This window comes from Micromonospora maris AB-18-032, assembly GCF_000204155.1.
Taxonomy (GTDB): Bacteria; Actinomycetota; Actinomycetes; order Mycobacteriales; family Micromonosporaceae; genus Micromonospora; species Micromonospora gifhornensis.
The window spans coordinates 1,660,932-1,717,376 of sequence record NC_015434.1 but is presented as its reverse complement, the minus strand read 5'-3'; the positions used below and the strand labels follow the sequence as shown (position 1 = coordinate 1,717,376).

54 protein-coding genes and 3 pseudogenes (2 of these 57 running past the window's edge) are annotated in these 56,445 nt (G+C 69.9%); 26 read left to right on the top strand and 31 right to left on the bottom strand.

Going from position 1 to position 56,445, the window contains the following annotated elements:
* The 3 genes in view from VAB18032_RS07910 to VAB18032_RS07900 are tightly spaced (at most 53 nt apart) and all read right to left on the bottom strand, a layout consistent with a single transcriptional unit that may run on beyond the window.
* A protein-coding gene (locus VAB18032_RS07910; protein ID WP_013732274.1) for a bifunctional acetate--CoA ligase family protein/GNAT family N-acetyltransferase crosses the window boundary here: on the bottom strand, positions 1–642 show its beginning. Its footprint begins 1,914 nt before the window's first position; only the first 642 of its 2,556 coding nucleotides appear in the window; the start codon lies at positions 640–642; the stop codon falls past the left edge of the window.
* A gap of 16 nt (positions 643–658) precedes the next feature.
* Positions 659–1,840, bottom strand: coding sequence for an acetoin utilization protein AcuC (locus VAB18032_RS07905; protein WP_013732273.1), 1,182 nt, complete (start codon positions 1,838–1,840; stop codon positions 659–661).
* 53 nt (positions 1,841–1,893) lie between these two features.
* Entirely contained in the window at positions 1,894–2,751 is an 858-nt protein-coding gene (locus VAB18032_RS07900) for a sulfurtransferase (RefSeq protein WP_013732272.1), read from the bottom strand.
* Positions 2,752–2,850: 99 nt separating this feature from the next.
* Here VAB18032_RS07900 and VAB18032_RS07895 point away from each other — a divergent pair, with 99 nt between their 5' ends.
* Positions 2,851–3,540, top strand: a complete 690-nt coding sequence (locus VAB18032_RS07895; protein ID WP_013732271.1) for an iron-dependent transcriptional repressor DtxR — start codon at positions 2,851–2,853, stop codon at positions 3,538–3,540.
* A 9-nt stretch (positions 3,541–3,549) separates the two neighbouring features.
* Here the strand turns inward: VAB18032_RS07895 and VAB18032_RS07890 are convergent, their stop codons facing one another.
* The gene (locus tag VAB18032_RS07890; RefSeq protein ID WP_043720049.1) at positions 3,550–3,789 is read right to left on the bottom strand and encodes a DUF5522 domain-containing protein; all 240 of its coding nucleotides are present in this window, start codon (positions 3,787–3,789) and stop codon (positions 3,550–3,552) included.
* 173 nt (positions 3,790–3,962) lie between these two features.
* On the opposite strand from VAB18032_RS07890, the gene VAB18032_RS07885 reads away from it, so the two are divergent.
* On the top strand, positions 3,963–4,304 hold the full coding sequence (locus VAB18032_RS07885) for a YciI family protein (protein WP_013732269.1): 342 nt from the start codon (positions 3,963–3,965) through the stop codon (positions 4,302–4,304).
* Between the two features lie 143 nt (positions 4,305–4,447).
* Entirely contained in the window at positions 4,448–5,623 is a 1,176-nt protein-coding gene (locus tag VAB18032_RS07880) for an RNA polymerase sigma factor (RefSeq protein WP_043723426.1), read from the top strand.
* A 95-nt stretch (positions 5,624–5,718) separates the two neighbouring features.
* Here VAB18032_RS07880 and VAB18032_RS07875 read toward each other — a convergent pair whose 3' ends face one another.
* A complete protein-coding gene (locus VAB18032_RS07875; protein WP_013732267.1) occupies positions 5,719–6,660 on the bottom strand; it encodes a GlxA family transcriptional regulator in 942 nt (313 codons plus the stop codon).
* Between the two features lie 83 nt (positions 6,661–6,743).
* On the opposite strand from VAB18032_RS07875, the gene VAB18032_RS07870 reads away from it, so the two are divergent.
* From VAB18032_RS07870 to VAB18032_RS07860, 3 genes are read left to right on the top strand one after another with little or no spacing between them, the layout of a single operon-like run.
* The gene (locus VAB18032_RS07870) at positions 6,744–7,178 is read left to right on the top strand and encodes a DUF6010 family protein (protein WP_013732266.1); all 435 of its coding nucleotides are present in this window, start codon (positions 6,744–6,746) and stop codon (positions 7,176–7,178) included.
* A gap of 13 nt (positions 7,179–7,191) precedes the next feature.
* Entirely contained in the window at positions 7,192–7,830 is a 639-nt protein-coding gene (locus VAB18032_RS07865; protein ID WP_013732265.1) for a DUF5753 domain-containing protein, read from the top strand.
* Between the two features lie 20 nt (positions 7,831–7,850).
* The gene (locus tag VAB18032_RS07860; protein ID WP_013732264.1) at positions 7,851–8,036 is read left to right on the top strand and encodes a DUF397 domain-containing protein; all 186 of its coding nucleotides are present in this window, start codon (positions 7,851–7,853) and stop codon (positions 8,034–8,036) included.
* A 229-nt stretch (positions 8,037–8,265) separates the two neighbouring features.
* Here the strand turns inward: VAB18032_RS07860 and VAB18032_RS07855 are convergent, their stop codons facing one another.
* The gene (locus VAB18032_RS07855) at positions 8,266–11,145 is read right to left on the bottom strand and encodes a vitamin B12-dependent ribonucleotide reductase (RefSeq protein WP_043720044.1); all 2,880 of its coding nucleotides are present in this window, start codon (positions 11,143–11,145) and stop codon (positions 8,266–8,268) included.
* 63 nt (positions 11,146–11,208) lie between these two features.
* Positions 11,209–11,709, bottom strand: a complete 501-nt coding sequence (gene nrdR / locus VAB18032_RS07850; protein WP_013732262.1) for a transcriptional regulator NrdR — start codon at positions 11,707–11,709, stop codon at positions 11,209–11,211.
* A gap of 550 nt (positions 11,710–12,259) precedes the next feature.
* Here nrdR and lexA point away from each other — a divergent pair.
* Positions 12,260–13,042 carry a transcriptional repressor LexA gene (gene lexA / locus VAB18032_RS07845; RefSeq protein ID WP_013732261.1) on the top strand — a complete coding sequence of 261 codons (783 nt, stop codon included), beginning with the start codon at positions 12,260–12,262 and terminating at the stop codon, positions 13,040–13,042.
* Positions 13,043–13,073: 31 nt separating this feature from the next.
* Here the strand turns inward: lexA and VAB18032_RS07840 are convergent, their stop codons facing one another.
* The gene (locus VAB18032_RS07840) at positions 13,074–14,822 is read right to left on the bottom strand and encodes a hypothetical protein (protein WP_043720040.1); all 1,749 of its coding nucleotides are present in this window, start codon (positions 14,820–14,822) and stop codon (positions 13,074–13,076) included.
* Positions 14,823–14,873: 51 nt separating this feature from the next.
* Positions 14,874–16,316, bottom strand: a complete 1,443-nt coding sequence (gene hflX / locus VAB18032_RS07835; RefSeq protein WP_013732259.1) for a GTPase HflX — start codon at positions 16,314–16,316, stop codon at positions 14,874–14,876.
* 174 nt (positions 16,317–16,490) lie between these two features.
* Here hflX and VAB18032_RS07830 point away from each other — a divergent pair, with 174 nt between their 5' ends.
* The gene (locus VAB18032_RS07830; RefSeq protein WP_013732258.1) at positions 16,491–17,963 is read left to right on the top strand and encodes an NAD-dependent malic enzyme; all 1,473 of its coding nucleotides are present in this window, start codon (positions 16,491–16,493) and stop codon (positions 17,961–17,963) included.
* A gap of 214 nt (positions 17,964–18,177) precedes the next feature.
* Here the strand turns inward: VAB18032_RS07830 and dapF are convergent, their stop codons facing one another.
* From dapF to VAB18032_RS07815, 3 genes are read right to left on the bottom strand one after another with little or no spacing between them, the layout of a single operon-like run.
* Positions 18,178–19,017, bottom strand: coding sequence for a diaminopimelate epimerase (gene dapF / locus VAB18032_RS07825; protein ID WP_043723418.1), 840 nt, complete (start codon positions 19,015–19,017; stop codon positions 18,178–18,180).
* A 7-nt stretch (positions 19,018–19,024) separates the two neighbouring features.
* A complete protein-coding gene (gene miaA, locus VAB18032_RS07820) occupies positions 19,025–19,939 on the bottom strand; it encodes a tRNA (adenosine(37)-N6)-dimethylallyltransferase MiaA (protein WP_013732256.1) in 915 nt (304 codons plus the stop codon).
* Entirely contained in the window at positions 19,936–20,658 is a 723-nt protein-coding gene (locus VAB18032_RS07815) for a class III extradiol ring-cleavage dioxygenase family protein (RefSeq protein ID WP_043723415.1), read from the bottom strand. The genes miaA and VAB18032_RS07815 overlap by 4 nt, the downstream gene beginning before the upstream one ends.
* A 355-nt stretch (positions 20,659–21,013) precedes the next feature.
* Here VAB18032_RS07815 and VAB18032_RS07810 point away from each other — a divergent pair, with 355 nt between their 5' ends.
* From VAB18032_RS07810 to VAB18032_RS33460, 3 genes and pseudogenes are all read left to right on the top strand, one after another.
* Positions 21,014–22,222 carry a DUF349 domain-containing protein gene (locus tag VAB18032_RS07810; RefSeq protein WP_013732254.1) on the top strand — a complete coding sequence of 403 codons (1,209 nt, stop codon included), beginning with the start codon at positions 21,014–21,016 and terminating at the stop codon, positions 22,220–22,222.
* A 421-nt stretch (positions 22,223–22,643) separates the two neighbouring features.
* A pseudogene (locus VAB18032_RS33465) lies at positions 22,644–23,147 on the top strand (RICIN domain-containing protein); the annotation flags it as partial.
* 39 nt (positions 23,148–23,186) lie between these two features.
* Complete coding sequence (locus tag VAB18032_RS33460; RefSeq protein ID WP_415877995.1) at positions 23,187–24,095, top strand: pectate lyase family protein; 909 nt, start codon at positions 23,187–23,189, stop codon at positions 24,093–24,095.
* A 44-nt stretch (positions 24,096–24,139) separates the two neighbouring features.
* On the opposite strand, the gene miaB is transcribed toward VAB18032_RS33460, so the two are convergent.
* Positions 24,140–25,675 carry a tRNA (N6-isopentenyl adenosine(37)-C2)-methylthiotransferase MiaB gene (miaB, locus tag VAB18032_RS07800; RefSeq protein ID WP_043720036.1) on the bottom strand — a complete coding sequence of 512 codons (1,536 nt, stop codon included), beginning with the start codon at positions 25,673–25,675 and terminating at the stop codon, positions 24,140–24,142.
* 52 nt (positions 25,676–25,727) lie between these two features.
* On the opposite strand from miaB, the gene VAB18032_RS07795 reads away from it, so the two are divergent.
* Entirely contained in the window at positions 25,728–25,937 is a 210-nt protein-coding gene (locus VAB18032_RS07795; RefSeq protein ID WP_013732251.1) for a DUF2277 family protein, read from the top strand.
* A gap of 70 nt (positions 25,938–26,007) precedes the next feature.
* On the opposite strand, the gene VAB18032_RS07790 is transcribed toward VAB18032_RS07795, so the two are convergent.
* On the bottom strand, positions 26,008–26,487 hold the full coding sequence (locus VAB18032_RS07790) for a hypothetical protein (protein WP_013732250.1): 480 nt from the start codon (positions 26,485–26,487) through the stop codon (positions 26,008–26,010).
* A 298-nt stretch (positions 26,488–26,785) separates the two neighbouring features.
* Entirely contained in the window at positions 26,786–27,775 is a 990-nt protein-coding gene (gene selD / locus VAB18032_RS07785; RefSeq protein ID WP_013732249.1) for a selenide, water dikinase SelD, read from the bottom strand.
* Between the two features lie 180 nt (positions 27,776–27,955).
* Between selD and VAB18032_RS07780 the strand changes: the two genes are divergently transcribed.
* From VAB18032_RS07780 to VAB18032_RS07725, 12 genes are all read left to right on the top strand, one after another.
* Positions 27,956–28,711, top strand: a complete 756-nt coding sequence (locus tag VAB18032_RS07780; protein ID WP_013732248.1) for an amino acid ABC transporter ATP-binding protein — start codon at positions 27,956–27,958, stop codon at positions 28,709–28,711.
* Between the two features lie 63 nt (positions 28,712–28,774).
* The gene (locus VAB18032_RS07775; RefSeq protein WP_043720034.1) at positions 28,775–29,638 is read left to right on the top strand and encodes a glutamate ABC transporter substrate-binding protein; all 864 of its coding nucleotides are present in this window, start codon (positions 28,775–28,777) and stop codon (positions 29,636–29,638) included.
* 81 nt (positions 29,639–29,719) lie between these two features.
* The gene (locus tag VAB18032_RS07770; protein WP_013732246.1) at positions 29,720–30,394 is read left to right on the top strand and encodes an amino acid ABC transporter permease; all 675 of its coding nucleotides are present in this window, start codon (positions 29,720–29,722) and stop codon (positions 30,392–30,394) included.
* Entirely contained in the window at positions 30,394–31,266 is an 873-nt protein-coding gene (locus VAB18032_RS07765) for an amino acid ABC transporter permease (protein ID WP_013732245.1), read from the top strand. Before VAB18032_RS07770 ends, VAB18032_RS07765 begins: the two co-directional genes overlap by 1 nt.
* Positions 31,267–31,789: 523 nt before the next feature.
* Complete coding sequence (locus VAB18032_RS07760) at positions 31,790–32,188, top strand: hypothetical protein (protein WP_013732244.1); 399 nt, start codon at positions 31,790–31,792, stop codon at positions 32,186–32,188.
* Between the two features lie 72 nt (positions 32,189–32,260).
* Positions 32,261–33,190: a hypothetical protein gene (locus tag VAB18032_RS07755; protein WP_148272216.1), complete on the top strand. Its 930-nt coding sequence runs from the start codon at positions 32,261–32,263 to the stop codon at positions 33,188–33,190.
* A 293-nt stretch (positions 33,191–33,483) separates the two neighbouring features.
* Positions 33,484–34,362: an efflux RND transporter periplasmic adaptor subunit gene (locus VAB18032_RS30555; protein WP_232510706.1), complete on the top strand. Its 879-nt coding sequence runs from the start codon at positions 33,484–33,486 to the stop codon at positions 34,360–34,362.
* Between the two features lie 3 nt (positions 34,363–34,365).
* On the top strand, positions 34,366–35,028 hold the full coding sequence (locus tag VAB18032_RS07745; RefSeq protein WP_013732241.1) for an ABC transporter ATP-binding protein: 663 nt from the start codon (positions 34,366–34,368) through the stop codon (positions 35,026–35,028).
* Complete coding sequence (locus VAB18032_RS07740; RefSeq protein WP_081476053.1) at positions 35,025–36,263, top strand: ABC transporter permease; 1,239 nt, start codon at positions 35,025–35,027, stop codon at positions 36,261–36,263. The genes VAB18032_RS07745 and VAB18032_RS07740 overlap by 4 nt, the downstream gene beginning before the upstream one ends.
* 62 nt (positions 36,264–36,325) lie before the next feature.
* Complete coding sequence (locus tag VAB18032_RS07735; protein WP_415877989.1) at positions 36,326–38,701, top strand: glycoside hydrolase domain-containing protein; 2,376 nt, start codon at positions 36,326–36,328, stop codon at positions 38,699–38,701.
* 3 nt (positions 38,702–38,704) lie between these two features.
* Positions 38,705–39,049 carry a hypothetical protein gene (locus VAB18032_RS07730; RefSeq protein WP_126712169.1) on the top strand — a complete coding sequence of 115 codons (345 nt, stop codon included), beginning with the start codon at positions 38,705–38,707 and terminating at the stop codon, positions 39,047–39,049.
* Between the two features lie 155 nt (positions 39,050–39,204).
* Positions 39,205–39,732 carry a M15 family metallopeptidase domain-containing protein gene (locus VAB18032_RS07725; RefSeq protein ID WP_013732236.1) on the top strand — a complete coding sequence of 176 codons (528 nt, stop codon included), beginning with the start codon at positions 39,205–39,207 and terminating at the stop codon, positions 39,730–39,732.
* A gap of 69 nt (positions 39,733–39,801) precedes the next feature.
* On the opposite strand, the gene rny is transcribed toward VAB18032_RS07725, so the two are convergent.
* The 10 genes and pseudogenes from rny to VAB18032_RS07685 form a co-directional block, all read right to left on the bottom strand.
* Complete coding sequence (rny, locus tag VAB18032_RS07720; RefSeq protein WP_013732235.1) at positions 39,802–41,568, bottom strand: ribonuclease Y; 1,767 nt, start codon at positions 41,566–41,568, stop codon at positions 39,802–39,804.
* A 618-nt stretch (positions 41,569–42,186) separates the two neighbouring features.
* Positions 42,187–42,891 carry a 3-keto-5-aminohexanoate cleavage protein gene (locus VAB18032_RS07715; protein ID WP_013732234.1) on the bottom strand — a complete coding sequence of 235 codons (705 nt, stop codon included), beginning with the start codon at positions 42,889–42,891 and terminating at the stop codon, positions 42,187–42,189.
* Between the two features lie 114 nt (positions 42,892–43,005).
* Positions 43,006–43,698: a regulatory protein RecX gene (locus VAB18032_RS07710; RefSeq protein ID WP_043720024.1), complete on the bottom strand. Its 693-nt coding sequence runs from the start codon at positions 43,696–43,698 to the stop codon at positions 43,006–43,008.
* An 8-nt stretch (positions 43,699–43,706) separates the two neighbouring features.
* Positions 43,707–44,207 carry a hypothetical protein gene (locus VAB18032_RS33155; RefSeq protein WP_377676526.1) on the bottom strand — a complete coding sequence of 167 codons (501 nt, stop codon included), beginning with the start codon at positions 44,205–44,207 and terminating at the stop codon, positions 43,707–43,709.
* Between the two features lie 171 nt (positions 44,208–44,378).
* Positions 44,379–44,990 (bottom strand): annotated as a pseudogene (locus VAB18032_RS33455) (LAGLIDADG endonuclease); the annotation flags it as partial.
* A gap of 3 nt (positions 44,991–44,993) precedes the next feature.
* A pseudogene (gene recA / locus VAB18032_RS33145) lies at positions 44,994–45,845 on the bottom strand (recombinase RecA); the annotation flags it as partial.
* Between the two features lie 185 nt (positions 45,846–46,030).
* Positions 46,031–46,231, bottom strand: coding sequence for a DUF3046 domain-containing protein (locus VAB18032_RS07700; RefSeq protein ID WP_013732231.1), 201 nt, complete (start codon positions 46,229–46,231; stop codon positions 46,031–46,033).
* Positions 46,231–47,610 (bottom strand): MFS transporter, encoded by a 1,380-nt coding sequence (locus VAB18032_RS07695; RefSeq protein ID WP_013732230.1) that lies wholly within the window; start codon positions 47,608–47,610, stop codon positions 46,231–46,233. Before VAB18032_RS07695 ends, VAB18032_RS07700 begins: the two co-directional genes overlap by 1 nt.
* A gap of 193 nt (positions 47,611–47,803) precedes the next feature.
* Entirely contained in the window at positions 47,804–48,496 is a 693-nt protein-coding gene (locus VAB18032_RS07690) for a UdgX family uracil-DNA binding protein (RefSeq protein ID WP_013732229.1), read from the bottom strand.
* Positions 48,497–48,822: 326 nt separating this feature from the next.
* Positions 48,823–50,163, bottom strand: coding sequence for an aminotransferase class I/II-fold pyridoxal phosphate-dependent enzyme (locus VAB18032_RS07685; RefSeq protein WP_043720020.1), 1,341 nt, complete (start codon positions 50,161–50,163; stop codon positions 48,823–48,825).
* 34 nt (positions 50,164–50,197) lie between these two features.
* On the opposite strand from VAB18032_RS07685, the gene VAB18032_RS07680 reads away from it, so the two are divergent.
* Both VAB18032_RS07680 and leuE read left to right on the top strand, forming a co-directional pair.
* Entirely contained in the window at positions 50,198–51,439 is a 1,242-nt protein-coding gene (locus VAB18032_RS07680) for a bifunctional pyridoxamine 5'-phosphate oxidase family protein/GNAT family N-acetyltransferase (protein WP_013732227.1), read from the top strand.
* Positions 51,439–52,101, top strand: coding sequence for a leucine efflux protein LeuE (leuE, locus tag VAB18032_RS07675; RefSeq protein WP_013732226.1), 663 nt, complete (start codon positions 51,439–51,441; stop codon positions 52,099–52,101). Before VAB18032_RS07680 ends, leuE begins: the two co-directional genes overlap by 1 nt.
* Before the next feature lie 86 nt (positions 52,102–52,187).
* Here leuE and VAB18032_RS07670 read toward each other — a convergent pair whose 3' ends face one another.
* The 6 genes from VAB18032_RS07670 to VAB18032_RS07645 form a co-directional block, all read right to left on the bottom strand.
* Positions 52,188–53,096, bottom strand: coding sequence for a sporulation protein (locus VAB18032_RS07670; protein WP_013732225.1), 909 nt, complete (start codon positions 53,094–53,096; stop codon positions 52,188–52,190).
* An 11-nt stretch (positions 53,097–53,107) separates the two neighbouring features.
* Positions 53,108–54,175: a hemolysin family protein gene (locus VAB18032_RS07665; RefSeq protein ID WP_013732224.1), complete on the bottom strand. Its 1,068-nt coding sequence runs from the start codon at positions 54,173–54,175 to the stop codon at positions 53,108–53,110.
* Positions 54,172–55,524, bottom strand: coding sequence for a hemolysin family protein (locus tag VAB18032_RS07660; RefSeq protein WP_013732223.1), 1,353 nt, complete (start codon positions 55,522–55,524; stop codon positions 54,172–54,174). Before VAB18032_RS07660 ends, VAB18032_RS07665 begins: the two co-directional genes overlap by 4 nt.
* Positions 55,525–55,748: 224 nt before the next feature.
* On the bottom strand, positions 55,749–56,078 hold the full coding sequence (gene mnhG / locus VAB18032_RS07655) for a monovalent cation/H(+) antiporter subunit G (protein ID WP_043723396.1): 330 nt from the start codon (positions 56,076–56,078) through the stop codon (positions 55,749–55,751).
* A gap of 56 nt (positions 56,079–56,134) precedes the next feature.
* Positions 56,135–56,377: an MrpF/PhaF family protein gene (locus tag VAB18032_RS07650; RefSeq protein WP_198408952.1), complete on the bottom strand. Its 243-nt coding sequence runs from the start codon at positions 56,375–56,377 to the stop codon at positions 56,135–56,137.
* Positions 56,378–56,394: 17 nt separating this feature from the next.
* Positions 56,395–56,445, bottom strand: partial view of a Na+/H+ antiporter subunit E gene (locus VAB18032_RS07645; protein ID WP_013732220.1) — the 3' portion only. Its footprint extends 546 nt past the window's final position; 51 of the gene's 597 nt are visible here — the last part of the coding sequence; its start codon lies beyond the right edge, outside the window; its stop codon occupies positions 56,395–56,397.

Genomic DNA, 56,445 nt, shown 5'->3' with positions numbered 1-56,445 from the left:
CGCGCCGACACCCTGGCCGGTGGCGCTGGCCCCGTAGACGACGACGCCGCGTGGGGCGAGCAGCCGGGCGATGGATCGGGCCTCGGTCCGCTGCTCCCTGCCGCGCTGCACCTCCAGGGTCGCCTCGGTGGGAGCGATCGGGAAGGTCAGGTGCACCACGCCGTCGGCGAACTGCCGTTGCAGCTGGTAGCCGAAGTCGGCGAAGACCCGCAACATGGCCCCGTTGGCCGGCAGCACCTCGGCGACGAAGTTGACGATGCCGGCCCGCCGGGCGGCGTCGGCCAGATGCTCCAGCAACACCGAGCCGATGCCCCGCCCCTGGTAGGCGTCCTCCACCACGAAGGCGACCTCGGCATCGGGTGCGGCCGGGCCGAGCCGCTCGTACCGGCCGACGGCGACGATCCGCTCGCCGGCCAGCACCACGAACGCCTCCCGGTCGACGTGGTCGACGTTGACGAACCGTTGCAGATCCCGTTCGGGGATGCGCGGGTACGGCGAGAAGTAGCGCAGGTAGCGGGTGCGCTCGGAGAAGCGGGAGTGCATGGCGACGATCGCTGGCGCGTCCGACGGCCGGATCGGTCGCAACTGGACCGTGCGGCCATCGCTGAGCAGCACGTCGATGGCGTTGTCGGCGGTGGTCACCTCGGGCCCGGCCAACTCAGTCGCGCGGATCGTGCGGGTCGAGACCGAGCAGCGGGAAGACCGCCTTGCGGGTCGCCGCGATCGCCCGGTCCACCGGGTTCGGCTCGCCGGTGGGCTGCCACGGCTCGTACCCCGGATCGATGCCGTCGGTCATCCGCAACGGCACGTCGGAGCCGGGTCGACGGGCGGCGGCCAACGCCCGCCACGCCGGCGGGGTCAGCGTGGCCGGATCCAGCGGCGCGCCGGTGGCCGTCGCCAGCAGGTGCGTCCAGGCCCGGGGCACCACCTCGACCAGGGCGTACCCGCCACCACCGGTGGCCACCCAACGCCCCTCGCACAACTCGTCGGCGAGGGCCCGCAACGCCAGGTAGGTGGCCCGCTGACCGTCGACGGACAGATGCAGGTCGGCGAGGGGATCACTGCGGTGCGCGTCCGCGCCGCACTGGGTGAACAGCACCTGCGGACGGAACGCGCGCAGCACCGACGGCACGATCGCGTGGAAGGCGCGTTGCCAGCCGGCGTCGGAGACCGCGGGCGGCAGCGCGATGTTTACCGCGCTGCCCTCGGCACCCGGGCCACCGGTCTCGTCGGGGAAGCCGGTGCCGGGGAACAGCGCGAGGGGGGTCTCGTGCAGGCTGACGGTCAGCACCCGTGGGTCGTCCCAGAAGATCTGCTGCACCCCGTCGCCGTGGTGCACGTCGACGTCGACGTACGCGATCCGCTCCGCGCCGAGGTCGAGCAGCCGGGCGATGGCCACCGCCGGGTCGTTGTAGATGCAGAACCCGGCCGCCCGGTCGGACATGGCGTGGTGCAGGCCGCCGGCCACGTTCACCGCGCGCCGGGCCTGCCCCCACCACACCGCCTCGGCGGCGGCCACCGTCGCACCCGCGATCAACGCGCTGGACTCGTGCATCCGGTCGAAGACGGGATTGTCCGAGGTGCCCAGGCCGAAGCCGGAGAAGAAGGGTTCGCGGGGGGCCATCCGGACCGCGTCCAGGTAACGCTGGTCGTGCACCCGGGTGAGCAGCGCATCGTCGGCGGGCCACGGCCGGATCAGGCGTACCCCGGGCCGTTGCAGCACGCCCAGTTCCCGGGCCAGTGCGATGGTCAACTCCACCCGTACCGGGTCGAGCGGGTGGTCACCGAGGTCGTAGGCGAGCAGCGACTCGTCCCACACCACCACCGTGTCTTCGGACATCTGTCCATGGTCGCACGCGACCGGCCGGGCGGCAGGTGCCGGCTACCGGGCCCTCAGGCGTCCGGCGGCGGGGCGACCGCGACCGGTCGGTCCGGGTCGGCGACCCAGTTGCTCCAGGAACCGACGTAGAGCGCGGCGTCCGTCCGGCCGGCCAGGTGCAGCGCCAGCACTGCCTGCGCGGCGGTCACCCCGGAGCCGCAGTACGCACCGACCGGCGCCTCGGCACTCACCCCGGCGGTGGCGAACCGGTCGCGCAGGGCCGCCCCGGACGGGAACCGGCCGTCGGCGACGTACTCGGGTGCCGGCAGGTTGACCGCGCCGGGAACGTGCCCGGCCACCGGGTCGACCGGCTCGTGCTCGCCCCGGTAACGGGGTGCCGCGCGAACATCGAGCAGGACACCGGCGTCGGCGGCGGCCAGCCGGGCGGCAGCCGCCGCGTCGAGCACCGGCAGCCCGCCCGGCGTGACTGTCACGTCGCCGGGCACCGGGTGCGGCTCGTCGGTGCTGACCGGCAGGTCGGCGGCCAACCAGGCCGGAAAACCACCGTGCAGTACGCGTACCGGGCGGTGTCCGGCCCAGCGCAGCGTCCACCAGGCGCGAGCGGCGGCCATGCCGTCGCCGCCGTCGTACACCACCACGGGGTGACCCGCGCGCACCCCGGCGGCCCGCAACGCAGCCTGCAGTGCGGCGGGGTCGGGCAGCGGGTGGCGACCGGCCGGGCCGGGCGGACCGCACAGCGCGGTGTCCAGATCGACGAAGACCGCGGTCGGCAGGTGTCCCGCCGCGTAGTCGATCCGCCCGGGTGGGCCGGCCAGCCGCCAGCGGACGTCGAGCAGGGTGGGCGGGTCGGCCGTGTCGAGCTCGGCGGCGAGCTGCGCCGCCTCCACCAGAAGACCGTCGGTAGCGGACATGTCGTTCAGTCAACACCCTCGGTGAACCTCGCCGCGGTTCGGCGGCGGTCATGACAGGTGCGGCAGGGTACCATCGATCATTGGAGGGCCGCTGACACCATGAAGTCTCACGACCTGGTCGATACGACCGAAATGTACCTGCGCACGATCCTCGAACTCGAGGAAGAGGGTGTGCCGCCGCTGCGCGCCCGGATCGCCGAACGGTTGCGCCAGAGCGGCCCCACCGTCAGCCAGACCGTCGCCCGAATGGAGCGCGACGGCCTGCTCACCGTCGAGGGTGACCGCCACCTCAGCCTCACGCCGCTCGGCCGCAGCACCGCCGTGTCCGTGATGCGCAAGCACCGGCTCGCCGAGTTGCTGCTGGTCAACGTGATCGGGATGCCCTACGAGGAGGCCCACGAGGAGGCCTGCCGCTGGGAGCACGTGATGAGCGACGCGGTCGAGAAGCGGGTCTACGACCTGCTCAACCGGCCGACCCGGTCGCCGTACGGCAACCCCATCCCCGGTCTGGAGGATCTCGGCTCCCCCGGCGAGACCGAGCCGGAGCCGGTCGAGGGCGAGCGCAACCTGGCCTTCCCGGGTTTGACCGGCAAGGTGATCGTCCGGCGCATCTGCGAGAGCGTGCAGACCGACGCCGAGGTGCTCCGCCAGTTGCACGCCGCCGGCGTCGACCCCGGTGCCATGGTCACCGTCGCCCAGGAACGCGACGGTGTGTCGATCGACCGTTCCGGGGAGAGCATCCGCCTGCCCCGTGAGGTGGCCTCCCGGGTGTTCGTCGCCGCGGCCTGAGGCCGAGCCTCAGGTCACGTACGGGCAGTGCCGGCAGCCCTGGTCACAGCAGGTGCCGCGACGGGCGAGAAAGCCGGCGGTGAGCACGAACAGTCCGGTGACCGGGTCCCGGTAGCCGGCGTCCCCGGCGGCCAGCGCCGCCGCGTGGGCGGCCAGGATCCGCTCCCGCTCCGGATGCTCCAGCGGCAGTCGGGACGGATGCGGTTCGGTCAGCGGCCGCTTCGCCAACGGCCGTCGCGTTCCGCTCATCGCGGCAGTCTAGGCAGTCGTACCGGCACCGGACGCGCTGACCGGTGCGGTGGCCGCCCTGTCGTGCTGTGCGGGTGGGCGCCTCGGTGGAGAAATCTCCCCACCCGGGCCGATTCGTGCTGGCCTCCCGCGCCGGTTGCGCCGAGGATGAACAGCGATTCGAGGAGGACCCCATGCCCCAGTACGCAGTGCTGATCTACTCGCCCGCGCCGGCCGACCCGATGGAGCTCACGCCCGACTACGTCGCGCTGCTCGAACAGTATCCGGCGAAGGTCACCGAACTGGGCGGGCGGATCGTCACCGGCTTTGCGCTGCAACCGAGCACCACCGCCGCCGCGATACGCGGCGACCTCGTCACCGACGGCCCGTTCATCGAGGCCAAGGAGGTCGTCGCCGGGTTCTTCGTGCTGGAGGCACCCGACCGCGACGTGGCACTGGAGATCGCCAAGCTGAACCCGGCCACCATCCACGGCGCCGTGGAGGTCCGGCCACTGTTCGTCGCGCCGACCGAGTGAACGACGGCGAGCAGCCCGCTCCGTTCGAGGGTGCCGAGCCGCCGAGGGCTGTCGGCGTCCGGTTCGCCCAGCCCGACCCGGCGGAGCGGACGAACCCGGCGGAGCGGGCGCTGGTTGACGCGCACCGCCGGGAGTGGGCCTTCGTGGTCGCCGCGACCGCGCGCGCCGCCGGTGACCTCGACCTCGCCGAGGAATGCGTCCAGGAGGCGTACGTCGCGGCGCTGGGGGCCTGGACCAGGGACGGCGTACCGGACAAGCCCGGCGCCTGGCTCACCGCCATCGCCCGCCGCAGAGCCCTCGACGTGCTGCGCCGCCGGCAGGTGCTCCGCACGAAGCTTCCGCTGCTCGTGGAGCCGGAAGCGGTCGAAGCGGATGAGTCCGACGAGGTCGCCGTACCCGATGATCGGCTCCGTCTGGTCTTCACCTGCTGCCATCCCGCGCTCGCCCGGGAGGCGCAGGTGGCGCTCACCCTGCGCCTGGTCTGCGGAGTCAGCACCGCCGACATCGCCCGGGCATTCCTGGTCGCCGAGTCGACAATGGCGGCGCGGGTCACCCGGGCCAAGAAAAAGATCTCGGCGGCACGGATCCCGTACCGGGTACCGGACACCGCCGAACTGCCCGAACGGCTGGACGCGGTGCTCAGCGTCGTACACCTGCTCTTCACCACCGGGCACACCGCGCCGACCGGCGTTGACCTGGTCCGCGCCGACCTGGTGGACCGGGCTGTGCACCTGGCCCGGATGCTGCACGAGCTGATGCCCGACGAGCCCGAGGTGAGCGGACTGCTCGCCCTGCTGCTGCTCACCGACGCCCGCCGCGCCACCCGCACCGACGAGCAGGGCCGGCTGCTGCGGCTGGAGGACCAGGATCGTTCCTGCTGGGACCGGACCGCCATCGGCGAGGGCCATCGGCTGGTGGTCGAGGCCCTCCGCACCGGACGAGCCGGCCGGTACGCGCTACAGGCGGCCATCGCCTCGCTGCACGCCCACGCGCCCAGCTACGCCGCGACCGACTGGCCGCAGATCGTCCGGCTCTACGACGCGCTGCTGGCCCACTGGCCGTCGCCGGTGGTCGCCCTCAGCCGAGCCGTAGCAGTGTCCATGGTGGACGGACCGGCCGCAGCGCTCGCCGAGGTCGACGCCCTCGCCGCAGATCCCCGCCTGGCCGGCTACCACTACCTACCGGCGATCCGTGCCGACCTGCTGCGCCAACTCGACCGCCGCAGCGAGGCGGCACAGGCGTACCGAGCCGCGCTGGCCCAGGTCGACAACGACCCCGAACGCGACTTCCTCACCACCCGCCTGACAGAAGTCACCTAACCCCTGCCCCGGCACTCCGCCGATCTTGCACTTCTGGTCGCCGAGATGACCCTTTTCACGGCTTTTGCCTCGGCGGAAAGTGCATGATCGACGGGCTAGTTCACGGCGGGCGGTGGGAAGGCCGCCCGGTAGTCGCGCGGGCTGACGCCGACAACGTGCCGGAAGCACTCCCGGAAGGCGGTCGGCGAGGCGAACCCGACGAGCGCGCCGACGCGTTCGACCGGTTGGTCGGTCTGTTCCAGCAGCTGCTGGGCCCGCCGGACCCGGTGCCGGCTGAGCCAACGCATCGGCGTGGTGCCGGTCTGGTCGCGGAAGTGCCGGCTCAGCGACCGGGTGCTCATCGAGGCGTACGCGGCGATCTCGGCCAGGGTGAGCGGACGGTGAAGGTTGTCGGCCATCCAGGCAAGCAGTGGCTGGATGCCGTGTCCCGCCGGCACGGGTGGCTCGTACGCGATGAACTGCGCCTGTCCCCCGGCCCGTTCCAGCGGCATCACGCAGCGACGCGCGGTGTCGGCGGCGACCGCCGCGCCGTAGTCCCGCCGGACGACGTACAGGCACAGGTCGAGCCCGGCGGCGGCACCGGCCGACGTCAGCACCGGATCGTCGTCGACGAACAGCACGTCCGGGTCGACGGTGACGGCGGGATACCGGCGGGCCAGCTCGGCCGCGGCGGCCCAGTGGGTGGTGGCCCGCCGCCCGTCGAGCCGGCCGGCTGCGGCGAGCACGAAGGCGCCGGTACAGATCGACACGAGCCGGGCCGTGCAGGTGGCCAACGCCTCCCGGATCGCGGCGGGCAGCGGGGCGGCCAGGTCGGCGACCCCCGGTACGACCACCGTGTCGGCCTCGGCCAGCACGGACAGATCATGCGGTATCCGCACCCCGACCGCGCCCGCCCGCACCTCCTCGGTGACCGCACAGACCCGCACCTGATAGGCCGGGCGGCCGTCGGCCAGCCGCGCGCGGCCGAACACCTCGATCGGCACGGACAGGTCGAACGGGACCACGTCGTCGTTCGCGACGACCACCACCCGGTGCATATGCCCATTCTGGCGAGAACCCGTCGATCGATGGCTCGCCGGCCCCTGCTCGCCACCGGCGACCGCACCTAGATTCACCGGCCATGACCATCCTCATGCCGCTGCTCGTCGCTGCCCTGTACGTCTGCCTCAACTCGCTGATCCGGGAACCACACCGCCGCCGGTTCAACGCGATCATGGTCGCCGGGGCCGGTGCGGCGTACCTCAGCGGCGGCGGACTGGCGGGCTGGGAGTTCCCGTTCGTGGTGGTGCTGGTCTACGTGGCGTACCGGGGGCTGGAGTCGTGGCGGTGGATCGGCGTCGGCTGGCTCCTGCACACCGGCTGGGACGTCGTCCACCACCTGTACGGCAACCCGATCATCCCGTTCCTGCCCGGCTCGTCGTTCGGCTGCGCGATCTGCGACCCGGTCATCGCACTGTGGTGCCTGACCGGCGGGTGGTCGCTGCGGGACCTGCTGCGCGCCCGCACCATCCGCCAGCCCGAGCCGGAACCGGAAGCAGCCAGCCGAACGAGCTGACTAGGCCGAGTCCATGCGCGAGTTGGCCCGCGCCGGACGCCAGCGAGGCAGGTGGAGCACGTACCGCAACGTCGTCCCGGACTGGTTCCGCCAGTACCTCGATCTCGAAGCCGATGCCACGGAGATCCGCTGGTACCAGCCCGAGATCGTGCCTGGGGTCCTTCAGGTCGAGTCGTACATCCGGGCGCTGAATGCCACCGCCCATCCACGCCTCACGGACGAGGACGTCGACCGCCAGGTCGAGGTACGGCTGGAACGGCAGGCGATCTTGCGTAACCCGGAAGGTCCGCAGGTCAGCTTCGTGCTCAGTGAATCAGCACTGCGGCGAACCATCGGTGACCACGAAGTCATGCGGGACCAACTGTTGCATCTGGCCGAGGTGAGCGGCCGACCCAACGTCGAGTTGCAGATCTTCCCGTTCGACGCGCAGACGTACGCCACGGCCTCGTACAGCTTCATCATCCTGCGTTTCGGCGAGGACGCGACCACGGACGTGGTCTACGTCGAGACGTTCACGGACGCGGATTACCTCGACCGCCCGGATGCTGTGCGGGCCTACACTCGGTTGTGGGACCGACTCCGGGCAGCCGCTCTCGGGCCGGTAGAGTCGCGCAAGCTCATCCAGCGGATGGCGGACGACATGAAGCGGTGACAGACCCGAGGGGGGTGGCCATGGAGACCCCGGATCGCCTGGTCTGGCGCAAGTCCAGCTACAGCGACAACAACGGCGGTGCCTGCGTCGAGGTGGCTACCCGGCGCGGAAATGTCATCGTCCGCGACAGCAAGAACGCCGCAGGCCCGGTCCTCCGCTTCGACGGCCAGTCCTGGTCGGCTTTCCTCCGCACACTCAAGCGCTGACGATCGGGATCGCTGACCGCCGAACGGGCGGGGCCGTGCTCGATGCAGGAACAAGTGGCATCCGCGCGCCCGCGAGGCCACTCGATCGTGGATCGAGCGTGATCTTGCGCGAGATGCACCGAAGGGCGACTCGGCCCCAGGATTCAGCCCAAGGAGCCGCGCCGGATCGCAGCCGGACGGGACGAGCCCCGGGCGGTGATCCGCCCGGGGCTCGTCGCTTTCTCGTACGTCAGCTGCAGCCGCTGGTGGAGCCGCAGCCTTCGCAGACGTAGCAGCTGCCGGCGGGGCGCATCTTCGTACCGCAGGTGAAGCAGAGCGGTGCGTCGGCGGCCTTGCCGATCACGGCTTCGAGCAGTTCGGTGCTGGAACCGACCGACGGTGCCGGCTTCGCGGCGGCGACGTCGGCGAGTTCCTGGGCGGGCTGGGCGATCGGCCCGGCCTTCGGCTCCTCCGGCCGGGTCTCCACCGGCGCGGACGAGGCCATCGCGGTCAGGTCCGTGCCGTTGGCCTCCGCCTCGGCTTCGGCCGCCAGCTGCGCGGCCCGCTCCTTGGCGGTGAAGATGCCCAGCTCGGCGCGGCGGTCGTACGGCAGGAAGTCCAGCGCGAGGCGACGGAAGATGTAGTCCATCACCGAGGCGGCCATCCGCACGTCCGGGTCGTCGGTCATGCCGGCCGGCTCGAAGCGCATGTTTGTGAACTTGCTGACGTACGTCTCCAGGGGGACGCCGTACTGCAGGCCGATGGAGATGGCCACCGAGAAGGCGTCCATCACTCCGGCCAGGGTGGAGCCCTGCTTGGACATCTTGAGGAAGACCTCGCCCAGGCCGTCATCCGGGTACGACGAGGCGGTGAGGTAGCCCTCGGCGCCGCCGACCGAGAAGGAGATGGTCTCCGAGGGGCGCTTCTTCGGCAGCCGCTTGCGCACCGGGCGGTACTCCACGACCTTCTCCACCACCGGCTCGACGGCGGTGGTCGGGGCCGGCTCGGCGGCCTTGTTGGGCTTGGCGACCGACAGCGGCTGGCCGACCTTGCAGTTGTCCCGGTAGATCGCCAGGGCCTTGAGGCCGAGCTTCCAGCCCTCGAAGTAGATCTTCTCGACGTCCTCGACGGTGGCCTGCTCCGGCATGTTCACCGTCTTGGAGATGGCGCCGGAGATGAACGGCTGGACCGCCGCCATCATCCGTACGTGGCCCATCGGGGCGATGGACCGCTCGCCCATGGCGCAGTCGAAGACCGGGTAGTGCTCCGGCTTGAGGCCGGGGGCGTCCACCACGTGGCCGTGGTCGGCGATGTGCTCGACGATCGCCTCGACCTGCTCCTCGGGGTAGCCGAGGCTACGCAGGGCGCGCGGCACGGTCTGGTTGACGATCTGCATCGAACCGCCGCCGACCAGCTTCTTGAACTTGACAAGCGCCAGGTCCGGCTCGACGCCGGTGGTGTCGCAGTCCATCATCAGGCCGATGGTGCCGGTCGGCGCGAGCACGCTGGCCTGCGAGTTGCGCCAGCCGAACTTGTCACCGATCTTGTTGCCCTGGGTCCACTGCCTGGTGGCCTCGCGGACCACCGCGGTGGCCACGGTCCCGGTGGGCTTGATCTCGTCGTTGGCGGCGGCGTGCTTGCGCATCACCCGCTTGTGCGGCTCGGCGTTGCGGGCGTAGCCGTCGTACGCGCCGACGATGCCGGCCAGCTCGGCCGAGCGGCGGTACGCCGTGCCCGTCATCAGCGAGGTGATCGCGGCGGCCAGCGAGCGGCCCTGGTCCGAGTCGTACGGCAGGCCGGAGGCCATCAGCAGGGCACCGAGGTTGGCGTAGCCGATGCCGAGCTGCCGGTACGCCCGGGTGGTCTCGCCGATCTTCTCCGTCGGGAAGTCGGCGAAGCAGATCGAGATGTCCATCGCGGTGATGACGAACTCGACCGACTTGACGAACTTCTCCACCTCGAAGCCGCCGTCGGCGCGGAGGAACTTCATCAGGTTCAGCGAGGCCAGGTTGCACGAGGAGTTGTCCAGGTGCAGGTATTCCGAGCACGGGTTCGAGGCGGTGATCCGACCGGTCTCCGGGCAGGTGTGCCAGTCGTTGATGGTGTCGTCGTACTGCAGGCCGGGGTCGGCGCACTCCCAGGCAGCCTGGGAGATGGTGCGGAACAGCTTCTTCGCGTCGATGGTCTCGATGGTCTGCCCGTCGAGCCGACCCCGCAGGTCGAAGCCGCCGCCGTTCTCCACCGCGGTCATGAACTCGTCGGAGACCCGTACCGAGTTGTTGGCGTTCTGGTACTGCACGCTGACGATGTCGGCGCCGCCCAGGTCCATGTCGAACCCGGCGTCGCGCAGGGCGCGGATCTTGTCCTCCTCGCGCGCCTTGGTGACCACGAACTCCTCGATGTCGGGGTGGTCCACGTCGAGGATGACCATCTTGGCCGCCCGCCGGGTGGCGCCACCGGACTTGATGGTGCCGGCGCTGGCGTCCGCGCCGCGCATGAAGCTGACCGGGCCGGAGGCGGTGCCGCCGGAGGAGAGCAGCTCCCGGGAGGAGCGGATCCGGGAGAGGTTCACCCCGGAGCCGGAGCCGCCCTTGAAGATCAGCCCCTCTTCCTTGTACCAGTCGAGGATGGAGTCCATCGAGTCGTCGACGGCCAGGATGAAACACGCGCTGACCTGCTGAGGTGAGGGCGTGCCGACGTTGAACCAGACCGGCGAGTTGAAGCTGAACACCTGGTGCAGCAGCATCCAGGTCAGCTCGTGGGCGAAGACCTCGGCGTCGGCCGGGCTGGCGAAGTAGCCGTACTCCTCACCGGCGGTGCGGTAGGTGGTGACCACCCGGTCGATCAGCTGCCGCAGCGACCACTCCCGCTCCGGGGTGCCCACCGCGCCCCGGAAGTACTTGGTGGTCACGATGTTTGCCGCGTTGACGCTCCAGCTCTCCGGGAACTCCACCCCACGCTGCTCGAAGTTGATCGAGCCGTCCCGCCAGTTGGTCATCACGACGTCGCGGCGCTCCCAGGCGACCTCGTCGTACGGGTGCACACCCTCGGTGGTCCAGACCCGCTCGACCTTCAGACCCGCGCCGGCCTTGCTCCGTGTCCTGCTTGTTGTCACGCCATCCCCCGGCATCTCATCCGCCCCCTCGTCCGCGCGGCACCGCGCGATCCGACTGTCACTACCACTGAAGAAAGCTCACTGTGTGTGGCCGGCGGCGCCGGCCGTCTCGGCCTGCGCGTCCTGCCGGGCACGTGCGGCGGCCCGCAGCGTCTCGATCTCCCGCTCGAAGTCGGCGAGCGAGTCGAACGACCGGTACACGCTGGCGAACCGCAGGTAGGCGACCTCGTCCAGGTCCCGCAGGGGACCCAGGATGGCCAGCCCCACCTCGTGGCTGGGGATCTCGGCGGCGCCCTTGGCCCGGATGGTTTCCTCGACCCGCTGCGCCAGCAGCGCGATCGAGTCCTCGTCGACCGGTCGGCCCTGGCAGGCCTTGCGCACCCCACCGATGATCTTCGTACGGCTGAACGGCTCGGTCACCCCGCTGCGCTTCACGACCGCGAGCACCGCCTCTTCGACAGTGGTGAACCGTTTGCCGCACTCCGGGCAGGAGCGTCGACGACGGATCAGCTGGCCGTCGTCGGCCTCCCGCGAGTCGACCACGCGGGAGTCGGCATGCCGGCAGTACGGACACCGCATCGCCCGACCTCCTCGATCGACCACGGGCACGCCTATGGCCGCCTCCGGGCACGCAACAGCGCGGCGGGCCATCATCGAAGGATGGCCGCCGACCTGATGGTACGAGAGTGCGGTCCGTAGTCGAACCCAACCTGTAGGCGAGTTACGCCTGTGTGACTACTACATCTAGGGGTTGACCGTATGCCGCTGGCGAACCGCGGTCAAGTTGACCGGCGTGTCCGGCGCGTCACCCGACAACCTCGCCGCAGCGCGACCCGAGAGCCCAACGCGGCGCGGCGACACCGGTTACCGGCCGACCGGATCTGATCTTCAGAAAAGGCGTTCGATCGAACACCCGTTCGATCAGACGTATCATTTATCAGAACAGGCGTACGACTGTCACGCCTGCGCGTGTCGACACGCGGAGAAACCTCGTACAGATGTTTGAAAATGACCGATCTCACCTATACGGTCATGGGCAGCCGGAGGTGACCATGGTCGACCAGCCCGGCAGACCACCGCATGCACCACGAGCCGCCGAGGCACCCAGCGCCGACCAGGGAGGACGGACGTGACCCAGGACCGGGCCAACCGGCCACAGAGCCCGCAGCAGAGCAGCGAGGCGGGGCCGCCGCCCACCCGACGCCGCAGCGTCACCCGCGCCCGAGCCGCGCAGCCCGCCGTTCGCCCGGTGACATCGGTGGCCAACACCTTTCCGGACCCGGCGGCCGCCGACCTCACCGCCCGGCAGCGTCGCATCCTGGACTTCATCCGCACCTGGGTGGAGCGGCACGGCTACCCGCCGAGCGTGCGGGAGATCGGCGAGGCGGTCGGGCTCGTCTCCCCGTCCAGCGTCGCCTACCAGCTCAAGGAGCTGGAGAAGAAGGGCTTCCTGCGGCGTGATCCGAATCGGCCACGCGCGGTCGACGTCCGGTCCCCCGGCGACATCGACGACGAGCTGAGCCGCTCGCAGCGCCCCACCCCGGCGTACGTGCCGATGCTCGGCCGCATCGCCGCCGGTGGGCCGATCCTCGCCGAGCAGTCGATGGAAGACGTCTTCCCGCTTCCCCGCGAGCTCGTCGGCGAGGGCGAGGTCTTCATGCTCCAGGTCAAGGGCGACTCGATGCTCGACGCGGCCATCTGCGACGGCGACTGGGTGGTGGTCCGCCAGCAGCCGACCGCCGACTCCGGGGAGATCGTCGCCGCCATGCTCGACGGCGAGGCGACGGTGAAGACCTATCGGCGGCGCGACGGTCACGTCTGGCTGATGCCGCAGAACCCGGCTTTCGATCCCATTCCCGGCGACGACGCCACCATCATGGGGCGCGTGGTGGCCGTGCTACGCCGGATCTGACCCCGGGCATCGACCGGTGCTGGCCGCAGGGTCAGTACCGGTCGCCGCGGTAGCCGTAGGTGCCGCCGGGCGGCTGACCGTACGGCTCGGAATTGTCCTCCCGGTAACGACCGGAGCGCCGACCGTGGTAATCCGGCTCGGTTGGTCCACCGCCACGTCGGGGTGGCTCGGCACGTCCACCGCCGCGTGGCGGTTCGACGCGGCCGCCGCCACGGGGTGGTTCGGCGCGGCCGGCGCCACCGGGACGTCCGCCACCTCCGTACACGCCGCCGCCCGCCGGTCGACCGCCGCCGGCCCGGCCACCGGAGCCGGGCACGCCCTCACCGGCACGGCCGCCACCGCCGTAGACGCCACCACCGGCCGGTCGGGCACCGTTGCCGCTGGCCCGTCCCCCGTACACCGGTCCGGGCCGCGCCGGGCCGGGTCGCTCGGCGTTCGGCGAGCCGCCGCCGTAGACGCCACCGGTCGCTGCGCCGCCGTACACACCGCCGGACCGTGCGCGGTCGCCGGCCGCGCCGTCGTCGTCCTTGCCTGTGGGTTTCGGGCCGTCGTCACGGCCACGCCCCTTGCCGGCCGGTCCCGGCCGCTTGCGGGCCCGCAGGATGCCGTAGATGCCCGCACCCACGAGCAACGCACCGAGTACGCCCACCGAGGCGATCAGGTACGTGATGTCGTCGAGGGTCAACCCGTCGATGAACGACTGACCGGATGACTTCTTGGCCGCGTCCGGATCCTCGGCCAGGTTCTTCGGGCCTTCGGTGGACGGGGTGTAGCTGAGGATGTCGACCGGCTCGTCGTCGTCCAGGTGACCCGCGTCGGAAACGGTCAGGAAGGTCTTCCCGTCGGTGGAGTACGAGATCGCCTCACCGAACGGGTCGGCCAGCGCGGTGACCCGGGGCGTGCCGGTGGTCAGCGCACCGACGATGTCGCCGTTCTGGACGTCGTACTCGAAGGCGTCGGCGTAGGTGCGCAGCACCACCCGGGAGCCGTCGGGCGACCGGGCGGCACCGGTGATCGCGACGCGGCCGAAGGTGCTCAGCGGGTTCTCGGTGTCCGTTCTCGGCAACGTGATGTCGCCGAGCTTCTTCATCGGCACCGGCTCGGTGTCGCCGGTCTTCAACGCGCCGTCCGGGGTGAAGATCTCGGCCTTGCCGGAGGTGACCTTCGTGATGATCAGCGGCAGGTTGTCGTCGCCGATCAGCAACGCCTCGGCGTCGCGGGGCTTGCCGTCCGGGTACGACAGCCGGTGCAGGACCGGCTGCTTACTGCCGTTGACCGGCATGCTCCAGACGGCCACCCGCTCGCGACGCTCCCGGCTGGTGACGTTGTCACCGGTGTCGGCGATCCACAGCTTCGTCCGGTCCGGCGAGAGGGCCAGATCCTCGGTGTCGAACGGCCCGGCACCGGTGTAGCCCACGTTGCGGACGACCTGGCAGTCCTTGTTCAGGTAGAAGACCTGCTTGCGGTCGTTCTGATCGGTGCTGTCGTTGATCACGATGTACCCGCTGCGGGTGGCCACCAGGCCGGACATCTCCCGCAGTCGGGGATCGGTGACGGTGCACTGCTTCTTGCCGGCCTTGGTCAGTGGTGCCGACCCGAGCACGGCCGGCCCGAGCGCCGCCGGGACCACCGTCTGGGGCCCCGCCGCCGCCTGGCCCGTCACCGCGACGGCTGCCGCGGCGGGGACGGGCGACGACGCCGCCACGGCGACACCCGTGACTGCCACGGTGGCCCCGAGCAGGCCGAGTGCCACCGTGACCGAAGAAACAGTGCGGAGCATGAAAGAAGTGTCGCATGCCGGAAGTTTCCGTCGGGTGACGCCGTAGCAGCGTTACCGGGCGGTGCTGACCGCCTCCGCCGTGTCGCGGTACGGGGCCAGTTCGGCCGCCAACGCCTCGTTGACCCGTACGTGCAGCATCGTCCCCTCCGGCAGGTGGGCGGTGCTGAGCACCTCACCCTGCCGGTGCAGTCGGGCCACCAGGTCACCCCGGTCGTACGGCAGCACCACCCGCACGTCGACGGCCGGACGGGGCAGCCGCTGCTCGATGGTGGCGCGCAGGTCGTCGATGCCACGCCCGCTGTACGCGGAGACGAACACCGCCTCCGGCCAGATCCGCTTGAGCTGGAGCAACGTCTCCTCGTCTGCCGCGTCGGTCTTGTTGACCACGAGCAGCTCGGGCAGCCGGTCGGCGCCCACCTCGGTCAGCACCTCGCGGACGGCGCGTACCTGCTCCTGCGGATCCGGGTGGGTGCCGTCGACCACGTGCACCACCAGATCGGCCTCGGCGATCTCCTCCAGCGTCGAGCGGAACGCCTCGACGATCTGGTGCGGCAGGTGCCGGACGAAGCCGACCGTGTCGGAGAGGGTGTAGACCCGCCCCTCGGAGGTGGTGGCGCGGCGGGTGGTCGGATCCAGGGTGGCGAACAACGCGTCCTCCACCAGCACACCGGCTCCGGTGAGCCGGTTGAGCAGGCTCGACTTGCCGGCGTTGGTGTAGCCGGCGATGGCGACCGCGGGAACCGCGTTTCGGGTACGGCGGGACCGCTTGGTCTCGCGTACGGTGCTCATGGCCTTGATCTCCCGGCGCAGCCGGGCGATGCGGTGGCGGATCCGACGCCGGTCGGTCTCCAGCTTGGTCTCACCCGGGCCACGAACACCCACGCCGCCGCCGGCACCGCCGCCGCGACCCGAACCACCGGTCTGCCGGGACAGGGTCTCACCCCAACCACGCAGCCGGGGCAGCAGGTATTCCAGCTGGGCCAGCTCGACCTGGGCGCGGCCCTCCTTGCTCTTGGCGTGCTGGGCGAAGATGTCGAGGATCAGCGCGGTGCGGTCGACCACTTTGACCTTGGTGCGCTGTTCCAGGTTGCGCAGCTGGGACGGGGACAGCTCACCGTCGCAGATCACCGTGTCGGCGCCGGCGGCGAGCACCACCGCGCTGAGGTCGTCGACCTTGCCGCGACCGATGTAGGTGGCCGGGTCGGGCCGGGTACGTCGCTGGATGAGCCCTTCGAGCACCTGCGACCCGGCGGTCTCCGCCAGCGCGGCCAGCTCGGTGAGGGAATTGTCCGCGTCGGCCTGGGTGCCTTCGGTCCAGACCCCGACCAGCACCACCCGCTCCAGCCGCAGCTGCCGGTATTCGACCTCGGTGACGTCGGTCAGCTCGGTGGAGAGGCCGGGGACCCGTCGCAACGCCTGCCGCTCGGAGAGTTCGTACTCACCGGGGGTGGTTTCGAATTCGTCGTTGGAAACGTGGGTCTCCTGGTCTCGCAAGCGTCTCTCCTGTCCGATCTGAGCATGTACTGAGCAATCCTGTCATGTGACAACACCGATCGCACCCGCAATATGCCCTGCACACAAAGGGCCCAAAGTGGGGGTGGCTGCCAGACGCCCAGGCAGGGCGGGTAGAAATGCCACGAGCCGTTCAGCGCCGACGGAGGGACCTGCGTGGCCATCACCCGACTGCCCAGTGCCGGATTCTCGATCACGGTCCGGATCGCCGTGCCAGCCGATGCCTCCTCGATCGGCCGACTCACCACCTCGGTGGGAGAGGCCGGAGCGATCGTCACCGCCCTGGACGTGGTCGATTCCGACCCGAACCACGTGATCGTGGACCTCACCTGCGACACCGCCGACGCCGGACACGCCGACCAGGTGGTCGACGCGCTGCGGGCGCTCGACGGCGTGGACGTGCGCAAGGTCTCCGACCGCACCTTCCTGCTGCACCTCGGCGGCAAGATCGAGGTGAGCCCCAAGGTCGCGCTGCGTACCCGGGACGAGTTGTCCCGCGCGTACACCCCGGGGGTCGCCCGGGTCTGCCAGGCGATCGCCGACAACCCGGCCGACGCCCGCCGGTTGACCATCAAGCGCAACACCGTGGCCGTGGTCAGCGACGGCTCGGCGGTGCTGGGTCTGGGCAACCTCGGCCCGGCCGCCTCGCTGCCGGTGATGGAGGGCAAGGCCGCCCTGTTCAAGCGCTTCGGCGGGGTGGACGCCTGGCCGGTGGTCCTCGACACCCAGGACACCGACGAGATCGTCGCCATCGTGAAGGCGATCGCGCCCGCGTACGGCGGGATCAACCTGGAGGACATCGCGGCGCCGCGCTGCTTCGAGATCGAGGCACGGCTGCGTGAGGCGCTGGACATCCCGGTCTTCCACGACGACCAGCACGGCACCGCGATCTGCGTGCTGGCCGCGCTGACCAACGCGCTGCGGGTGGTGGGCAAGCGCCTCGCGGACGTCCGGGTGGTCGTCTCGGGCGCCGGCGCGGCGGGCACCGCGATCATGAAGCTGCTGCTGCGTCAGGGCGTCGGCGACGTCATCGCGTACGACCGCCAGGGCGCCCTGCACCGCGGCCAGCCCGACCTCAACTCGGCCTGGCAGTGGCTGGCCGAGAACACCAACCGGGACGGCTACTCGGGTGACCTGCCCGGTGCGCTGGAGGGTGCCGACGTCTTCATCGGCGTGAGCGCGCCGAACCTGCTCACCGGCGACGACATCGCCCGGATGGCCAAGGACTCGATCGTCTTCGCGCTGGCCAACCCGGACCCGGAGGTCGACCCTCGGGAGGCGCGCAAACACGCCGCCGTGGTGGCCACCGGCCGCTCGGACCAGCCGAACCAGATCAACAACGTGCTCGCCTTCCCCGGCGTCTTCCGCGGCATGCTCGACGCGCACGCCGAGGAGTTCACCGAGGAGATGGCGATCGCCGCCGCCCAGGCCATCGCCGACGTGGTCGGCGAGGAGAAGCTCAACGCGACGGTCATCGTGCCGAGCGTCTTCGACTCCCGGGTGGCCCCGGCGGTCGCCGCCGCCGTCCGCGCCGCCGCCCAGAACCCCGCCAGCACTCCCCCGCCGGCCGCCGACCCCGGCCCCGCCGACCTCCCCGAGATCGCCGCCAACGCCTCCGCCACCCCCTGAGGCCCCACCCGCAAGACCCCCGCTGGCCCCCTCCTCGCGGCGCTCCCTCGCGCCGGCCCTCGCACCGTCCGAGCTCCACGCCTGACGGCGCGTCGATCTTGCACTTTTCGTCGGAATGAATCACCGCAAATACGGTGATTATGGCGACCGAAAGTGCAAGATCGGCGCGCACAAGGGCGCGAGGGCGGCGCGGGAGGGAGGGGTCGGAGGGTGGTTAGGGGGTGGGGAGGGTCAGGGTGCCGGTGGCCGTGAGAAGGGCGGGGCCGGAGAGCCAGCAGGAGTTGTCTGTCAGGGTGACGGTGAGGCGGCCGCCGGGGACGTCGACGGCTATCGTGCCGGTCTCCCGGGCGATGTCGCGCAGGGCTACGGCGGCCACGGCGCAGGCGCCGGTGCCGCAGGACAACGTCTCGGCGGAACCCCGTTCGTAAACCCGCATCAGCACGTGCCCGTCGACCCCGTCGAGTGGCTCGCCGTCGGCGGTGAACTCGACGTTGACCCCGGACGGGAAGATCGTCGGGTCGAATCCGGGTGCCCGGGTCAGGTCGAGACCGGTCAGCTCGAGCCCGGCCGGCAGCGGACAGACCAGGTGCGGGTTGCCGACGTCCACGGCGGTACCGGGCAGGGTCAGTGCGCCCAGGGCGGCCGTGGAGGTCGCGTACAGCCGGGGTCGGCGCATCTCGACGGCGATGTCCTCGCCGTCGAGGCGGGCCCGCACCAGGCCGGCGCGGGTCGCCACCGGCAGGACACCATGGATCGGCGTGGCCAACCCGCTGTCCAGCAGGAACCGGACGAAGACCCGAGCGCCGTTGCCGCACATCTCGGCGAAGGAGCCGTCGGAGTTCCAGTAGTCCATGAACCATTCGGCGTCACCGGCCAGCGCGGCCCCGTCAGGGTGCTTGGCGGCCCGGACGACACGCAGCACGCCGTCGCCACCGAGGCCCCGCCGTCGGTCGCAGATCGCGGCCACCAGCTCGGGTGTCAGGTCCAGCGCGCCGTCCGGGTCGGGCAGGATCACAAAGTCGTTGCCGGTGCCGTGGCCCTTGGTGAACTTCACGCTCTCATCATCGCGCAGCGTCACGGAGGATCCGCAGGGCATCCTCGACCAGCGTCGGCTCGGCCGAGTCCAGCCAGTGGATCCTCGGGTCGCGCCGGAACCAGGAACGCTGGCGGCGGACGAACCGGCGGGTCGCCCGTACGGTGTCGTCGCGGGCCTCGGTCTCGGTCAACTCCCCGGACAGCATGCGCAGCACCTGCTGGTAGCCGAGCGCCCGGCTGGCCGTACGCCCCTCGGGCAGGCCCCGCTCGACCAGCCGCCGGGTCTCGGCGACCAGCCCGTCGGCCCACATCCGGTCCACCCGTACGGCGATCCGCTCATCGAGCCGGGCGGTGTCCAGGTCGACGCCGACCTGCACGGCGGGATAGTAAGGCGTCGGCTCGGGCAGCGCGGCGGTGAACGGCGCCCCGGTCAGCTCGATCACCTCCAGCGCGCGGACGATCCGCCGACCGTTGCCGGGCAGGATGCCGGCCGCCGCCACCGGGTCGGCCTCGCGCAGCCGCGCGTACAGCGGCGCCGGGCCGACGGTGGCGAGTTCGTTCTCCAGCCGCGCCCGCAGCGCCGGGTCGGTGCCGGGGAACTCGAACTGCTCCAGCACTGCCCGCACGTACAGTCCGGACCCGCCGACCAGCAGTGGCACCCGCCCTCGGGCGAGGATGTCGTCGACCGCCGCCCGGGCCAGCGCCTGGTATTCGGCGACGCTCGCCGGCTCGGTGACCTCCCAGATGTCGAGCAGGTGGTGCGGCACGCCGTCCCGTTCGGCGACGGTGAGTTTGGCGGTGCCGATGTCCAGGCCCCGGTAGAGCTGCATCGAGTCGGCGTTGACCACCTCGCCGTCGAGGGCGTGCGCCAGGGCGATGCTCAGCGCCGACTTTCCGGCCGCGGTGGGTCCCACCACGGCGAGCACCGTGCCCGGGGTCACGACCGTTCCCAGGTGGCCACGAAGTAGGCCACTCCGTAGGGCGCCGCGTGGTAGCTCAGCTCGCCCCGCCAGTCGCCGCCGGCGGCGCGGGCCGCACCGGCCAGCACCTGCCAGGCCGCCCGGCCGACGACCCGCAGCTGCGCCGAGAGCTCCGGGTCCAGGTCGAGCAGGGCGTCGAGGTCCGCGTCGGCCAGGGCCTCGGCGACCCCGCTGTCGTACGCCTCGGCGCGTGGGTCCGCGTAGCCCGGCGCTGCCGCCCCCCGGCAGGCCGACCCGTCACCCAGCACCAGCAGCGCCCAGTTCCGATCGCCGCCCCAGCCGGCGCCGAGCTGCGCGCACGACACCGGGTCGGTCTGCGGCGCCACGGCGTACATGGCCGACACCACGGGCACCGATTCCGAGCGGGAGCGCCCCAGCAGCCAGGCGCCGATGGTCAGGCTCAGCGGCAGGTCGGGCCGGCTTCCGGGGCCGGGCCGACCCACTGTCGGTTCGACGGGCAGGCCGTACGCGGCGAGGGACCCGTGGAACGGCGGATCGTAGCGGTGGGTGTCCGGGCCGTCACCCACGACCAGCAGTTCGTCGGCGCCCGAGTCGACGAGTCGGGTGACCGCCGTGTCGCAGGCCCGACGGAGGTCGTCCAACTCTGTGGCGGCGGCCCCCGCGACCTCGGGAATCAGCAGCGGCGGGTGCGGGCAGACGGCGGCGGCGACCAGTGGCACCCGGCAACCGTATCGGTCGGGCGGCCGCAGCCGTGCACCCGAGGTCGCCGCCAAGCCCGCTGAGCTGCGACAGCGGCATCCCGACGCGGTGCCGGCGGCATCCCGACGCGGCCTCGGCGACACGTCGATGCGACCTCGGCGGCGTGGCGGCGGCGTGGCGGCACCGGTAGGCGACGGCTCGCCGGTCCGGATGATGCCGCGGAGCGCCTAGGACACCGTATGGTCACGGTCGGCGATAGGCGCTCGACGCGGACCGGGGCGTACCTGTGACAATGCCCGGAGAAACTTGGCTGCGCCGTGGCGGTGCCCGGGAGAGAGTTCTCCGAGGGGGCACCGGGAGAACGAGGATGGGCACATGAGCGACTGGACTGCCTTCGGACGGGTGGACGCGGACGGCACCGTTTACGTCAAGACCGCCGAAGGCGAGCGGGTGGTCGGATCCTGGCAGGCGGGAGCACCGGAGGAGGGGCTGGCACACTTCGCCCGCCGCTTCGCCGACCTGGTGACCGAGGTGAACCTGACTGAGGCACGGCTCAACTCCGGCGCCGCGGACGCCAACCATTCGCTGGCCACCGTACGACGGATTCGCGCTTCGCTGGCCGACGCGCACGTGGTCGGCGACATCGACGCGCTGGCCGCGCGGCTGGACCGGCTCGCCACGGTGGCCGAGGAGAAGGCCGGCGAGGCCAAGGCCGCCAAGGAGGCGGCCCGCAGCGAGGCGTTGGCCCGCAAGACCGCTCTGGTGGAGGAGGCGGAGAAGCTCGCCGCCGAGTCGACCGGCTGGAAGACCGCGGGCGACCGACTCAAGGAGATCCTCGACGAGTGGAAGACCATCCGGGGGGTCGACAAGAAGACCGATGGTGAGCTGTGGAAGCGGTTCGCCGCCGCCCGTGACGGCTTCACCCGTCGTCGGGGGGCGCACTTCGCCTCCCTGGACGCGCAGCGCAAGCAGGCGCAGACGATCAAGGAAGAGCTGGTCGCCGAGGCCGAGAAGGTCTCCGACTCCACCGAATGGGCTTCGGCTGCCAACCAGCTGAAGGACCTGATGAACCAGTGGAAGGCCGCGCCGCGCGCCTCCAAGGAGGCCGAGCAGCGGCTCTGGGAGAAGTTCCGGGCCGCGCAGGACGCCTTCTTCACCCGGCGCAGCGAGGTCTTCTCGGCGCGGGACAACGAGCAGCGCGCCAACCTGGAACGCAAGCAGGCGCTGCTCGCCGAGGCGGAGGCGCTCGACATCGACGGTGACCCCAAGGGCGCTCAGGCCAAGCTGCGCGACATTCAGGCGCAGTGGCACGAGGCCGGTCGGGTACCGCGTGAGGCGGCTGCCGGGCTGGAGCGCCGGCTGCGCGCCGTCGACGAGAAGGTCCGCGAGGTGATGGACTCGGCGTGGCGTCGGACCAGCCGTGAGGACAACCCGCTGCTGGCCCAGATGCGGGCCCAGGTCGCCGAGGCCGAGGAGCGGTTGGCCCGGGCTCAGGCCGCCGGCGACAACCGGCGGATCAAGGAGGCCGAGCAGGCGCTCGCCTCCAAGCGTCAGTTCCTCCAGCTGGCGGAGCAGGCCGGCTGAGCTGAACCTGTCGAAAGCCCCCGGTTCCGGCTGGAACCGGGGGCTTTCCGTCTCTATTGCCGCTGGTCACGGCGATGTTAACGTTCGACATTTACATCGACGTCGATCTGTGATTATCTGAGGAAAGCGGTTGCCCCTACGGGGTGGGCACGGGAGCCGGTTTTCGACCAGTTCATCCGACGGCAGGGCGCAGATTCTGCGTCCGTCACCGGCATCGCTGCCGCTGGGCACGGCAGCCTCCGATGTCGGGGCGTACTCCTGCCGACCGCACGCCGACGACGCATCCAGGCGTACGCCGCGGCGCTCCACCACCATCCATGGTCGCCGCGGCCACCCGCGTCACGGACTCTGCCGCCGGTGCCGGCAGCCCATCCGTGACGCCCTGACGCGCGTCGTCCGACCCGTTCCGCGTACCCAGAGGATGAGGAGATTGACCGTGCTTGCAAGCGTCACACGTCGCCTGACCCGGCGACTGGCGGTCATGGCCGCGACGGCGGTCGCACTGCCCGCGGCGGTCGTCGCGGTGGCGGTGAGCCCCGCTTCGGCGGCCACCGTGGACACCAGCGCACAGTACGTGTTCGTCAACCGCAACAGCGGCAAGGCGATGGACCTGTGGAACTGGTCCACTGCCGACGGCGGTGAGATCCGGCAGTTCACCCGTACCGACGGCAACAACCAGCAGTTCCAGTTCGTCGACGTAGGCGGCGGCTACTACCAGCTGCGCAACCGGCACTCCGGCAAGGTCGTCGCCGTTCCGAACTCCAACGACGGCGTGCAGGTCACCCAGGTCACCGCGAGCAGCGACACCAAGCAGCACTGGCGGCTCGCGGACTCCGCCAACGGCGACGTGCGGTTCATCAACCGGCACAGCAGCAAGGCCCTGGAGGTGTGGCAGTGGTCCACCGCTGACGGCGGCGTCGTCTCGCAGTACGCGGATCTCGACGGTGCGAACCAGCGCTGGCAGCTGATCCGGCTGGGCAGCGGCGGCACCACTCCCCCGCCCAACCCGGCCCCGCAGACCGGGCTGGTCGGCTGGGCCACCCAGAACGGCGGCACCACCGGCGGCGGCAGCGCCGGCACCACCACGGTCACCAGCGCCTCGGCGCTGACCAGCGCGTTGAACTCCAGCAGCGCAGCGGTGATCCGGGTCTCCGGCACCATCAACTGCTCGGGGATGCTGCGGGTGCGGTCCAACAAGACCATCCTCGGCAACGCGGGTGCCACGATCGTGGGCTGCGGTTTCACCATCAACGGCGACCGCAACGTGATCATCCGGAACCTGACCTTCCGGAACTGGGGCGACGACGCGATCAACATCGAGCAGTCGGCCACCAACATCTGGGTCGACCACAACACCTTCAGCAGCGGCTATGACGGTGCGGTCGACATCAAGCGGGGGTCGGACTTCATCACCGTGTCGTGGAACCGGGTGTTCAGCCACGACAAGACGATGCTGCTCGGGCACAGCGACGACAACGGCAGCCAGGACATCGGCAAGCTGCGGGTCACCTACCACCACAACTGGTTCGACGGCAGCAACCAGCGCAACCCGCGGGTCCGCTTCGGCAACCCGGTGCACGTCTACAACAACTTCTACAGCAACGTGCGCGGCTACGGCGTGGCGTCCACGATGAACGCCGGTGTGCTGGTCGAGGGCAACTACTTCGAGAACACCCCCGACCCGTTCCACCGGGGTGAGGGCGACTCCGGGCCGGGTTCCCTGGTGGCCCGCAACAACCACTTCGTCAACTCGGGCAGCGGGCAGTCCGGCGGCAGCGTGGCGGGCATCCCGTACGGCTACAGCCTGGACAGCGCGAGCAGCGTGAAGTCGATCGTGACGGGCGGCGCGGGCGCCGGCCGGATCTCGGTCTGACCGTACGACGGTCGGGGTCCGGTTCTCACCGGGCCCCGACCGGCTCAGTGCGAGACGGCGCAGCCGGTCGTCGGCTCGGGCGCCGCGGCCGGCGCACCGATGGTGGGCAGACCGAGCAACACCCCGGGGGTACGCGCCGACCGCCCGGCCTCTGCCGCGTCGCCGGCCCGGGTACGCCGGTGCGACAGCGGCTCCCCGTCGGCGTTGAGGTGATGCGGTGCCGCGTAGGTGACCACGGTGTGCACGATGTCGCCCGGACGGATCGCCCCGGCGTACGACCCGGCGTCGAAGTGCACGAGACGCCCGTCGCGGGCCCGCCCGGACAGCCGCCCGGTGCGCTCGTCCTTGCGGCCCTCCCCGACGGCGACCAGGACCTCGACCGCCTCGCCGACCAGCTTCTTGTTCTCCGCCCAGGTGATCTCCTCGACGCAGGCGATCAACCGCTCGTAGCGCTCCTGTACGACCTGTTTGGGCAGCTGCCCGTCCATGGTCGCGGCCGGCGTGCCGGGGCGCTTCGAGTACTGGAAGGTGAAGGCGGAGGAGAACCGGGCCGCCCGGACCACGTCCAGGGTGCGCTCGAAGTCCGCCTCGGTCTCGCCGGGGAACCCGACGATGATGTCGGTGGTGATGGCGGCGTCCGGCATCGCCGCCCGGACCTTGTCGATGATGCCCAGGTAGCGCTCGGCCCGGTACGACCGGCGCATCGCGCGCAGCACGTCGTCGGAGCCGGACTGCAACGGCATGTGCAGCGAGTGGCAGACGTTCGGCGTCTCGGCCATCGCCGCGATCACGTCGTCGGTGAAGTCCTTCGGATGCGGGCTGGTGAACCGCACCCGCTCCAGCCCGTCGATGTCCCCGCAGGCCCGCAGCAGCTGGGCAAAAGCGGACCGGCCACCGCTGCGTTTCCAGTTCGGCTCGCCAGCGTCGCCGAACGCCACGCCGTAGGAGTTGACGTTCTGCCCGAGCAGGGTCACCTCCAGCACGCCTTCGTCGACCAGGGCGCGGACCTCGCTGAGAATGTCGCCGGGGCGGCGGTCCTTCTCCTTGCCGCGCAGAGCGGGCACGATGCAGAACGTGCAGGTGTTGTTGCAGCCCACCGAGATCGACACCCAGCCGGCGTACGTCGACTCGCGGCGGGTGGGCAGGGTGCTCGGGAAGACGTCGAGGGATTCGAGGATCTCCACCTCGGCGGCGGCGTTGTGCCGGGCCCGCTCCAGCAGCACCGGCAGTGAACCGATGTTGTGCGTGCCGAAGACGACGTCCACCCAGGGCGCCTTGCGGACGATGTCGCCCCGGTCCTTCTGGGCCAGGCAGCCACCGACCGCGATCTGCATCCCTGGATGCCGGTCCTTGACGGGACGCAGATGACCGAGGTTGCCGTACAGGCGGTTGTCGGCGTTCTCCCGGACCGCGCAGGTGTTGAACACCACCACGTCCGGGGAGTCGTCGCTCTCGCCCGCGCGGACGTAGCCGGCCTGCTCCAGCAGCCCGGAGATGCGCTCGGAGTCGTGGACGTTCATCTGGCAGCCGTAGGTGCGCACCTGATAGGTGCGCGGGCCGCCCGCCGCTGCGGTAGTCATGACGTGCACAGCGTATCCGGCGCCCTGTGATCGGACGGAACGAGGAGGAGCCGTGTGCCGAAGCATCAAGACCCTGCGTGAGCCGTACACCCCGGAGGTCACCGACGCGGACGTGGAGGCCGCGGCGTTGCAGTACGTGCGGAAGATCTCCGGTTTCCGCGCGCCGGCGGCGCACAACGCCGCCGCGTTCGACGCCGCAGTGGCCGCCGTCGCCGCCGCTACCCGCAATCTCCTCGACGACCTCGTCGTCCGCGGCCGGTAAGGAAGGGCCCCTTGTTAACGCCTGCGGTAGAGCAAGGGGCCCCTGTTAACGCTCAGGCCCCGTGATGTGCTCAGGCGGCGGCGAGGGCGGGGTTCACCGAGTCGGGGGCCCAGCGGGACCGGTGGCAGCGTGACCAGCCTCGGCAGCGCGGGTCGGCCTCGGTGCACAGCCGCCGGTTGCTGAGCACCTCGCCGTCGTCGGTCTCCTGCACGTCGAAGTGCACCGGGCGGATGCTGCCGTCCGGCGCGACCAGCAGGTGCCGGGTCTCGTCGAGCGTGTCGTCGCGCACCAGGCAGTTGCGGTCCAGCAGCCGGGCCAGGGCCGCGATGCTGGGCAACTCGGGCAGGCCGTCGGGCACGCCGTAACAGTCCACGATCGTGGCGAACTCCCCGGGCGCCTGCCAGACATCGCAGACCACCGCGTACGTGGGCAGCCGCGCCGGGTCGGCGACGGCCAGGGGCATCACCACCCGACCGAGCGCATCGGCCAGTGCCGGGTAGACCTCCACCGGTCGTACCTGGTCGATTCTCCAGTTCCACAGCTCGGTCATGCCGCCTCCTCGCTGTGCTCGTCCGACGGGCCTCGGGATCGGGCCCTACCCACGATGGTGCGGGGCATTTGCCCCCAGGCGGGGGCAAGTTACCGGTCTGTGACCATTCTGGGCAAATTTCCCCGCAGCACATCGCTGTGGGTAGCGGGAAGGTGACAGTTTATCGGGTATCGTGCGCGCTCCAGCGCACGGCTCGCCGCATGCCAGCGCCGACGACGGCACCTCGGGCGCAGGGCGACAGACCACTGCCGGCGCAGAGCGACCGGACCGCTGCCGGCGCAGGGCGACCGGATTTCGGCTAGCGCAGGACGACCAGGTGGTCGCCGCGGGGCAGGAGTTCACCGATCACGGGCGCGCCGGGAATCTCGCCGGCCACCAGCAGACCGCCCGAGGTCTGCGCGTCGGCCAGCAACAACCGGTCGATCTCCCCGGCCGCGGCCAGGTCGGTCCACGGCGTCACCCACTCCAGGTTGCGGCGCGAGCCACCGCTGACGTACCCGTCCCGGGCCGCCTCCCGCGCACCGGCCAGATAGGGCACCCGGTCGATGTCGATGGCCACCGTCAGCTCGCTGGCGCGGGCCAGCTTCGAGGCGTGGCCGAGCAGACCGAATCCGGTCACATCGGTCCCGCACCGCACCCCGGCCGCGACCGCCGCTCGGGCCGCCTCCCGGTTCAGCGTGGTCATGGCCGCGACCGCCTCGGGGAAGCTCTCACCGGTGTTCTTGTGCCGGGTGTTGAGGACGCCGACGCCGAGCGGCTTGGTCAACGACAGGGGCAGTCCGGCCTGCCCCTTGTCGAGGGTGATCAGTTCGTCGGGGCGGACCAGCCCGGTTACGGCCAGTCCGTACTTCGGACCGTCGTCGTCGACGCTGTGCCCACCGGCCAGGTGGCAGCCGGCGGCGCGGGCGACGTCCAGCCCGCCACGCAGCACCTCCCGCGCCAACTCCAGCGGGAGCACCTCACGTGGCCAGCAGAGCAGGTTGAGTGCGACAAGCGGCTCGCCGCCCATCGCGTACACGTCCGACAGGGCGTTGGTCGCGGCGATCCGCCCCCAGTCGTAGGCGTCGTCGACCACCGGGGTGAAGAAGTCCGCAGTGGTCACCACGCCCGTCCGCTCGTCGAGCCGGACCACGGCGGCGTCGTCGCCGTGTTCCAGCCCGACCAGCAGATCCGCGGAGCCGGCGGCGGGGCCGAGGCCGGCCACCATCGCCTCCAACTCGCCCGGCGGGATCTTGCACGCGCATCCGCCACCCCGGGCGTACCTGGTCAATCGCACCTGCTCGGCCACCCTCACATGATCTACATCACCGGCCCGGGACGCCACCCGGAGCGGGCAATTTCGGACGCCGGGACGTGATCCGCCACGGTGTTACCGCTCCGTGACCATCTGAGTTGTGTTCAGCCACGTCACCCCGCCTACAGTGGCCGTCATCCAGGGGTCGACCGACCCCGAAAGTAACGAGGGACGGTGGACGACGTGGCGACGGGCGAACCGCTCATCGTGCTGGACTCGGTCAACAAGTGGTTCGGGCCGCTGCACGTGCTGGACGACGTCTCACTGTCGGTGGGTCGTGGCGAAGTGGTCGTGGTGATCGGCCCGTCCGGCTCCGGCAAGTCGACCCTGTGCCGCACGATCAACCGACTTGAGCCGATCAACTCGGGCACCATCACCTTCGACGGGCAGAAGCTGCCGGCGGAGGGCAAGGCACTGGCCAAGCTGCGCAGCGAGGTCGGCATGGTGTTCCAGTCCTTCAACCTTTTCGCGCACAAGACGATCCTGGAGAACGTCACTCTGGGCCCGGTCAAGGTGCGCAAGGAGAAGCCGGCCGCGGCCCGCGAGCGGGGTCTCGCCCTGCTCGACCGGGTGGGCATCGCCAACCAGGCCGACAAGTTCCCGGCCCAGCTCTCCGGCGGCCAGCAGCAGCGTGCCGCGATCGCCCGGGCGCTGGCCATGCAGCCCAAGGCGATGCTCTTCGACGAGCCCACCAGCGCCTTGGACCCGGAAATGGTCGGCGAGGTGCTGGACGTCATGACCTCGCTCGCCCGCGACGGCATGACCATGGTCGTGGTCACCCACGAGATGGGTTTCGCGCGGCACGCCGCCAACCGGGTCATCTTCATGGCCGACGGCAAGCTCGTCGAGGACGCGGCCCCGGCGGAGTTCTTCGCCAACCCGCGCAGCGAGCGCGCCAAGGACTTCCTCTCCAAAATCCTCACGCATTAAAGGCCCCCCGTAGCGGAGTGTGCCGTGGCCCGGCAGGCTCCCGTTTCAGAAGGAGAACAAAGTATGCGAATGAAGCGTATGGCGGCAATCGCCGCTGCTGCCGGTCTTGCGGTCACCATGGCCGCCTGTGGCGGCGACAGCGACGAGGCCGGCAGCGGCACCGGCGCCACCGGCATCGTCGGCAAGGCCGAGAGCCAGAAGAAGCTGGTCATCGGCGTCAAGGCCGATCAGCCGGGCCTGGGTCTGCAGACCGGTAGCCAGTACGAGGGCTTCGACATCGAGATCGGCAAGATCATCGCGAAGGGCCTCGGCGTCGACGCGGGCAACATCGAGTGGAAGACCACCGTGTCGGCCAACCGTGAGCCCTTCATCGAGCAGGGCACCGTCGACCTGGTGGTGGCCACCTACACCATCAACGACGAGCGCAAGCAGAAGATCAACTTCGCTGGCCCGTACTACATCGCCGGCCAGGACCTGCTTGTCAAGTCCGACTCGACCATCACCGGCCCGGACCAGCTGGCCGGCAAGACGGTCTGCTCGGTCAGCGGCTCGACCCCGGCCAAGCGGATCCAGGAGAACTACCCGGACGCCCGGCTGCAGCAGTTCGACTCGTACTCGAAGTGCCTGCCGCTGCTCGACGGTGGCCAGGTTGACGCCGTGACCACCGACGACATCATCCTCGCCGGCTACGCCGCGCAGGACCAGTACGCCGGCAAGTTCAAGGTCGTCGGCAGCACCTTCTCGGACGAGCCGTACGGCATCGGCCTGAAGAAGGACGACACCACCGGCTGCGAGAAGGTCAACGAGATCCTCAAGGCCGCCGCCGCCGACGGCAGCTACAAGGCCGCCTGGGACACCACCCTGGGCAAGAGCGGCACCCCCGCGCCCGAGCTGGACACCACCAAGCTGACCCACTGCGGCGCATGACCGGTTCCGGAGCCGGCATCCTGAGTGGGTGCCGGCTCCGGCCTGTCACCGGCCGCCAACACGTGCCCCGGGAGCCGAAGCATGCACGTATTCTCTGATCCGAAGAACTTCGACGCGTTCGTGTCGAGCTTCCTCTGGATCCTCAAGCTGACCGGCGCGTCCGCCGTCGGCGCGCTGGTGCTCGGCGTGCTGTTGGCCGCGATGCGGGTCTCACCCGTACCCGTGCTGCGCGGCTTCGGCGCAGCCTGGGTCAACATCTTCCGCAACACCCCCCTGACCCTGGTCATCTTCTTCTGCTATTTCGGCCTGTTCGTCACCCTCGGGCTGAGCCTGTCGCAGGATCTCTTCCTGAACATCTACTGGCTCGGGGTCATCGGCCTGTCGACCTACACCGCGGCGTTCGTCTGCGAGGCGGTCCGTTCCGGCATCAACACGGTGCCGACCGGGCAGGCCGAGGCGGCCCGCGCGATCGGGCTGACCTTCGCGCAGACCCTGCGGATCGTGGTGCTGCCGCAGGCCGCGCGTTCGGTGATCGCGCCGTTCGGCAGCATCCTGATCGCGCTCTGCAAGAACGCCACGATCGTCGGCACGATCGGGCTGATGGAGTCCTCCAGCGTCATGAAGGACCTGATCAACTTCAACGGTGACGCGGTCATCCCGATCTTCCTGGTCTTCGCCGGCACGTTCGCCGCGATCCTCATTCCCACCGGCTACTTCTTCGGCTGGCTGGCCAACCGTCTGGCGGTGAAGCGCTGATGAGCACCAGCAGCGTCCTCTACGACCACCCGGGACCCCGCGCCAAGGTTCGCAACACCGTCCTGAGCGTGATCTTCGGTGTCGCCCTGCTCGGGCTGGTCTACTGGATCTACAGCAAGTTCGACCAGGCGAACCAGTGGGAAGGGTGGCTCTGGAAGCCCTTCGCCGAGCCGAAGACGTGGACGCAGTTCATCCTGCCGGGCTTGTGGGCCACCCTCAAGGCGGCCGGCGTCGGCATGCTGCTCTCGCTCGCCTTCGGCATCATCTTCGCCGTCGGGCGGCTCTCCGAGCACAAGTGGATCAGCGTCCCCGCCGGCGCGGTCGTGGAGTTCTTCCGGGCCGTACCGCTGCTGCTGATGATCTTCTTCGTCTTCTACGGCCTGCCGTACGTCATCAAGCAGCCGGTGACCGCCTTCTGGTCCGTGGTGATCGGTCTGACCCTCTACAACGGGTCGGTGCTGGCCGAGGCGTTCCGGGCCGGCATCCGGGCCCTGCCCGGCGGGCAGTCCGAGGCGGCGTACGCGATCGGCATGCGCAAGACCCAGGTCATGCAGCTGATCCTGATCCCGCAGGCGGCCCGGGCCATGCTGCCGATCATCGTCAGCCAGCTGGTGGTGCTGCTCAAGGACACCGCGCTCGGCTACATCGTGGCCTACCCCGAGTTGCTCCAGCGCGGCGTCAACGACCTCGCCGCCAACTACGGCAACATCATCCCCGCCGCCATGGTGATCGCCGTCATCTACATCATCATCAACTCCATGCTCACCTGGTTCGCCGGTTGGCTGGAGCGGCGTACCGGCACCCGTCGGGCGCGGGTACCACGGCAGCGCGCCGGCACTGCCGGCTCCACCGTCGTCGAACCGCAGGGCTGAGCGCAGTTCGACATACCCGAAGCGGGGCCGGTCCGGTTGGGCCGGCCCCGCTTGTTTCGTCTGTGGCCGTGTCCCGATGGCGTGTGTCCCGCGGCCCACCTGCGGGTCGCTTCTCTCCGAGACCTGACGCTCACGTGGCTCGATGTCGCTGCCGACTCGCCGATCCTCCGCCGATAAGCGCCAAAACGACCGAATCGAATCAAGGGAGCCTGCGGCGGACTCTTGCCAAGCCACAGGAAATCGGCCATCATTCATATGTCCCAACGGGGTTCAGGTTCCCCCGATCTGGGACCACACGGGGATTCTTACAGTTCTAGCCAACAGCGACTGCTGTTGCTTCCAGCCTGCTTGAGGCTCCGTGCTGGCATTTTGCGCCACCGGATTTTGCATGCCTCGGCAACCTCGACGCTCGAGGCGTTCCGCATATTCCTGGAGCGCAACCAACGGGGGCTCAACGGTTCAGGTGCGACGTATACGCTCCTGCCGTAATTCCGCGCAGCCCCTCGACGATCGAGGAGAGTGCATGCGAGTACGCCAAATCATCGCCGCCGCCATGACGGGAGCCGCCGCAGTGGCAATTGCCGCCGCACCGGCGCAGGCCGACAGAGGCGATTCGAAGGCCGCCTGCAACAAGGGCGAGATCTGCTTCCAGTGGATCTACGACAATTTCTCCACCAGTTCGTACCAGCGACACTTCTGGTACAACGACTCGAACCACGGCGACGACTACTGGTCGAACATCCCGGATCTGTACCCCGCGTTCGTGATCAAGGACGACGCCGAGGGCCTCTGGAACAGGGACACCACCTGCGCCGTCACCATTTACGACCTGGCGAACTACGTCACCCCGTACACCACCTTCCCGCGCGACTTCCGGGCCGCCATCAGCCCTCGCAACAACTCTCACAAGCGCTGCGCCTGATCGCCCGTCGGCGGGCACGCCAGAACGGCGTGCCCGCCGACGCACAGGAAGCGGTAATTTTCGGGGGATCAAGTGAAATTTCGCGTGCGCATGAGTGCCCGGTGGCTGGTCGCTCTCGTTACCGTCTCGTTCTTCGCCACAGCTTGCTCCAGTTCCGCGACCGACCCGCCCGCAGATCTGTCGGCGGCAAGCTCGGACAATCCATTCTCGCTCTTCCTGGGCGAAGAGATCGGCCAGATCGACTATGCGCAACTGAAGGTGCGAAACAAGTGTCTGGCCAAGGCCGGCTACCCGCAGAACCTGAACGTGATGCTGGGGCAGCCTCGAAACCCGTTCCGACACCTGATCATCACAGCTCGCACCTTCGGCCCCACTTCGGTCGAAGAAGCGAAGCGAGTTGGTTTTGGCCGAGACTCGTTGTCGGCACCACCGTCGGTCGTCAGCTTCGATCCGAATTACGACAGAGCCTACGACAAATGCACCGAGGACGCCTGGAAGGCCTTGTCGGATGACGCCAAGAACGTGTATTACGGCTACTTCGACCTGGGAAACAAGCTGAGCCAACCCCTCTCGCGGACCATCAACGAGCGAATGGGCGACTCGGCATGGCGAAAGCTGCTGTCCTGCCTTGACGACAAGGGTCACCGGCCGAGGAGCGAGCAGGAGTTCCTCCAGACCCCGAACCCGGGACTCTTCGGTGTTCCCGTCGGCGTAGATGCCGCTGAAGGCCTGGATCGGTGGCAGCCCAAGCAGATACCTGGAACGATTGAGGTGGGGCCTGCGGTGCCTGCGACCCAGTATCAGGCCGGTCCGGTGGAAAGCGCCCTCGCAGTCGCCTGGTTTGAATGCCGGCGTCAGACCGGCATCGACAAACTGCAACTTGAAACGGCAGTTCAGGTTCAACGGGAACTCGTCGACAAGTACGAGTCCTCGTTCATGGAGCTGAACCCGCAGGTTACCCGCATCGCGAAGCAGGCCGCCGAACTGATCGGCGCCCCGTGATCGCCGTCGACGCCCTCGTCGCTCGACGACGGCGCGCCCTCCGCATTGTCGTGCTCTTCCTGGCCGCCGTTGTGCTGGTCACCGCCGGCGCGGTCCTGGTCGGTCCCACCCTGCGGTCGCCGGACCAGCTGGCCGCCGACGCCGCACCGCCCTCGCCTTCGCTGGTGACGGCGGTGGTGGAGCGCCGCACGCTTGTCGAGCCGGTCGTGCTTCGGGGGCGTGTCCAACCGGGGGCGAGTGTACGGCTACTCGCTCCACCCGCCGCGATGGGCCCGAGCAGCGTGGTGACGAAGGTGCCTGTGCGTAAGGGCGATCGGATACGGGAGGGGCAGGTACTGCTTGAGCGTTCCGGAGAGCCACTGTTCGCCCTGGCACTCCGGTTCCCCCTCTACCGCGACCTCACCACCGGTGCGCAGGGACCGGACGTCGTGGAGGTGCAGCGGGCACTGCGCCGTACTGGCTATTCCGCACCGACGACCGGAGTGCTCGACGGCACGACTCTGCGGCAGTTGGCGAAGTTCTACCGTGACCGCGGCTACCGGCTGGGCTCGGCGCAGGAAGATCGACGTTCCGGGCAGTCGCGTGCCGTGCAGATGCCGCAGTCCGCCGTTGTCGTGATCGACCGGACGGGCCGTCGTATCAGCAAGGTTCATGCGCGGGTCGGACAGACTCTGGTAGACCCCAAGACGCCGATAGTCGAACTTGACGGCCAAGCGCCCGTCATCGTCGCGACCGCAGCTGTGGATCAAGCAGCGCTCATCCGGCCCGGTCAACAGGTCGACGTCACCGACGAGCTTGGTGAGACACGTACGAAGGCGCGCGTCAGCGAGGTCAGCGAGCAGGCGACCTCGGGCCCCGACGGCCAGACCGGCATCGAGATCCGGCTGAAGTTCGCCGAGGCGCCGATGAGCGGGGGCACGAACCGGTCGGTACGGCTGGATGTCCGGACCACCGCCGCGGCGGAGGTGCTGGCCGTGCCGGTGTCGGCCATCTACTCCCGCCCCGACGGCTCGATGTTCATCACTGTCGTGGATGAGGACGACGCGACAACCGACGTCACGGTGCTGACGGGACAAATCGCGGGCGGCTGGGTCGAACTCAGGGAACCGGTCCCGTCGCCGGTCGCCGCCGGTTCGTCAGTGTTGGTCGGTGAGCAGACGGCGGAGGGCTGATCCATGCTGGTTCTCCGCAACGTCTCGCGTACCTATCAGGACGGTCAGCCCGTTCATGCGCTACGCGCCACCAACCTGCGTGTCGACCAGGGCGATTACATCTCGATCACCGGCCCGTCCGGGTCGGGCAAGTCGACTCTGCTCAACCTCGTCGGCCTGCTCGATGTACCCACGGCCGGCTCCTATCTGATCGGCGGGTTGGAGACGGCGGACTGCGGGCCCGCCACCCTCGGCGCCATCCGTGGCCAGCTCTTCGGATTCGTCTTCCAAGCATTCCACCTGCTCCCCGGGCGCACCGCCCTGGAGAACGTCGAGCTTGGGATGCTGTACGGACCGCACGCACGGCGGCAACGCCGGTCGATGGCCTCCGAGGCGTTGGAGCGTATGGGCCTGTCCCATCGCATGCACGCCGACCCCCGCCAGCTCTCCGGTGGCGAGAAGCAGCGGGTAGCGATTGCCCGCGCGGTCGCGGCACGCCCCCAAGTCCTCTTCTGCGACGAACCGACCGGCAACCTCGACACGACGAACACCGCTGCGGTACTCGCCGTGTTGCGGCAACTCAACGAGGAAGGGCTGACTCTGATCGTGGTGACCCACGACTCGCAGGTCGCGTCGGAGGCCCGTCGCCGGCTTCGTGTCACCGACGGTGTCGTGGACGAGACGTGAGGACGAGACGGCGCAAGGAACGCGAGGAGATCGGGCACCTAGGGATCGGTCGGTCCCGGCTGAACGTCCGCGACCTGTTCTGGGAGGCCTCTGTCTCCGTCCTCAGCAACCCTGGCCGATCACTCGTAACGGTCGTAGGCACGATCCTCGGTGCGGCGGCGTTCGTAGCCAGTCTCGGTCTCGGCTCCACGCTCAACCAGCAGGTTTCCACCGCTTTTGATCTGCGGCGGGCCACCGAGGTCCTGGTTGAACCGGAAGACCAGGCGACGACGGACAGCTGGCTTCATGATGCGGCCATCGGTCGACTCACCCGGCTCAACGGCGTTGTGGCCGCCGGACGGCGGACGAGTCTCGGGGAGCGTCCGATGCGTCGGATGACCGATGTTCGGCAATCCTCGGCGGGCGTACCCGTGATCGGAGCGGATCCGTCGGCGTTGCAGGTGATGGCACCCCGGGTGACCGTGGGACGCAGCTTCGGCGAGTTCCACGAACGCCATGCCACGCCGGTGGTCATGCTCTCCGCCACGGTGGCACGCCAACTCGGAATCCATCGGACCGGCGTCGCCGTCTTCGTGGCCGACCAGGCCCATACGGTGGTCGGGATCTTTGACGACGTCGTGCGCAGACCGGAGGCCATGGCTGCGGCCATCGTGCCGTACTCGGCGGCAGAGCGCCTCAACCAATCCGGTGGCAGCCAGCCCGCGAAGAGGGACGTGCTGGTGGAAACGTCTCCCGGCGCGGCACAACTCATCGGCAGGCAGGCTCCGCTTGCCCTCCGTCCGGAGGCGCCGGCCGAACTGAGAGCCATTGCGCCGCCTGATCCGCGCACACTGCGCCAGGAGATCGAGGGCAGCACCACCAGGACGACTCTGTTGATCAGCGGTGTCGCCCTGCTGATGGGCACCATTTCGATCGGTAACGCCGCGACCAGTGGCGTAGCTCAGCGCACCGGAGAGATCGGCCTGCGACGGGCAGTCGGGGCGCGGCGACGTCACATCTTCGGTCAGTTGGTCCTGGAAACCACTGTATTGGGCTGGCTGGGTGGGGGGGTCGGTGCCCTGCTCGGCGTGCTGACCATCTCAATCGTGTCCGTCGTCAACGGCTGGACACCAGCGGTCGAGATCCGGTCCGCCGTGTTCGCCTGCACGGCCAGCACCATCGCCGGACTACTGGCCGGGCTCGTTCCGGCGGCGCGGGCCGCCCGCATCCCCCCGGTCCAGGCACTACAGCGCTGACACGTCCAACGACCTGAGGCGAGACCAACCATCAACAGCGCGCCACGACATCGATGGAGGCAATGGTGGACGACAAGGTCCTTGAGGCACAGCAATGGGTCAATTCCACGTACGGCGCAGTACCCGGCTACAACCGCTGCCCAGAGAACGGGCGCACCGGCTGGTCGACCATGTACTCCCTGACCAGAGGGCTCCAGCACGAGCTTGGCATCACCAGCCTGTCCGATGCCTTCGGTCCGACAACCCTCTCTCGGCTGGCGGCGCTCGGCGCCATCGGCCCGGACACCACCAACCCCAACATCGTCAACATCGTGCAGTACGCCCTGTTCTGCAAGGGTTACTGGGGTGGGCCGGGTGACGGCGTCTACGGCGTTGACACGGCCTCTGCCATCGCGGAACTGAAGTACAACGCCGGCTTGGACGCCTCCGACACCAATGTCCAGCCGAAGATCTTCAAGGCACTGCTCACCATGGACGCCTACGTGGTGCTCGCGGGCGGAACCGAAACGATCCGGTCGATCCAGAAGTGGCTGAACAGCCGATACTTCAGCCGCCGTGATTTCTTCCTCATCCCCTGCGATGGAATCTTCTCCCGGGACGTGCAGAAAGCACTCTTCCTGGCCATCCAGTTCGAACTGGGGTTGACCGACGATGAAGCCACCGGCGTGTTCGGGCCGGGAACACAGGCCGGTTTGCGCAACAACCTGCTGTCACAGGGCTCGTCGGGAATCTTCGTCAGCATATTTACCGCTGCGATGGTCTTCAATCGCATACGTCTGTCCAACGGCAACACCTACGCCAACTTCACCAGCAGTTTCACCTCAAGCGTCGCGTCAGCGGTCAGTGATTTCCAGACATTCTCGGCCCTGCTGCCCCCGAACGGCCGTGGCGACTTTGCCACCTGGTGCCAGCTACTGGTGTCCACTGGGGATCCCAGTCGCCCTGGCACCGCCGTGGACTGCATCACCACCATCACCGATGCACGCGCCAAGACGTTGTACAGCAACGGGTACAGGTTCGTGGGCCGATATCTGGACGAGAAGCCCTGGGGCACCCTCAACAAGAGGATCCAGCCGGGCGAGCTGGACACGATCTTCGCGAACGGCCTGAAGGTCTTTCCAATTTCACAGTACTACGGTGAAGTGGTCTCCTACTTCACCTATTCTCAGGGATTCCAGGACGCGGTGGATGCCCATATCGCCGCCACAGGGTACGGCTTCAGCACCGGTACCGTAATATATTTTTCGGTCGACTACGACGCAACTCAGGATGAGATCGAGTCTCACATTCTTCCATATTTTCGAGGCGTAGTCGCCGGACTGGCCGATCGAGGGAAGAAGTACATCCACGGCGTGTACGGATCACGCAACGTCAGCGCTCAGGTGACCGCCCACACGTACGCACGGTGGTCCTTCGTGTCGGGCATGTCCACCGGATTCTCCGGCAACATGGGCTTCCCCTTGCCGGAGAACTGGTCGTTCAATCAGATCCAGACGCTGTGGCTCGGCACCGGTGACGGGCGAATCGAGATCGACAAGAACATCTACAAGCCGGGATCGGACCCTGCGGTGGCCTCGGTCAACGACCCCATTTCAGAGGCCGACACGTTCGTGGGATACATCAGCACCTTGCTCTCGTGGGCTCGCAGTTACGGGGGAAACCGCCCAGCAGATCAACTGGTGATGGAGTTCCTTCGCCATGAGGACTACAACAGCGAGCAGTGGAAGCTGTTGATCGGGAGCATCGACGAGGGATTCAAGAACCATGTGCTTGATCGACTCAGAGCAAACAACATGCACATGATCAGAGAATTCCGGGACCCCTTCTATGGCGTAGACATCAAGGTCTCCCACCTTGGCGCGTCCTGCAACGCGGCGTACCTGCTACCACAGCCCGCCGGGACCTACACCAACCGAGGCGACGTCGGCGGCTGGGGCGGCGACTGGATGACCTTCTACGGCGAGTGGCGTCGGGACAGCGACAGCTACTCGTCTGGGCGCACCTACTGCCACGAGAAGTTGGCCAAGGTCGACGGCGTCGGAACCTTCAAGTTGCGTGATCTGATCGAAGACGCGGACGCCTACAACATCGCCAAGGATGTGCGGAACGGAACGAGCATCTGGGCGTCCATGTACGTCAATTATTCCGGGGGTGGCCACCTCTCTAGATTCAAGCGATTCTATGAGGGCCGCTTCGTCAACGCGGCCAACGCCAAGGCGATCAGCCGGGACATCCTGCTGACCACGGCCGACCCTATTCTTTCCACCGGCCGGGCCTATCTCATTCAGACAACCGGTGGAGTGCCCACGCTCATGCCACACCTGTTGCCGAGCAACAAGCTCGACGAGTTCTGCCAAGGCTTCGCCGACATGCTCTTGGATCGGGTGGGGCAGGAGAACGCCCGCGTCGCGGCGCTGCGCGCCCAAGGCAAGATCTGAGCCATGAAGACAGCTGCAGGGTTCGTCGTCGGAATCGTCGTGGCACCAGCTGCTGCCATTGTCACGTACGTGCACGGCCTGTGGGTGAGCCACCTTCTCGACATTCGAGCCACCAGCGAGTACTGCACCGCCAAGCCACTCGCTTCCACCGCGACCAGCGCCGACTGGCTGCCACTGCGCCACGTGTGCCGCTATGCCGACGGCACCAGCACCGATCTGGTCCCCGGTTACGTCAACCCGATCATCTTCCTCTGCCTGTTCATCGCAGTGGTGAGCACGGCGCTCGCTTTACGATCCGCCCGCCGCTCCCGTGCAGCCGAACCGACAACCTTGGAGTCGCCACAATGAGTAATGCGCCAGGTCTGTCTCGCCGGCAACTTCTGTCCACCACCTTCGCCGCAGCCGGTGCGGTGGTCGTCGGCGCTGCTGCCACCGCGCCGGCCCAGGCAGCACCGCCGCGTCCGAGAAACTGGGCTCGGTCCACAAGTCAGAACGGTTGGCCCGTGGTGGATGGCGCCAAGGTGGCGAGCCACCGGGTCGAGGGTAGCGACGCGCGTATCACGCTGGCAGCCGGCGCGGTGTCCACCGTCCTTCTCCACGTGCTACGCCGGTTTCACTACGAGGTCGGTGCAGTCGGGCGCGGCGACCTGATCGGACATCGCACAACAAGGGCGGTAGTCGCGGCGTTCGAGTCGAACTACCTGTCGGGCACCGCTGTGGCGATCCGGCCGAACTTCTATCCGGTCGGCTCCGCCGGCAACTTCTTCACCGGCGAAATGCTGGTGATCCGCGACATTCTCGCAGAATGCGACGGTGTTGTGCGCTGGGGTGGAGACGACCGGGACCACCCCTCGGAAGGGCATTTTCAAATCGACGTACCTCCGGGTGACACGCGACTCGACCGGTTGGCACGCACCTTCGAGGAGTGGGCCGACCAGCCGGACCGAGGACCAGGAACGATGATCGATCTGCTCAACGCTCGTCGCCGAAGCGCGGCCAAGGACCTGCGGGCGCGTCAGCGGCCGTTTTGAGGCGGCTGAGTGGAGGTACCTGGACCGGGACGGCGCGGTTCGCCCCGCCGTCCCGGTTGGCGTCCTCCGTCAGCGGGCGATCTCGGTGACTCGGGACTCACGGACCACGGTCACCCGGATCTGACCGGGATAGGTCAGCTCCTCCTCGATCTGCTTGGCCACGTCCCGGGCCAGCACCGCCGCGCCGATGTCGTCGACGTCGTCGGGCTTGACCATCACCCGGATCTCCCGGCCCGCCTGCATGGCGAAGACCTTCTCCACGCCGAGCTTGCCGGCCGCGATCTCCTCGATCCGCTCCAGCCGCTTGACGTACGCCTCCAGGCTCTCCCGCCGCGCCCCCGGCCGGCCCCCGGAGCAGGCGTCCGACGCCTGGGTCAGCACCGCCTCGACGGTCTGCGGCGGGACCTCGTTGTGGTGCGCCTCGATGGCGTGCACCACGTCCTCGCTCTCGCCGTACTTGCGGGCCACGTCGGCGCCGATGATGGCGTGGCTGCCCTCCACCTCGTGGGTGAGCGCCTTGCCGATGTCGTGCAGGAACGCCGACCGCTTGATCAACGGAACGTCGAGGCGCAACTCGGCGGCCATGATGCCGGCGATGTGTGCGGTCTCCACCAGATGCTTGAGCACGTTCTGCCCGTACGACGTGCGGTAGCGCAACCGGCCCAGGAGGGTGACCAGCTCCGGGTGGATCTCGGTGATGCCGACCTCGACCAGGGCGTCCTCGGCGGCCCGCTGGCACAGCTGGTCCACCTCCTGCCGGGCCAGGTCGTGCACCTCCTCGATCCGGTGCGGGTGGATCCGCCCGTCCAGCACCAGCTTCTCCAGCGTCAGCCGACCCACCTCACGGCGCACCGGGTCGAAGCAGGAGAGGAGCACCGCCTCCGGGGTGTCGTCGATGATCAGGTTGACCCCGGTCACCGACTCGAAGGCGCGGATGTTGCGGCCTTCCCGGCCGATGATCCGACCCTTCATCTCGTCACCCGGCAGATGCAGCACGCTGACCACGCTCTCCGCGGTCTGCTCACTTGCCACCCGCTGGATCGCGTCGACCACGATGTGCCGGGCCCGCTGCTCCGCGGTGGACCGGGCATCCGACTCGATCTCCCGTACCAGCAGCGCGGCCTCCCGCTTGGCCTGGCCCTCGATCGCCTCCACCAGCTCGGCCCGCGCGCTGTCGGCGGTCAACCCCGCGACCCGCTCCAACTCCCGACGCCGCTGGCTCTCCGCCTCGGCCAGTTCCTTCTCCCGGGCATCCAGGGCCGCCTCCCGGGCGGCGAGCGCGGCACTGGCGGCGGTCAGCTGCCGTTCCCGCTCGGCCAGCCGCTCCACCTCCTCGGTGTGCATCCGCTCCCGCTCGTCCATCCGGGCCGCCCGCCGCTCCACCTCGGCCGCCTGCTCCCGGGTGGTCGCGGCGAGCACCGCCACCTCCCGCTCGCCGCTGCGCCGGGCTGCGGTCCGCAACTGCTCGGCATCGGCCTCGGCCTGCTTGTGCGCCCGTTCGAGCACCGTGTCCGCCTCGGCGCGGGCGTCGTCGAGGACCCGACGGGCCTCCGCCCGGGCCGCCTTCGCCTCCGCCTTGGCCGCCGCCGCCTCGGTGCGGGCCGCAGCCGCGGCGGACTTCGCGACGTCGATCGTGCTGTTCGCCTCGTCGGCAGCCGTCCGCAACGCGGCCAGCGACTGCTCCTGGCGATCCTTCTCCGCGATGTACGCCGGATCCTCCGGTGCCGGCCGCGTCTGCAACCCGCGCAGCACCCGTGCCCCGAAGACCGCCGCGGCGAGCACCACCAGGGTCAACACCAACACGACGATCAGAAGTACGACGTCCAGCGCCCTCATGCCGGCACTCCGCTCCGCCGAACCGCCCGACGGCTCGACTCGGCACACCCTCGAAACGCCGGTTCCGGGTGCCCTGAGCTCTGCTCACCCTCGTCGGCCGCGCCGGAGTCGGCGCCGGCCGGTTCGCAACGCTCGCTCATGCTGGCCACCCGGTGAACCTCTGTCGCCTCGCCATGGCGCGCCTCCCCTGAACGTCGCGCCGTAGGAATCCGCCGGTGGGCGTGTTCCTACGGCTCTGGACGCCCGACCGGAGCGCAGGCCGTGGATAGCTCTCCCCGCCGACGGTGTCCCTCGAACCGTCGGCAGGCCAGGTGCAGTTGTCGCCTCGGCCCCGGACCGGCCTGTCCGAAGCTGGCGTCAGTGGCCGTTCCTGCTGGCCAAAGTGATGCTGTTCTGTTACGCGATCTATGTTGTGCGCTTAGCCTGCGCTTGGTCGGGCAATGTGAGCCTTTATGGCGAGGCTAGGTCTCTGAGGGCGTCCGGTCAAGAAGTCATGATCAAACCACCCGGACGGAGAGAAGTTGCGCGGTGACGCTGCGCTGATAACGAGTCGGGCGGCTGCGGACAATCGCGACGTTCGGTCGCCTGCCGAGCCAGCTACCGCCGGTTACCGCACGGTCAACCGGCACCCGACGCCACGGCGGCGGCCACCAGAGCGGCATTGTCCCGCGCGAGCGACCCGTCGGGCAGCCGGAGCGTGTCCTCCAGCCCGATCCGGGTGTCCAGGCCCCGCCGGACCGCCTCCGCCAATACCACCCAGACGCCGGCACCCTCGGCGTGCAACAACACCGGTGGCCCCGACGGCGCGAGCGCGTCGAGCATAGCCGCCGCTTCGGCCAGGGCAGACTCCGGCGACGGCGCCATGCATTCCACAAGCACCCGACCGACCGGCACCCGCCATCCGCGGTACGCCTCGACCGCCGGCACCGTCCAGAGCCCGGCCTCCACCATCACGCCTCGCTCGTGCAGCGCCCGCGCGACCGCCTCCGCCCCCGGCTCGTGCACGTTGACCGAGGCGAAGTCGGGCAGCACCGTCCAGGCACCGACCAACGCCGCCCGGGCGAGCGGATCCGGTTCGATCCACGCCCCGGTGCTCACCCCCACCGGCAGGCCCGGCACCGCGGCACGGATCGCCACGACCGCGTCGGCGATGTCCGCCGGACGCAACGACTCGACCCCGTCGGCGGTACGCGGATGGACGTGCACCGCACCGACACCGAGCCCGACACACCGAGCCGCGTCGGCCGCCAACTCGGTCGGGCTCAACGGCACCCCAGGGTGGGAGTCACGACCACGGTCACCGTTGAGGCAGGCCAGCAACACCTCGCGCCTCCTCTCGACCGGTCAGCGATCACCCCTCGGCGGCTGCCCCACCCGCCCTCGGCGATCACCCTTCGGCGGGCGATCACCCCCTGGGCGGTCATCCCTCGGCGGCGGTCATCCCTCGGTGTCGGCGAGGGCGTCGGCGTCGATCTGTTCGGCGAACTCGGCCGCCTCGGCGCTCTGCGCCGCGAGTGCGTCCTTCACGGCCCGAATCGCCACCCCCGGTGGGTAACCTTTGCGGGCCAGCATGCCGACCAGCCGCCGGAACACCGCGTCCGGCTCACCACGGGCGGTACGCAGCTTGCGTTCGACAAGCGCACGGGCCGTTTCCGCCTCGGTGCTCTCGTCCAGCTCGTCGAGCGCCGCGCTGGCCGTGTCACCGTCGACTCCGCGTTGCCGTAGCTCGTTGGCCAACGCCCGACGCGCCAGCCCACGACCGGCGTGCCGGCTGCTCACCCAGGCCCGGGCGAACGCGGCGTCGTCGATGATGCCGACCTCGTCGTAACGGTCGAGAACCGCGTCGGCGGTCTCCTCGGAGATGCCCCGCCGGGCCAGCACCGTGGCCAACTCGGCCCGGGTACGAGGGCGGACCGCAAGCTGCCGCAGACAGATCTCCCGGGCCACCTCGGACTCGTCCCGGGGAGTGTCAGCCGCCTGGTCGGCGTCGGCCCGCCCGACGGCACCGGAGCCCGGTGTGGACTCGTCGCCGGACGTGCGGCGGCCCCGGCGCGGACGCAGTGTGGGATCGCCCGTGCGGGGCGGACTGGCATCCCAGCCCCGCCCCGTACGGGCACGTCGTCCAGCCACTGATCAGATCAGAAGTCGACCGGCGGCAACTCCGGGCCACCGGCGGCATCGCCCGCGCCCACCCCGACGCCGAGCTTCTCCAGGATCTTCTTCTCGATCTCGGCGGCCACGTCCGGGTTCTCCCGGAGGAACTCGCGGGCCTTCTCCTTGCCCTGGCCGAGCTGGTCGCCCTCGTAGGTGTACCAGGCGCCGGACTTCCGGATGATCGCCTGCTCGACACCGACGTCGATCAGCGAACCCTCACGGGAGATGCCCTTGCCGTACATGATGTCGAACTCGGCCTGCTTGAACGGAGAGGCGACCTTGTTCTTCACGACCTTGACCCGGGTACGGTTACCGACCACGTCGGTGCCGTCCTTCAGGCTCTCGATGCGCCGCACGTCGAGCCGGACCGAGGCGTAGAACTTCAACGCCCGACCACCCGTGGTCGTCTCGGGGCTGTTGTGCACCATGACCCCGTCGACGAAGTAGTTGTGGTTGCCCTCCACCTCGATGTCGAACCGGTTCATCGAACGGGTCTTCGGCTTGACCCGTACATCGATGATCCGAGCCGGCACCGGCATGATTTCTTCCGGGACGAACTGCGGCTCGACGACGCACTGCCCCCGGAAGCGCGGCAGCAGCTTGGACTCCATCGCGGCAGGCACGTACGGAGCGATCAGTTCCTGGAACTTCGCTGACGCCTCGGTGGTGAAGATGATCGACGCCGTCTGGCGTGCGCCCCGGGACACCAGCTTCACATCCATGCCGTACGCGTCACGCAGATGCTCCACCAGGCGTTCCCGACTGCCCTCCGCCATCGCCTCGACGCAGATCTCGATCCGGCCGGAGCCACCAGCCGTACGCGCCTGCACCCCCTTGGACCGGAGCGTGAAGCAGCCATCGTCCATGTACCACACCGCGAGGGCCAACGGAGTGAGCGCCTTGAGGTAATCCCAGCTCAGGTGCTTCTTGCCGTCGCCCAGGTAGACCGCACGACGCAACTCGCCCAGCTCGGACAGCGGCGTGAAGTCGACGAAAGCAGCGCCCCGGCTGTCGGTGCGCCGGGAGTGGCTGATGTTGCCCAGCAGCGAGACCTTCCAGTCGAGGTAGTCGACCTGCTGCTCGCCGTGGCCGAGGCGGAATCGAACGCCGTTGCGGTCCTGGCGGTTCGGCGACAGGGCACCGTCACCCATCAGCGAGCCGAGCACGACCTGCCACTGCTGCTCGCTGAGCCGCCGAGCCTCGGCGAGCATCACCCGGTCACCGGCGATCAGCTCGCCCGCCTCCCGCCAGCCGCCCGGCGTACGCACCAGGTGGTTGGCGGTGGCAGCGAACTGGGCGCGACCGTTTCCGCCCGACTTGGCGACGGTGAACTGGAGGAACTGTTCCGCCGGGCCGTTGTTGAACCAGTTGGTGATCCGTTTCGGCTCCACCCGGTCGGTGTCCGGGTTGTAGGAGAGGACCTCGACGTCCAGCCGCTGGTTGACGATCTTGCCGATCTTCTCCTGCGTGCCGTCGGCGAGAGTGACCCTGGTCGAGTACGACATGCACCCGAACATCACGCCGATCTTCTCGCGGAGCTGGTTGATGAAGATCGCGGTGGTGCCGGTGTTGTTGAGCACACCGGTGATCTTCCGCAGCGCCTGGCTCATCAGCCGGGCCTGCAGACCCACGTGGCTGTCGCCCATCTCACCCTCGATCTCGGCGCGCGGCACCAGCGCGGCGACCGAGTCGATCACGATGATGTCCAGCGCGCCGGAGCGGACCAGCATGTCCGCGATCTCCAGCGCCTGCTCACCGGTGTCCGGCTGGGAGACCAGCAGGGCGTCGGTGTCGACACCGAGGGCCTTGGCGTACTCCGGGTCGAGCGCGTGCTCCGCGTCGATGAAGGCGGCGATGCCGCCGTTGCGCTGGGCGTTGGCCACCGCGTGCAGGGCGACCGTGGTCTTACCGCTGCTCTCCGGGCCGTAGATCTCGATGACCCGCCCGCGGGGCAGACCGCCCACGCCGAGCGCGACGTCGAGCGCGATGGAGCCGGTGGGAATGATCGCGGTCTGCACGACCGGCCGCTCCCCCAGCCGCATCACCGAGCCCTTGCCGAACTGCTTGTCGATCTGAGCGAGAGCAAGGTCGAGCGCCTTCTCCCGGTCAGGCCCTGCCGCCATCGTTGCCACCCCTGCCTTCGCCGGCGTCTTTCCTGAGCTTCGCGTCACGCGACACACGCTAGGCGCTGGGTCCGACAGAAAACCAGCCGACCGGCCGTGGCCTGTGGACGAGCACCTCGCTGTGGACAATAGCCGAACAGGTGTACGAGTCGGCAAGAGACACGCGGAAGTAACGAATCGACTGCTCAGCGTAGCCGGGTCGGCACCCGGTCGGGGTAGGCGGCGACCACCGCCCGCCACACCACGTGCGTCTGCTCACCCTCGGCGAAGGCCTGCTCGATGGTCCGCCCACCGAGCTGCGACAGCACCTGATCGCTGGCGATACTGGCCGCGTAGCCCGGCCCGAACGCCTCCTCCAGTCGCGTCCAGAAATCGGTCAGCCGCACTATGCCCGACCCTCCTCGTCCGGTGCGCCCGTCCGCACCGGACGCAACGCTAGCGCCAGCAACGGCGCCACCGCGACCGCGGCGAGCAGGCTCAGCACCGGATAGCCCGCCCACTGCATGACAAACCCGCTGACCGCCCCGGCCAGCGCGCCGGCCAGCCCCATCAGCAGGTCGGACAGGCCCTGCGCGTGGGGACGGACCGCGTCCGGCACCGACTCCGACAGCAGTGTGGAACCGGCCACCATGGTCGCCGACCAACCCAGCCCGAGCAGCACCAGCCCGACGGCGAGCCGGAACGTGCTGTGCCCGGCGGTACCGGCGACCGCGCAGGCGGCCAGCAGCATGCCGACCCCGCCCAGGATGACCCCGCGCCGACCGAGCCGGTCGGCCAGCCAGCCGACCACCGGCGCCAGCGCGTACATGCCGGCGATGTGCAGGCTGAGCACCAGGCCGACCACCGGGAGCACATCCTCGACGGGATAGTGGTCCCGCAGGTGCACCGGGGCCATCGCCATCACCGCCACCATCACCAGGTGGCCGACCGCCACGGCGGCGACACCGAGCCGGGCGGCGGGCTGGGCGCGTACCACCAGCCAGCCGGCACGCAGGCCCGCGCCGCGCCCGGCCGACGACGCGGCGGGCAGCTTGCCCGGCGCCGCCGCACCGGCCCCGGCGGCCACCGCCCCGGCCGGCTCGATGCCGCCCGGCCCGGTGGCAGGGTCCACGCCCGCCGCCGCGAGCAGGCGGGCGGTGAGCAGCGGGTCAGGTCGCAACAACAGCAGCAGTACGCCGGCAGCCAGCAGAAACGCCACCGTGCTGAAGGCGAACGGGCCGGACAGGGGTGGCAGTCCCAACCCCCCGCCGGCCCGGTCGGCGAGCGCGGCGAAGTTCGGTGCCGCCACTGCGCCGACCGTGGTGGCCCAGACGATCAGTGACAGTTGCCGGGCCCGACGATCCGGCGCGGCAAGATCGACTGCGGCGTAGCGGGCCTGGAGATTGGCCGCGGAGCCGCCACCGAACATGAGCATGCCGAGGAAGAGCAGCGGGATCGACCCGCTCGCCGCGGCGAGCACCACCAGGGCCCCGCCTACGGCCCCGACGCCGTACGCGAAGGCCAGGCCGGGGCGACGGCCGTGCCGGGTGATGATCCGGGTGACCGGGATGGCGAGCAGCGCACCACCGACCACAGAGGCGCTCAGCACCAGGCCGGAGACCGCGGTGCCGGCGATCTCGGCAGCGAGCAGCCCGCCGACGGCGATGCCGATGGTCACCCCGATGCCACCGATGATCTGGGTGCTGAACAGCAGCCGCAGGGTACGCCGCTGAATCGGCACGATGTCGGGCGGCGCGGCTGCCGTGGTGGTCAGATCGGTGGTCAACGCTCGTCCTCGGCTTCCGTCACGATTCCCGGCCGCGCCCGATGATCTCTCCTTCGTGATCCCCTGGTGCCGCCTGGCCTGCTGGCGGCAAGTGTGTCACTGACCTGCCTGATTCCGCTGCGGGTCAGGTGGGCGGGCAGTTGGGTGCGTACTGGGAGCCAGGTGCGGCCGCGGAGCCGGGTGCGGGCAACGGTCAGGTGAGGGCTCGTTCGGCGACGGTCAGGTCGGCGACCAGTCCTTCGTACGCCTTGTCCTGGTCGTCCGCGCGGAGCACGGCGGACGGGTGGATGGTGGCCAGCAGTTGGGTCGGTGGCGCGTCCGTGGTGTCCCCGGCACTGTCCACCGGCACCCGCTGAAAGTCCTCAGGGTGCTCGGCGGCGGCCGGCCAGGGCAGCAGCTCGCCGCGCTGACGGGTGACCCGGAAGCTCGGGCCGAGCAGCGCCTTCGCGGCGGTCGCGCCGAGCACCACGATGACCTGCGGGTTCAGCTGGGTGAACTCGGCGACCAACCAGGGTCGGCAGGCGGTGATGTGCACCCGGTCCGGAGTCTGGTGGATCCGCCGCTTGCCGCGCAGCTCGAACCGGAAATGCTTGACCGCATTGGTCAGGTAGATGTGGCCGGGGTCCAGCTTGGCGTCGTCGACGGCGCGGCGCAGCAGCCGACCTGCGGGGCCGACGAAGGGCAGACCTTTCTGGTCTTCCATGTCGCCGGGCTGTTCACCGACGAAGACCACCCGCGCCGTGGCGTCTCCCCGGCCGAAGACGGTCTGTGAAGCGTCGCGGTACAGCTCGCAGCCCTGACAACCGGCCGCCGCAGCCCGCAGTTCGTCGAGAGTGTCCGCCTGCGGCGGAATGAACTGCTGGGCACCAGGCGCAATCTCGACCATGCCGACCTTTCTACCCGCCCCACCCCCCCACACCACTCCCCACCCCTACTCCACCACACCACGCACACCGCCCACACAGTCCACCACGCCGCCACACCAGCACGCCGCCACCCGCACCGCGCCACCCGCACCGCGCCACCCGCACCGTCGCCCACGCCATCGCCGATCACGTCGACCGCACTGTCCACGCCGATCAGACTGTGTCGATCATGCACTTCCGGTCCCCCTTTGGGGCGGATATGACTGTTATGCCCCGACGGAAAGTGCAAGATCGCGGGGGCGGGGGGCGGGGGGTGGGGGGTGGGGGGGTGGGGGGTGGGGGTGGGTTAGGTGGTGAAGGTGGGGGGTGGGGTGGGGTGGGCGGCTTGGGTGAGGGTGTGGGTTAGGGGGTGGAGGTCCGGCTCGGTGAGCGGGCTGACGGTGAGGCGTAGGGCGGGTGGGCTGGCGATGCGGAAGAGAGCGCCGGGGGCGGCTAGCCAGCCGGCGTCGCGCAGCATGGTGGAGGCGACGGTTTCGTCGGTCACCGGCACCCACACGTTGAGTCCGCTGCGGCCGTGTGCGGTCAGGCCACGTTCGGCGAGGGCGTCGACGAGTCCGCGGCGGCGGCGTTCGTAGCTGTCGGCGGCCCGTTCGATCAGGGCGGTCACCGCCGGGTCGCGCCAGAGGGACAGCACCAGCCGCTGCGCCACGGTGGAGACCCAGCCGGTGCCGACCCGGGTACGGCCGGCCACCCGGGCCACCGTCGTCTCGTCTCCGGCCAGCACGGCCAGACGCAGGTCGGGGCCGAAGGGTTTGCTCACCGAGCGGACGAAGGCCCAGTGGGCGGTCGCCCCGGCGAGCGGGTGCAGCGGTACGCGGGCCAGTTCGGCGGCGTGGTCGTCCTCGATCAGCAGGACGTCGGCGCGGCCGGCGAGCAGGGCACGCAGGGCGGCGGCGCGGTCGGCGGAGACGGCGGCGCCGGTGGGGTTCTGGGCACGACTGGTCACGATGAGCGCCCGGGCACCGGCCGCGAGCGCGGCGGCGACGCCCGCGACCAGTGGGCCGTCGTCGTCGAGTGGTACGCCGATGGGGCGCAGGCCGAGGGCGGCGATGAGGTCGAGTTGGTTGGCCCAGCCGGGATCCTCCACCGCGACGGCGTCACCGGGGCGCAGGTGGGCTGCGAGGAGTCGTTCGATGCCGTCGAGCGCGCCGCTGCTGAGGGTCAGTTCGGTGGCGGGTACGCCGTCGGCGGCGAGTCGCTGGCGGGCCGCCTCGGCGAACTCGGGCAGCGTGCCGGCGTCGGAGTAGCTGATCGCCGGGCCGATGGTGTCGGCGAGCGCGGCGAGGTGGGGGCCGAGCGGCGGCAGCAGCCGCGCGTCGGGTTCGCCTTTGGACAGGTCGCGCAGCCCGGCGGCGGATGGGGGGCGTAGTGCGGCCCGGCGGGCGGCCACCGGTGGGCGGGGGCGGACCCGGGTGCCGTGCCGGCCGGCGGTGACGATGAGTCCGCGTTGGCGCAGTTCGGCGTAGGCGCGGGAGACGGTGGCCGGGCTGACGGCCAGGTCGGCGGCGAGGGCGCGTACCGGTGGTAGCGGGTCGCCGGGGGCGAGGGCGGCGTCGCGGATGCCGGACTCGATGCTTGCGGAAATCTCGGCGGCTGTCGCACCGCTCACCTGATATCGTGCTGACACAAATTCAGCATTGTACTAGAACAAAGGTGGGAGCATGTACGCGCCGACCGCCCGCACCACCGCCAGTCGCTCCCGGGAGCGGATGAGTTACGACCGCGCCGCCGCCCACGCCGTCCTCGACGAGGCGTACCACTGTGCCCTCGCGTTCACTGTGGACGGTGAGCCTCGGGTGCTGCCCACCCTGCACGTACGCCTCGGTGACACGCTCTACCTGCACGGCTCCACCGGCAGCCGGCCGCTGCTGGCCGCCCGCGGTGACGGGCTGCCGGTCTGCGTGGCGGTCACCCTGCTCGACGCCCTGGTCTACGCCCGCTCGCAGGTCCACCACAGCGCCAACTACCGCTCGGTCATCGCGCACGGCACGGCCCGACTGGTCACCGACGCCGCCGAGAAGGCCGAGGTGCTGACCGCCCTGGTCGACAAGGTCGGTGCCGGTCGCGCGGCGGACAGCCGACCGCCGAACCGGCGGGAACTGGCCGAGACCGCCGTGCTGGCGTTGCCGTTGACCGAGGTCTCGGTACGCTCCCGTGCCGGTGGCGTCATCGAGGAGCCGGCTGACCACGCGCTGCCGCACTGGGCCGGGGTGGTCCCGTTGCGGTTGACCGCGGGCCTGCCCGAGCCGGACGTCGGGGTCACCACGCCCGTGCCGGCCTACCTGCGACCGACCCGTACGCCGTGGCACGAGCCCGTGGTGCTGCGCGGCGAACACGTGCTGCTGGAGCCGCTGGACCTGAGCCACACCGAGGGCCTGTTCGCCGCGACCGCCGATCCGCAGGTGTGGCAGCATCTCGGGTTCCCCCGGCCGGCCGCCGCCGACGAGTTGGCCGCCCACGTCGGCGCCTACCTGGCCGCCTGGCAGCGCGGTGAACAGGTGCCGTGGGTGCAGCGCTGCGCGGTGACCGGTGCGGTGGTCGGCACCACCTCGTACTACGAGATCGACCCCGACCGGCGGTCGGTGGCGATCGGGCACACCTTCCTCGGTCGGCCCTGGTGGCGTACCGGAGTCAACACCGAGGCCAAGCTGCTGCTGTTGGAGCGGGCCTTCGGCGACCTGGAGGCGGTGCGGGTGGTCTGGCACACCGACATCCGCAACGAACGTTCCCAGCGGGCCATTGAGCGGCTCGGGGCCACCCGCGAGGGCGTGCTGCGCAAGCACCGGCTGCGCCCGGACGGCTCGTGGCGGGACACCGTCCAGTATTCGATGACCGTCGAAGAGTGGCCGAATGCACAGGTCAGGCTGCGGGAAAGGCTTCGCGCGAAGGCACCTTCGGCCTGATGATGTCCAGCGTGCTGGGGATCACCGACATCTGGACGTACGTGCTGGGCACCGTGGCCATCGTGCTGCTGCCCGGGCCCAACTCGCTGTTCGTGCTCTCCACCGCCGCACGACGCGGGGTGGGTGTCGGTTACCGGGCCGCGGGCGGCGTCTTCGTCGGCGACGGGGTGCTGATGTTCCTCTCCGCGGCCGGGGTGGCGTCGCTGCTCAAGGCGTACCCGCCGGTCTTCCTCGTGATCAAGTACGCGGGTGCGGCGTACCTGGGCTATGTCGGGTTGACCATGCTGCGCGCGGCCTGGCGGCGCTGGCGGGACCGCAACGATCCCACCACCCCGCGGCTGATCGACGCCGCGCAGCCGGCGGAGATGCGCAGTCCGTTCCGCAAGGCGCTGGTGATCAGCCTGCTCAACCCGAAGGCGATCCTGTTCTTCGTCTCGTTCTTCATCCAGTTCGTCGACCCGACCTACCCCTGGCCGGCGTTGTCGTTCCTGCTGCTCGGCCTGATCGCCCAGGTGACCAGCGCGCTCTACCTGACCGCGTTGATCTTCGCGGGCACCTTCCTGGCCGCCCAGTTCCGCCAGCGTCGCCGGCTCTCCGCCGGCGCGACCACCGCCGTCGGCGCGCTCTTCCTCGGCTTCGGCGTCAAGCTCGCCCAGGGCTGAGGTGCAAGGAAGGGCCCCTTGTTAACGCCTGAGGTAGTGAAAGGGCCCCCTGTTAACACCTCGGCTCCGGCGCGCGGGCGGAAGGGTCAGGTGCCGTCGCCGCCGGTGCCGGCACCACCGGCCGTGCCGCCGAGGCCGTAGCCGGGCGGAATCGGCTGGTCGGGCGGGCGGCTGACATGCGCGGACTCGCTGATGTTCGCCGACCAGTCGGCGTGCGCCGCGGCGGCGGCGTGCCGGTTGATCGTCTCGCGTAGCCAACCGTCGACCGTGGCGGTCCAGTCCCGCTTGTCGGCGTCGACGTGCCAGCTCCGGAACCGGCTGATGCTGGTGTGGGTGATGCCCGCCAGCGCCAGCCGACGGTCGCACCAGAAGATCACCTCAAGGCCGGCGGAGTTGGTCACGAAGATCACCTCCAGCTCGGTGATCGGCCCGGCGTAGAGCGGGCCGACCCAGAACCCCCACCGCTGGTGCAGGGACAGGGTCTGCTCCACCCCGGGCAGCCGGCCGTCGATCAGACCGGACTGCCGCGCGCTGAAGCCGAGGGTGTCCAGCGCGCCGAGGATGTGCTGCTGGGTGGGGAGCGGGTGGACGAAGATCGGCACCATCGCGCCCTGGTCCAGCGCCGGTTCGATGGCCACCTCGGTACGCAGCCCCATCCGCAGGCTGAGCAGCGGTACGCCGCCGAGCGTGGTCACCGGGGTCTCCCAGGGCAGCGGGAACTCGAACGGGATCGACCGGGCCCGCCCCGCCCGTAGGACCAGAGCGTCGGACACCTGCGCCTGGTGGAACTGCACCAGGCGGCGGGGTGCCTCCGGGTCGTCCGGCTCGACCGTGCTGACCAGGCCGAGCCGGACATGGTAGACCGGCACGTCGACGGAACCGGCGATCAGGTTCACCCGCCCCGGCAGCCGTAGGCCGGGGCGGGTGCTCGGATTGGCCAACGCGGTCTGCACCGTCAGGCCCGTACCGCCCGGTGACACCCCCGTCAGCCGCATCCGCGTCGCTCCTACCTCAGCCGGCGTACCGCGCGCGGGATCGGATCGGTTTCGTCGTCGAACTCACCGATGACTTCCTCCAGCAGGTCCTCCAGGGCGACGAAGCCGACCGGTCGGGTCGGACCGGCGCCGTTGCGGACCATGGCCAGCTGGGACTGGCGGGCCCGCATCACGGCCACCGCCTCGGTCACCGTCGCCGAGTCGGGCAGGGTGATCGCGTCGTTCATCAGATCCGCCGCGGTGGCATCGGGCCGCACGGCGGCGGCACGTACCGCCTCCCGTACGTGCACCAGACCGCAGACGTCACCGGCGGCGTCCAGCACCGCCAACCGCGACCGGCCGCTGTCCCGGCTGACCTGTTCGATCCGCTCGACCGGGTCGTCGCGGCGGACCGTCACCATCCGGTCGAACGGCTCCATCACCTGGGCCACCGTGGTGCCCTGCAGCTCCAGCATGCTGGTCAGCAGCTCGTGCTGGGCGGCACCGAGCAGGCCGTGCTCGCGGGACTGCTCCAGCAGCATCCGCAGCTCGTCCGGGCCGTGCACCTGCGCCAACTGGTCCTGCGGGTTGACCTTCGCCAGCCGCAGCATCGCGTTGGCCACCGCGTTGAGGGCCGACAGCACCGGCCGGGCCACCCGGGCGAAGGCCCGGAACGGCAGGGCCAGCAGCAGCGCGGAGCGCTCCGGGTGGGTGATCGCCCAGGACTTCGGCGCCATCTCGCCGACCACCAGGTGCAGGAAGGTGACCAGGCTCAGCGCGAAGATCAGCGCGATCACGTGGCTGGCGCCGGAGGGCAGGCCGACGGCATGCAGCAGCGGCCCGACCAGTCGTTCGATCGCCGGCTCGGCCAGGGCACCGAGGCCCAGCGTGCACAGGGTGATGCCCAGTTGCGCGCCGGCCAGCATCAGCGACAGCTCGCGTACGCCGTCGAGGGCGGCCTTGGCCGCCCGGCCACCGCCGACGGCCGCCTGTTCCAGGCGGTACCGCTTGCTCGCCACCAGGGCGAACTCGGCGGCGACGAAGAACCCGTTGAGGGCGAGCAGGATCACCGAGGTGATCAGCGCGAATCCGGTGCTCACGCGGTCACCTCCTCACGCCCGCCGGCCAACTGCAGGCGGACCGAGTCGGCCACGTGCCGGTCGACCGCGAGCACCTCGACCAGGGCTCGCGGGGAGACCTCGGCGTTGTCACCGTCGGCAGGCAGGTCGATCTCCAATCGGTCCCCGACCTCGGGCACCCGGCCCAGCTCGCGCATGACCAGACCGGAGAGGGTGTCGTACTCGGGATGTTCGGGCAGCGAGATGCCGGTGCTGTCGGCGACCTCGTCGATGCGCCAGCGCGCCGGCACCACCCAGGAGCCGTCGTCCTGCCGGGCCGGGGCCCGCTCCGGCGGGTCGTCCTCGTCGCGGATCGGGCCGACCAGTTCCTCGGCGATGTCCTCCAGCGTGATCACGCCGGCGAAGCCGCCGTACTCGTCGACCACGCAGGCCAGCTGACGGTGCCCGGAGCGCAGCCGGTCCAGGACCGTCGGCAGCGGCAGCGTCTCGGGCACCAGCAACGGTGGTACGGCCACCTCGCTGATCGGGGTGGTGGCGCGCTGCGCCGGAGGCACCCGGAGCACGTCGGAGATGCCGACCACACCGACCAGGTCGTCCACGCCCTCGGCACCGCGTACCGGGAAGCGGGACCGGCCGGTGTCGAGCAGTTCGACCACCCGGCTGATCGTCTCGTCGGCGCGTACGGTGTGCACGTCGACCCGGGGCACCATGACCTCACCGGCGGTCAGCTCGCGGAAGTCGAGGCCTCGATCGAGCAGCTCGGACATCTCGGCGTCGAGGTGCCCTTCCAGGCGGGACTCGGCGATGATCTGTTCCAGGTCCTCCGGGGTGGCGCCGCTGGGCAACTCCTCGATCGGCTCGATGCCGACCCGTCGCAGCAGCCGCACCGCGGCCCGGTCGAACAGCTTGATCAACGGGCCGGCGATCGCCATGTAGAACAGGGTGGACCGGGACAGGGCCCGGGCGACCGGCTCGGGGCGGGCGATGGCCAGGTTCTTCGGGGCCAGCTCGCCCACCACCATCTGCACCACGGTGGCGATGACCAGAGCCAGCACGACGGACAGCGGCAGCGTGACGCCGGAGGAGACGCCGGCCACGCCGAGCAGTTCGGCCAGTCCGGCGCCGAGGTACGGCTCGGCCACGTAACCGACGAGCAGGGCGGTGACGGTGATGCCGAGCTGGGCGCCGGAGAGCATGAACGACAGCCGCGCGGTCACCTCCAGGGCCCGGGCGGATGCCTGGTCGCCCTCGGCGGCGCGCTGCTTGAGCTTGCCCCGGTCGACGGCGACGTAGCCGAATTCCTGCGCGACGAAGTAACCCGTCGCGACGGTCAGAACGATGATCAGGAGAAGACCGACGAGGATCAACACGGGAAGCTCAGGGCTCCCGGGGTCGTCGGGTCATGTGGATGCCGGGGCTTACCCGGCTGGCTACTGCTGCCCTCCTGGGCAGAAGAGTCGATCATGCGGTCATTCTACCGGCCCGGCCGCCCCCGTCGTGGGGGCTGGGCGGCCCGTGCCTCCGGGATGTGAGATGTCCGCCGGCCCGAGCGTCACCGGGACACCGCGGTCATCAGCAGACCCATCCGTCACCGTCAGCGGTCGGCCAGTTCGTCGGCGTCGAGCAGGCCCCGATCGAAGCGCCCGGTGCGGTAGGCGGCCCGACCGATCATCTGGGCGGCAACCGGGGCGGTGGCCAACTGGAAGACGCCCACCAGCGCGACCATGCCGAGGTCGGAGAGGGTACGCAGCCGCAGCACCAGCCCGAGCAGCAGCAACAGCACGCCCAGCACCTGTGGCTTCGTGGCGGCGTGCATCCGGCTCAGCGTGTCGGGGAACCGCAGCACCCCGATGGCGGCGGCCAGGCTCAGCAACGCCCCGGCGACCAGGCTGACGGCACCGAGCCAGTCCGCCACGTCGGTCACGGTGAGGGCCCAGTCCACGGCGGGCGGTATCCCGCCCGGCCCGGCGGCGGGCGGCGTCACGACTGCTCCCGAACGGCGAAGCGCACCAGGGAGACCGAGCCGACGAAGCCGAGCAGGGCGAGCACCACCAGTACGGGCAGCGTGCTGGCGTGCCGGTTGAGCGCCGCCTCGGCACCCACCGCGCCGACCATCGTGGCGAGCAGCATGTCGGCGGCGACCACCCGGTCGAGCAACGACGGCCCCCGGTAGAGCCGGACGAGGGCGAGCAGCGCGGCCATGGAGAGCAGGCCGGCGATCATCAGGCCGAGGAGGAAGGTCACGACAACTCCTTGTCGACGGGTACGGAGAGCACCTGACGCAATTCGGC

What these genes read in the sequence shown, in the direction of transcription:
- VAB18032_RS07905 (WP_013732273.1), bottom strand. Translation starts at nt 1,840, where the DNA reads ATGTCCGAAGACACGGTGGTGGTGTGGGACGAGTCGCTGCTCGCCTAC.
- VAB18032_RS07900 (WP_013732272.1), bottom strand. Translation starts at nt 2,751, where the DNA reads ATGTCCGCTACCGACGGTCTTCTGGTGGAGGCGGCGCAGCTCGCCGCC.
- VAB18032_RS07895 (WP_013732271.1), top strand. Translation starts at nt 2,851, where the DNA reads ATGAAGTCTCACGACCTGGTCGATACGACCGAAATGTACCTGCGCACG.
- VAB18032_RS07890 (WP_043720049.1), bottom strand. Translation starts at nt 3,789, where the DNA reads ATGAGCGGAACGCGACGGCCGTTGGCGAAGCGGCCGCTGACCGAACCG.
- VAB18032_RS07885 (WP_013732269.1), top strand. Translation starts at nt 3,963, where the DNA reads ATGCCCCAGTACGCAGTGCTGATCTACTCGCCCGCGCCGGCCGACCCG.
- VAB18032_RS07875 (WP_013732267.1), bottom strand. Translation starts at nt 6,660, where the DNA reads ATGCACCGGGTGGTGGTCGTCGCGAACGACGACGTGGTCCCGTTCGAC.
- VAB18032_RS07870 (WP_013732266.1), top strand. Translation starts at nt 6,744, where the DNA reads ATGACCATCCTCATGCCGCTGCTCGTCGCTGCCCTGTACGTCTGCCTC.
- VAB18032_RS07865 (WP_013732265.1), top strand. Translation starts at nt 7,192, where the DNA reads ATGCGCGAGTTGGCCCGCGCCGGACGCCAGCGAGGCAGGTGGAGCACG.
- VAB18032_RS07860 (WP_013732264.1), top strand. Translation starts at nt 7,851, where the DNA reads ATGGAGACCCCGGATCGCCTGGTCTGGCGCAAGTCCAGCTACAGCGAC.
- VAB18032_RS07855 (WP_043720044.1), bottom strand. Translation starts at nt 11,145, where the DNA reads ATGCCGGGGGATGGCGTGACAACAAGCAGGACACGGAGCAAGGCCGGC.
- nrdR (WP_013732262.1), bottom strand. Translation starts at nt 11,709, where the DNA reads ATGCGGTGTCCGTACTGCCGGCATGCCGACTCCCGCGTGGTCGACTCG.
- VAB18032_RS07840 (WP_043720040.1), bottom strand. Translation starts at nt 14,822, where the DNA reads ATGCTCCGCACTGTTTCTTCGGTCACGGTGGCACTCGGCCTGCTCGGG.
- VAB18032_RS07810 (WP_013732254.1), top strand. Translation starts at nt 21,014, where the DNA reads ATGAGCGACTGGACTGCCTTCGGACGGGTGGACGCGGACGGCACCGTT.
- miaB (WP_043720036.1), bottom strand. Translation starts at nt 25,675, where the DNA reads ATGACTACCGCAGCGGCGGGCGGCCCGCGCACCTATCAGGTGCGCACC.
- VAB18032_RS07790 (WP_013732250.1), bottom strand. Translation starts at nt 26,487, where the DNA reads ATGACCGAGCTGTGGAACTGGAGAATCGACCAGGTACGACCGGTGGAG.
- VAB18032_RS07775 (WP_043720034.1), top strand. Translation starts at nt 28,775, where the DNA reads ATGCGAATGAAGCGTATGGCGGCAATCGCCGCTGCTGCCGGTCTTGCG.
- VAB18032_RS07770 (WP_013732246.1), top strand. Translation starts at nt 29,720, where the DNA reads ATGCACGTATTCTCTGATCCGAAGAACTTCGACGCGTTCGTGTCGAGC.
- VAB18032_RS07765 (WP_013732245.1), top strand. Translation starts at nt 30,394, where the DNA reads ATGAGCACCAGCAGCGTCCTCTACGACCACCCGGGACCCCGCGCCAAG.
- VAB18032_RS07760 (WP_013732244.1), top strand. Translation starts at nt 31,790, where the DNA reads ATGCGAGTACGCCAAATCATCGCCGCCGCCATGACGGGAGCCGCCGCA.
- VAB18032_RS07745 (WP_013732241.1), top strand. Translation starts at nt 34,366, where the DNA reads ATGCTGGTTCTCCGCAACGTCTCGCGTACCTATCAGGACGGTCAGCCC.
- VAB18032_RS07735 (WP_415877989.1), top strand. Translation starts at nt 36,326, where the DNA reads ATGGTGGACGACAAGGTCCTTGAGGCACAGCAATGGGTCAATTCCACG.
- VAB18032_RS07730 (WP_126712169.1), top strand. Translation starts at nt 38,705, where the DNA reads ATGAAGACAGCTGCAGGGTTCGTCGTCGGAATCGTCGTGGCACCAGCT.
- rny (WP_013732235.1), bottom strand. Translation starts at nt 41,568, where the DNA reads ATGAGGGCGCTGGACGTCGTACTTCTGATCGTCGTGTTGGTGTTGACC.
- VAB18032_RS33155 (WP_377676526.1), bottom strand. Translation starts at nt 44,207, where the DNA reads ATGAACCGGTTCGACATCGAGGTGGAGGGCAACCACAACTACTTCGTC.
- VAB18032_RS07690 (WP_013732229.1), bottom strand. Translation starts at nt 48,496, where the DNA reads ATGGTCGAGATTGCGCCTGGTGCCCAGCAGTTCATTCCGCCGCAGGCG.
- VAB18032_RS07680 (WP_013732227.1), top strand. Translation starts at nt 50,198, where the DNA reads ATGTACGCGCCGACCGCCCGCACCACCGCCAGTCGCTCCCGGGAGCGG.
- leuE (WP_013732226.1), top strand. Translation starts at nt 51,439, where the DNA reads ATGATGTCCAGCGTGCTGGGGATCACCGACATCTGGACGTACGTGCTG.
- VAB18032_RS07670 (WP_013732225.1), bottom strand. Translation starts at nt 53,096, where the DNA reads ATGCGGCTGACGGGGGTGTCACCGGGCGGTACGGGCCTGACGGTGCAG.
- VAB18032_RS07650 (WP_198408952.1), bottom strand. Translation starts at nt 56,377, where the DNA reads ATGATCGCCGGCCTGCTCTCCATGGCCGCGCTGCTCGCCCTCGTCCGG.